Annotated in this window: 56 protein-coding genes (1 of these 56 running past the window's edge); 28 read left to right on the forward strand and 28 right to left on the reverse strand. The window is 65.0% G+C overall.

Annotated features, from left to right (window positions below; genetic code table 11):
• Both CCR94_RS25065 and CCR94_RS10945 read left to right on the forward strand, forming a co-directional pair.
• The coding region (locus CCR94_RS25065) for an alpha/beta fold hydrolase (RefSeq protein WP_170068944.1) at positions 1-421 on the forward strand (421 nt) is incomplete at its 5' end.
• Positions 411-1,127, forward strand: coding sequence for a methyltransferase domain-containing protein (locus CCR94_RS10945; protein ID WP_158254711.1), 717 nt, complete (start codon positions 411-413; stop codon positions 1,125-1,127). The genes CCR94_RS25065 and CCR94_RS10945, both read left to right, overlap by 11 nt.
• Here CCR94_RS10945 and lpxB read toward each other — a convergent pair.
• The 12 genes from lpxB to pyrH all read right to left on the reverse strand — a co-directional run bounded on the left by lpxB (position 1,102) and on the right by pyrH (position 14,239).
• A complete protein-coding gene (gene lpxB, locus CCR94_RS10950) occupies positions 1,102-2,235 on the reverse strand; it encodes a lipid-A-disaccharide synthase (protein WP_104507889.1) in 1,134 nt (377 codons plus the stop codon). The two genes, CCR94_RS10945 and lpxB, sit on opposite strands and share 26 nt — an antisense overlap.
• The gene (locus CCR94_RS10955) at positions 2,232-3,077 is read right to left on the reverse strand and encodes an LpxI family protein (protein WP_158254712.1); all 846 of its coding nucleotides are present in this window, start codon (positions 3,075-3,077) and stop codon (positions 2,232-2,234) included. The genes lpxB and CCR94_RS10955 overlap by 4 nt, the downstream gene beginning before the upstream one ends.
• Entirely contained in the window at positions 3,074-3,871 is a 798-nt protein-coding gene (lpxA, locus tag CCR94_RS10960) for an acyl-ACP--UDP-N-acetylglucosamine O-acyltransferase (RefSeq protein ID WP_104507891.1), read from the reverse strand. Before lpxA ends, CCR94_RS10955 begins: the two co-directional genes overlap by 4 nt.
• Before the next feature lies 1 nt (position 3,872).
• Positions 3,873-4,337, reverse strand: a complete 465-nt coding sequence (gene fabZ / locus CCR94_RS10965; protein ID WP_104507892.1) for a 3-hydroxyacyl-ACP dehydratase FabZ — start codon at positions 4,335-4,337, stop codon at positions 3,873-3,875.
• Between the two features lie 97 nt (positions 4,338-4,434).
• A complete protein-coding gene (gene lpxD / locus CCR94_RS10970; RefSeq protein ID WP_104507893.1) occupies positions 4,435-5,487 on the reverse strand; it encodes a UDP-3-O-(3-hydroxymyristoyl)glucosamine N-acyltransferase in 1,053 nt (350 codons plus the stop codon).
• A gap of 238 nt (positions 5,488-5,725) precedes the next feature.
• Positions 5,726-8,242 (reverse strand): outer membrane protein assembly factor BamA, encoded by a 2,517-nt coding sequence (bamA, locus tag CCR94_RS10975; protein ID WP_104507894.1) that lies wholly within the window; start codon positions 8,240-8,242, stop codon positions 5,726-5,728.
• A 428-nt stretch (positions 8,243-8,670) separates the two neighbouring features.
• Positions 8,671-9,819: a M50 family metallopeptidase gene (locus tag CCR94_RS10980; protein WP_104507895.1), complete on the reverse strand. Its 1,149-nt coding sequence runs from the start codon at positions 9,817-9,819 to the stop codon at positions 8,671-8,673.
• Positions 9,820-9,896: 77 nt separating this feature from the next.
• Positions 9,897-11,096: a 1-deoxy-D-xylulose-5-phosphate reductoisomerase gene (gene dxr / locus CCR94_RS10985; RefSeq protein WP_104507896.1), complete on the reverse strand. Its 1,200-nt coding sequence runs from the start codon at positions 11,094-11,096 to the stop codon at positions 9,897-9,899.
• Positions 11,097-11,110: 14 nt separating this feature from the next.
• Positions 11,111-11,992 carry a phosphatidate cytidylyltransferase gene (locus CCR94_RS10990; protein WP_104507897.1) on the reverse strand — a complete coding sequence of 294 codons (882 nt, stop codon included), beginning with the start codon at positions 11,990-11,992 and terminating at the stop codon, positions 11,111-11,113.
• Positions 11,989-12,774, reverse strand: a complete 786-nt coding sequence (locus CCR94_RS10995) for an isoprenyl transferase (protein WP_104507898.1) — start codon at positions 12,772-12,774, stop codon at positions 11,989-11,991. Before CCR94_RS10995 ends, CCR94_RS10990 begins: the two co-directional genes overlap by 4 nt.
• A gap of 80 nt (positions 12,775-12,854) precedes the next feature.
• The gene (gene frr, locus CCR94_RS11000; protein ID WP_104507899.1) at positions 12,855-13,415 is read right to left on the reverse strand and encodes a ribosome recycling factor; all 561 of its coding nucleotides are present in this window, start codon (positions 13,413-13,415) and stop codon (positions 12,855-12,857) included.
• Positions 13,416-13,513: 98 nt separating this feature from the next.
• Positions 13,514-14,239: a UMP kinase gene (gene pyrH, locus CCR94_RS11005; RefSeq protein ID WP_104507900.1), complete on the reverse strand. Its 726-nt coding sequence runs from the start codon at positions 14,237-14,239 to the stop codon at positions 13,514-13,516.
• 135 nt (positions 14,240-14,374) lie between these two features.
• Here pyrH and CCR94_RS11010 point away from each other — a divergent pair, with 135 nt between their 5' ends.
• Complete coding sequence (locus tag CCR94_RS11010; protein WP_104507901.1) at positions 14,375-15,811, forward strand: hypothetical protein; 1,437 nt, start codon at positions 14,375-14,377, stop codon at positions 15,809-15,811.
• A 248-nt stretch (positions 15,812-16,059) separates the two neighbouring features.
• Entirely contained in the window at positions 16,060-16,257 is a 198-nt protein-coding gene (locus CCR94_RS11015) for a hypothetical protein (protein ID WP_104507902.1), read from the forward strand.
• 248 nt (positions 16,258-16,505) lie between these two features.
• On the opposite strand, the gene tsf is transcribed toward CCR94_RS11015, so the two are convergent.
• Both tsf and CCR94_RS11025 read right to left on the reverse strand, forming a co-directional pair.
• Positions 16,506-17,432 (reverse strand): translation elongation factor Ts, encoded by a 927-nt coding sequence (gene tsf, locus CCR94_RS11020; protein ID WP_104507937.1) that lies wholly within the window; start codon positions 17,430-17,432, stop codon positions 16,506-16,508.
• A gap of 160 nt (positions 17,433-17,592) precedes the next feature.
• Complete coding sequence (locus CCR94_RS11025; protein WP_104507903.1) at positions 17,593-18,591, reverse strand: 30S ribosomal protein S2; 999 nt, start codon at positions 18,589-18,591, stop codon at positions 17,593-17,595.
• A 243-nt stretch (positions 18,592-18,834) separates the two neighbouring features.
• On the opposite strand from CCR94_RS11025, the gene CCR94_RS11030 reads away from it, so the two are divergent.
• Genes CCR94_RS11030 through CCR94_RS11040 form a run of 3 tightly spaced genes read left to right on the forward strand, consistent with a single transcriptional unit; the run spans position 18,835 to position 21,190 of the window.
• Complete coding sequence (locus CCR94_RS11030) at positions 18,835-20,103, forward strand: acyltransferase family protein (protein WP_104507904.1); 1,269 nt, start codon at positions 18,835-18,837, stop codon at positions 20,101-20,103.
• Entirely contained in the window at positions 20,100-20,975 is an 876-nt protein-coding gene (locus CCR94_RS11035; RefSeq protein ID WP_104507905.1) for an alpha/beta hydrolase, read from the forward strand. The genes CCR94_RS11030 and CCR94_RS11035 overlap by 4 nt, the downstream gene beginning before the upstream one ends.
• Positions 20,976-20,986: 11 nt before the next feature.
• On the forward strand, positions 20,987-21,190 hold the full coding sequence (locus CCR94_RS11040) for a ferritin family protein (protein WP_104507906.1): 204 nt from the start codon (positions 20,987-20,989) through the stop codon (positions 21,188-21,190).
• Positions 21,191-21,216: 26 nt separating this feature from the next.
• Here the strand turns inward: CCR94_RS11040 and CCR94_RS11045 are convergent, their stop codons facing one another.
• From CCR94_RS11045 to CCR94_RS11055, 3 genes are all read right to left on the reverse strand, one after another.
• Positions 21,217-22,065, reverse strand: coding sequence for a xanthine dehydrogenase (locus CCR94_RS11045; protein ID WP_104507907.1), 849 nt, complete (start codon positions 22,063-22,065; stop codon positions 21,217-21,219).
• Positions 22,066-22,074: 9 nt separating this feature from the next.
• Positions 22,075-22,611 (reverse strand): DUF2478 domain-containing protein, encoded by a 537-nt coding sequence (locus CCR94_RS11050; RefSeq protein ID WP_104507908.1) that lies wholly within the window; start codon positions 22,609-22,611, stop codon positions 22,075-22,077.
• A gap of 286 nt (positions 22,612-22,897) precedes the next feature.
• Positions 22,898-25,042 carry a TonB-dependent receptor plug domain-containing protein gene (locus tag CCR94_RS11055; RefSeq protein WP_104507909.1) on the reverse strand — a complete coding sequence of 715 codons (2,145 nt, stop codon included), beginning with the start codon at positions 25,040-25,042 and terminating at the stop codon, positions 22,898-22,900.
• A 527-nt stretch (positions 25,043-25,569) separates the two neighbouring features.
• Here CCR94_RS11055 and CCR94_RS11060 point away from each other — a divergent pair.
• Positions 25,570-26,379, forward strand: a complete 810-nt coding sequence (locus CCR94_RS11060) for an amino acid kinase family protein (RefSeq protein ID WP_104507910.1) — start codon at positions 25,570-25,572, stop codon at positions 26,377-26,379.
• A gap of 11 nt (positions 26,380-26,390) precedes the next feature.
• On the forward strand, positions 26,391-27,206 hold the full coding sequence (locus CCR94_RS11065; RefSeq protein ID WP_104507911.1) for an amino acid kinase family protein: 816 nt from the start codon (positions 26,391-26,393) through the stop codon (positions 27,204-27,206).
• Between the two features lie 183 nt (positions 27,207-27,389).
• Here the strand turns inward: CCR94_RS11065 and phnE are convergent, their stop codons facing one another.
• Genes phnE through CCR94_RS11080 form a run of 3 tightly spaced genes read right to left on the reverse strand, consistent with a single transcriptional unit; the run spans position 27,390 to position 29,945 of the window.
• A complete protein-coding gene (gene phnE / locus CCR94_RS11070; protein ID WP_104507938.1) occupies positions 27,390-28,202 on the reverse strand; it encodes a phosphonate ABC transporter, permease protein PhnE in 813 nt (270 codons plus the stop codon).
• Between the two features lie 5 nt (positions 28,203-28,207).
• Positions 28,208-29,116, reverse strand: a complete 909-nt coding sequence (phnD, locus tag CCR94_RS11075) for a phosphate/phosphite/phosphonate ABC transporter substrate-binding protein (protein WP_104507912.1) — start codon at positions 29,114-29,116, stop codon at positions 28,208-28,210.
• A 1-nt stretch (position 29,117) separates the two neighbouring features.
• Positions 29,118-29,945, reverse strand: coding sequence for an ATP-binding cassette domain-containing protein (locus tag CCR94_RS11080; protein ID WP_206605821.1), 828 nt, complete (start codon positions 29,943-29,945; stop codon positions 29,118-29,120).
• Positions 29,946-30,814: 869 nt separating this feature from the next.
• On the opposite strand from CCR94_RS11080, the gene CCR94_RS11085 reads away from it, so the two are divergent.
• The 7 genes from CCR94_RS11085 to CCR94_RS11115 all read left to right on the forward strand — a co-directional run bounded on the left by CCR94_RS11085 (position 30,815) and on the right by CCR94_RS11115 (position 36,840).
• Positions 30,815-32,047, forward strand: coding sequence for a Rossmann-like domain-containing protein (locus CCR94_RS11085; protein WP_158254714.1), 1,233 nt, complete (start codon positions 30,815-30,817; stop codon positions 32,045-32,047).
• 87 nt (positions 32,048-32,134) lie between these two features.
• Positions 32,135-32,383, forward strand: a complete 249-nt coding sequence (locus CCR94_RS11090) for a hypothetical protein (RefSeq protein WP_104507914.1) — start codon at positions 32,135-32,137, stop codon at positions 32,381-32,383.
• 113 nt (positions 32,384-32,496) lie between these two features.
• Complete coding sequence (locus CCR94_RS11095) at positions 32,497-33,525, forward strand: D-alanine--D-alanine ligase family protein (RefSeq protein ID WP_104507915.1); 1,029 nt, start codon at positions 32,497-32,499, stop codon at positions 33,523-33,525.
• Positions 33,513-34,595 carry an ABC transporter substrate-binding protein gene (locus CCR94_RS11100; protein WP_104507916.1) on the forward strand — a complete coding sequence of 361 codons (1,083 nt, stop codon included), beginning with the start codon at positions 33,513-33,515 and terminating at the stop codon, positions 34,593-34,595. The genes CCR94_RS11095 and CCR94_RS11100 overlap by 13 nt, the downstream gene beginning before the upstream one ends.
• Positions 34,586-35,284, forward strand: coding sequence for a GTP-binding protein (locus CCR94_RS11105; RefSeq protein ID WP_104507917.1), 699 nt, complete (start codon positions 34,586-34,588; stop codon positions 35,282-35,284). Before CCR94_RS11100 ends, CCR94_RS11105 begins: the two co-directional genes overlap by 10 nt.
• Positions 35,281-36,288 (forward strand): ATP-binding cassette domain-containing protein, encoded by a 1,008-nt coding sequence (locus tag CCR94_RS11110; protein ID WP_104507918.1) that lies wholly within the window; start codon positions 35,281-35,283, stop codon positions 36,286-36,288. Before CCR94_RS11105 ends, CCR94_RS11110 begins: the two co-directional genes overlap by 4 nt.
• A 3-nt stretch (positions 36,289-36,291) precedes the next feature.
• Positions 36,292-36,840, forward strand: coding sequence for an NAD(P)H nitroreductase (locus CCR94_RS11115; protein ID WP_104507919.1), 549 nt, complete (start codon positions 36,292-36,294; stop codon positions 36,838-36,840).
• Between the two features lie 274 nt (positions 36,841-37,114).
• Here the strand turns inward: CCR94_RS11115 and CCR94_RS11120 are convergent, their stop codons facing one another.
• The 5 genes from CCR94_RS11120 to vnfD form a co-directional block, all read right to left on the reverse strand.
• Complete coding sequence (locus tag CCR94_RS11120; RefSeq protein WP_104507920.1) at positions 37,115-37,600, reverse strand: NifB/NifX family molybdenum-iron cluster-binding protein; 486 nt, start codon at positions 37,598-37,600, stop codon at positions 37,115-37,117.
• Between the two features lie 107 nt (positions 37,601-37,707).
• Complete coding sequence (locus tag CCR94_RS11125; RefSeq protein ID WP_104507921.1) at positions 37,708-38,601, reverse strand: hypothetical protein; 894 nt, start codon at positions 38,599-38,601, stop codon at positions 37,708-37,710.
• A 205-nt stretch (positions 38,602-38,806) separates the two neighbouring features.
• Positions 38,807-40,195: a nitrogenase component 1 gene (locus CCR94_RS11130; RefSeq protein ID WP_104507922.1), complete on the reverse strand. Its 1,389-nt coding sequence runs from the start codon at positions 40,193-40,195 to the stop codon at positions 38,807-38,809.
• 107 nt (positions 40,196-40,302) lie between these two features.
• Positions 40,303-40,644, reverse strand: a complete 342-nt coding sequence (vnfG, locus tag CCR94_RS11135; protein WP_104507923.1) for a V-containing nitrogenase subunit delta — start codon at positions 40,642-40,644, stop codon at positions 40,303-40,305.
• A complete protein-coding gene (gene vnfD / locus CCR94_RS11140; RefSeq protein ID WP_104507924.1) occupies positions 40,641-42,059 on the reverse strand; it encodes a nitrogenase vanadium-iron protein, alpha chain in 1,419 nt (472 codons plus the stop codon). The genes vnfG and vnfD overlap by 4 nt, the downstream gene beginning before the upstream one ends.
• Before the next feature lie 378 nt (positions 42,060-42,437).
• Here vnfD and CCR94_RS11145 point away from each other — a divergent pair, with 378 nt between their 5' ends.
• From CCR94_RS11145 to CCR94_RS11155, 3 genes are all read left to right on the forward strand, one after another.
• The gene (locus tag CCR94_RS11145; RefSeq protein WP_244594031.1) at positions 42,438-43,322 is read left to right on the forward strand and encodes a VOC family protein; all 885 of its coding nucleotides are present in this window, start codon (positions 42,438-42,440) and stop codon (positions 43,320-43,322) included.
• Positions 43,323-43,460: 138 nt separating this feature from the next.
• Entirely contained in the window at positions 43,461-44,333 is an 873-nt protein-coding gene (gene nifH, locus CCR94_RS11150) for a nitrogenase iron protein (RefSeq protein WP_104507925.1), read from the forward strand.
• A 167-nt stretch (positions 44,334-44,500) separates the two neighbouring features.
• Positions 44,501-44,698, forward strand: a complete 198-nt coding sequence (locus CCR94_RS11155) for a Nif11-like leader peptide family natural product precursor (RefSeq protein ID WP_104507926.1) — start codon at positions 44,501-44,503, stop codon at positions 44,696-44,698.
• Between the two features lie 119 nt (positions 44,699-44,817).
• Here CCR94_RS11155 and CCR94_RS11160 read toward each other — a convergent pair whose 3' ends face one another.
• Positions 44,818-45,156: a hypothetical protein gene (locus CCR94_RS11160; RefSeq protein WP_104507927.1), complete on the reverse strand. Its 339-nt coding sequence runs from the start codon at positions 45,154-45,156 to the stop codon at positions 44,818-44,820.
• A gap of 75 nt (positions 45,157-45,231) precedes the next feature.
• Positions 45,232-46,848: a sigma 54-interacting transcriptional regulator gene (locus CCR94_RS11165; protein WP_104507928.1), complete on the reverse strand. Its 1,617-nt coding sequence runs from the start codon at positions 46,846-46,848 to the stop codon at positions 45,232-45,234.
• Positions 46,849-47,239: 391 nt separating this feature from the next.
• Between CCR94_RS11165 and nifE the strand changes: the two genes are divergently transcribed.
• The 9 genes from nifE to CCR94_RS11210 are packed head-to-tail and all read left to right on the forward strand — an operon-like array spanning position 47,240 to position 54,918.
• On the forward strand, positions 47,240-48,640 hold the full coding sequence (nifE, locus tag CCR94_RS11170; protein WP_104507929.1) for a nitrogenase iron-molybdenum cofactor biosynthesis protein NifE: 1,401 nt from the start codon (positions 47,240-47,242) through the stop codon (positions 48,638-48,640).
• Between the two features lie 10 nt (positions 48,641-48,650).
• The gene (gene nifN, locus CCR94_RS11175) at positions 48,651-50,000 is read left to right on the forward strand and encodes a nitrogenase iron-molybdenum cofactor biosynthesis protein NifN (protein WP_104507930.1); all 1,350 of its coding nucleotides are present in this window, start codon (positions 48,651-48,653) and stop codon (positions 49,998-50,000) included.
• 4 nt (positions 50,001-50,004) lie between these two features.
• Positions 50,005-50,478: a NifB/NifX family molybdenum-iron cluster-binding protein gene (locus CCR94_RS11180; protein WP_104507931.1), complete on the forward strand. Its 474-nt coding sequence runs from the start codon at positions 50,005-50,007 to the stop codon at positions 50,476-50,478.
• Positions 50,479-50,482: 4 nt separating this feature from the next.
• Positions 50,483-51,328, forward strand: coding sequence for a sugar phosphate isomerase/epimerase family protein (locus tag CCR94_RS11185; protein WP_158254715.1), 846 nt, complete (start codon positions 50,483-50,485; stop codon positions 51,326-51,328).
• A complete protein-coding gene (locus CCR94_RS25070) occupies positions 51,321-51,554 on the forward strand; it encodes a NifU family protein (RefSeq protein ID WP_158254716.1) in 234 nt (77 codons plus the stop codon). Before CCR94_RS11185 ends, CCR94_RS25070 begins: the two co-directional genes overlap by 8 nt.
• A 4-nt stretch (positions 51,555-51,558) precedes the next feature.
• Positions 51,559-52,845: a sigma 54-interacting transcriptional regulator gene (locus tag CCR94_RS11195; protein WP_206605822.1), complete on the forward strand. Its 1,287-nt coding sequence runs from the start codon at positions 51,559-51,561 to the stop codon at positions 52,843-52,845.
• Positions 52,846-52,856: 11 nt separating this feature from the next.
• Positions 52,857-54,299 (forward strand): nitrogenase cofactor biosynthesis protein NifB, encoded by a 1,443-nt coding sequence (nifB, locus tag CCR94_RS11200; protein WP_104507933.1) that lies wholly within the window; start codon positions 52,857-52,859, stop codon positions 54,297-54,299.
• Positions 54,280-54,513 (forward strand): 4Fe-4S binding protein, encoded by a 234-nt coding sequence (locus CCR94_RS11205; RefSeq protein WP_158254717.1) that lies wholly within the window; start codon positions 54,280-54,282, stop codon positions 54,511-54,513. The genes nifB and CCR94_RS11205 overlap by 20 nt, the downstream gene beginning before the upstream one ends.
• A gap of 51 nt (positions 54,514-54,564) precedes the next feature.
• The gene (locus CCR94_RS11210) at positions 54,565-54,918 is read left to right on the forward strand and encodes a HesB/IscA family protein (protein WP_104507935.1); all 354 of its coding nucleotides are present in this window, start codon (positions 54,565-54,567) and stop codon (positions 54,916-54,918) included.
• Between the two features lie 320 nt (positions 54,919-55,238).
• On the opposite strand, the gene CCR94_RS11215 is transcribed toward CCR94_RS11210, so the two are convergent.
• A protein-coding gene (locus CCR94_RS11215; protein ID WP_104507936.1) for an FkbM family methyltransferase crosses the window boundary here: on the reverse strand, positions 55,239-55,307 show its final stretch. Its footprint extends 666 nt past the window's final position; only the last 69 of its 735 coding nucleotides appear in the window; its start codon lies beyond the right edge, outside the window; the stop codon is at positions 55,239-55,241.

Here is a 55,307-nt window from a genome sequence, read left to right on the forward strand (position 1 = left end):
CTGGGCGGGGGTGGTCGCCATCAACGCCTTCTCGCGCTTTGTGCTTGATGAGGAGGGGCGCGGCTGCGTGCGCCCGGCCGAGTTGCGCGCCTTGCGGCGGGCCTTGGCGCGCGATCCGGCGGGCTGCGTCGCCGCGTTTCGGGCGCGGCATGACGGCGGGGCGTGCGGCGCGCCGAATGTCGCCGCCTTGGCGGAGGGACTGGATTTTCTGGAGACCGTTGACGTATGTCCGGCGGATGGACCGGCGCTCGTTCTCGCGGCGGAGGACGATCCGCTGGTTCCGCTGGACGCGTCGCGAAATTTGGCGCAAAGCGGCGGCGAACTTTGGCTCAGCGCGACCGGCGGGCATGGCCTGCCCTGGACCGCGCCGGCCTTCTGCGCCGAAACAATCAAGGATTTCCTGCGCCGTCATGGCTGGTGACGCCAAGATCATCGCCGCCTTCGATGCGGCGGCGGACAGCTATGACGCCTGGACCCAGGTTCAGCGCGACGTGGCGCGCGCTTTGGTGGACCGCGCCAGCGGCGCGCCGGCGGGCATCCTCGATATCGGCGCCGGAACCGGCCATGTCACCGGTTTCGCGAAGGAAAAATGGCCGGGCGCGCGAATCGCCGCGCTCGACGCCGCGCCGAACATGCTGGCGCGGCTCAAGGCGAAATTTCCCGAGGTCGAGACCATCAGCGCCGACGCCGCGCATTTTTCCAGCGCCGCGCGTTACGATCTGATCCTGTCGAGCATGGCGCTGCACTGGCTGCCCGAACCGGGGCAAGCGCTCACCCGCTGGCGCGGGCTGCTGGCGCCGGGCGGCGCGCTGCATGTCGCCCTGCCGGTTGAGGGCTCCCTTTGGCAATGGCGGGATTTTTTGCGCGGCGCCGGCTGTCAGGATTCGCTGTGGCCGTTTCCTCGGGCGGATTTCGCGGGCGCCTGCGAGATCGTCGATTTTCCGGCGCGTTTCGACAGCGCGCTCGCCTTCGCGCGCAGCCTGAAGCAGTCCGGCGCACACCGCGCCGCCCCCGGCAGCCAGCCCCTGCCAGCCCCGGCCTTGCGCAAGGCGCTCGCCGGCCAGTCCGGGCCGTTCACGGCGACATTCCGGGTGGGGTTCGTCAGGCTGGACGCGCCAGCGCGATGATCGCATCCGCCGCCGCGTCGCTCGGGGTCTGGCCGCTGGGCAGGAGCATTTTTTCCGCCAGTTTCGCCAGCGCCTCCAGTTGCCGGCGCCTTTCCGGGCCGTCGTCGAGCAAGGCGGCGACCGCTTGCGCCAGCGTCGCGCCATTGGCCTCGTCCTGCAAGAATTCCGGAAAGGCGTTCTCGCCGAGAATGAGATTCGGCAGCACGATGGTTGGCACCTGGATCAGCCGCCGGCCGATGAATTCCTCGATTTTAGGCACTTTGTAGGCGACGACCGTCGGGGTTCCCGACAGGGCCAGTTCGAGCGTCACCGTGCCGGACGCCGCCAGCGCCGCGCGCGCCGTGCGGAAGGCGGCGAATTTTTCCGCCTCGCCGGAGACGACGCGCGGCTTGACCGGCCAGTTCTCGATTTCGGCGCGCACGACCGACTCGACAGGCCCGGCGACCGGCAGGACGAACTCCAGATCCGGGCGTAACACCGCGAGCCGCGCCAGCGCGTCGGCAAAAGCCGACCCCATGCGCGCCACCACCGAGCGGCGCGAGCCCGGCAGCACCAGCACCGGGCCGTCCGCCCGCAAAACCTCGTCACCGCGCAGTTCGGACAAGCGCTCGATCAGGGGATGGCCGACATAGAGGCATTTCGGGCCGCCGAGCCGTTGATGCGCCGCCGGCTCAAACGGCAGCAAAGCCAAGACGAGGTCGATGATTCTCCTCATCTTTTTCGCCCGGCCGGGACGCCACGCCCAGACGGTCGGGCTGACGTAATCCACCACTTTCAAATCCGGCAGCGTTTTCCGCGCTTTTTTCGCGACGCGATGGGTGAAATCCGGGCTGTCGATCAGCACCAGAACGTCCGGCCGCGCCGCGACCACCGCGCGCGCCGTCTCGTCAATGCGGCGCAGCAGGGTGGGCAGGCGCCGCAGCACCGGCAAAATCCCCATCACGGAAATGTCGGACAGCGGAAACAGGCTGACAAACCCGCTTCGCGCCATGGCCTCGCCGCCGACGCCGGAAAACCGCGCCTCCGGGTCGCGGGCGCGCAGCGCCGCCAGCAGTTTCGCGCCGAGCGCGTCGCCCGAGGGTTCGCCGGTGACGATGAAACAGTTCATGGCTGCTCCGCAAAACCGTGGAGGAACAGGCCGGCCCGGCGCGCCTGCGCGGCAAGGCCAGCGCGGTCGAGCATCAGCACGCGACCGCTCGCCACCGCTATGCCGCGCAAAGCGGCTGCTTCCGCGCCGCGCAGGGTTTCCGGCCCGATGGCTGGCAAATCGACGCGCAAATCCTGGCCGCGCTTGGGCGCCTTCACCAGCAGGCCGCCCTTGGCTCTGAAACGGCCGATCTCGCGCAAATGCGCGACGCGCGCGAGCATGGAATCGGTGCCCTCCACCGCCTCCATGGCGATCACGCGGGAATTGGCGACCACCACGGCCTGCCCGCAATCGTAGGCCGAGAGATCGGCCAGGAATTTTTGGGCGAAGGCGAGGTCGGCGGTGAGATCGGCGGGGAATTTTCCCGCCATGTCGCCCGGAGCGGCGAGCAGATCGGGGGCAAGCGCATCCACCCCCACCACCTCGAACCCCTCGCGCTCGAACAGCTTGATCACGCCTTTGAGCGCATGGTCGTCGCCGCCGCGCAAGAACTTGACGATGTCGGGGATGCGCTTGATGCCGCCCCAGTCGAGCCGCAGGTCGCTGAATTCGGGCCGCTTCAGCCCGCCGATGAAGCAGACCTTTTTTATCTCGCGGGCGGAGAATTCCGCGATGGCGCGGCCCAACTGGCCGATGCCGACCCACGCGTGCGGAAAGGACTCGATCCCGGTGTCGGCGATCCCGCGCAGGCCCAGCAGAAAAACCTGCTCGCCGCGCGTTTGGGCGGCGCGGGCCGCGACGAGGGGGAACGCGCCGCCGCCGCAAATCAGCGCGACTTTACCGCCTGGGGCGCTTGCGCTCACGACTCCTTGCCTGCCTCGGGCATGCAGAGCGCCTTGTCGCCGCCCTCGCGGATGAAGGCGAGGATTTCCTCGACTTCCCGAATGCCGGCGAATTCCTCGGCCACGTCCTCGACGCGCTCCTTCAGCGTGCCTTCCGGCGCGAACAAGGCGCGATAGGCGCGGCGCAGCTCATGAATCTGCTCGCGGGTAAAATTGCGGCGCTTGAGGCCGATCAGGTTGAGACCGGTCAGAAAGGCGCGGCTGCCGAAGGCGTGTCCGAACGGAATCAGATCGGCGGCGATGCCGGTCATGCCGCCGACAAAGGCGTGCGCGCCGACGCGGGCGAATTGCACCACCGCCGAGCCGCCGCCGCAGATCACGAAATCCCCGATGGTGACATGGCCGGCGATCATGGTGTTGTTGGAGAAGATGCAGTCGTCGCCGATGATGCAATCGTGGCCGACATGCGCATTGGCGAGGAAGGCGCAACGGTCGCCGACGGTGGTCAGCATGCGCCCGCCCGCCGTGCCCGGATTCATGGTCACGCCCTCGCGGATCAGGCAATCCGCGCCCACGGTGAGCGTGGACTCCTCGCCGCGATATTTCAGATCCTGCGGTTCGTGGCCGATCGAGGCGAAGGGGAAAAGGCGGGTGCGCGGGCCGATTTTGGTCAGGCCGGCCACCACCACATGGGATTTCAGCTTGACTCCGTCGCCAAGCTCGACGTTCGCGCCGATGTGGCAGAACGGGCCGATTTCAACGTCCGCGCCGAGCTTGGCCCCATCCTCGACGATGGCGGTGGGATGAATCGGCATGTTACGCCTTGTCTTCCGGCACGATCATGGCGGAGATTTCGGCCTCGGCCACCAGCGCGCCATCCACCTTGGCCTCGCCCTTGTACCACCACATGTTGCGGCGCTGCTTGATCTTCGTCATGTGAAGCTCGACGCGATCGCCGGGTCCGACCGGCTTGCGGAACTTGGCCTTGTCGATGGTCATGAAATAGACCAGCGGCGGCTTGGCGCCGCCGAGCGTTCCATGCACGCACAACGCGCCCGCCGTCTGCGCCATGGCTTCGATCAGCAGCACGCCGGGAAACACCGGCTTGTCCGGGAAATGGCCGGTGAACTGCGGCTCGTTCGCCGTGACGTTCTTGATGCCGATGCCGAATTCGTCGCCGCGCGCGTCTATGATGCGATCGACCAGCAGAAACGGATAACGATGCGGCAACAATTGCATCAGCCGCTGAATATCGATTGTGGTGAGCGTGACCGTCGTCATACCGTAGCTGCCCGAAAGTTCAAACGAGGATGCCGCAGCTTTAGCGACAGTTTTTTGACGATGCCAGCGCAAATCCGCCTATGCGACGAAAGGCGCGTCAGGCCTTTGCATCGCCATGGCCCTTCTTCATCATCTTATCGACCCAGGCCACCGAGCGCAGCCATTCCCGCGCGCCGCGCGCCGGGGAGCCGCCCATTTTGGCGCCGGGCGGGACGTCGGCCATCACGCCGGCCTGCGCGCCGATCTGCGCGCCCATGCCGATCTTCAAATGGCCGGTGACGCCCGCCTGCCCCGCCAGCACCACGAAATCGCCGATGTCGGTCGAGCCGGATATGCCGACCTGGCTGACGATCACGCAATGGCGGCCGATCGACACATTGTGGGCGATTTGCACAAGATTGTCGATTTTCGTGCCCTCGCCGATCAGCGTGTCGCGGTTGGCGCCGCGGTCGATGGTGGTGTTGGCGCCGATCTCGACGCCATCCTGGATGATGACCCGGCCGGTCTGCGGCACTTTCAGATGGCCGCGCGGGCTCATGGCGAAGCCGAACCCGTCCTGGCCGATGCGGACGCCGGGATGGATGATGACGTCGTTGCCCACCAGCGCGTTGAGCACGGTGGCGTTGGGGCCGATCACGCAATTGCGGCCGATGCGCACGTCCGGGCCGATCACCGCATTGGGGTGGATCACCGTGCCCGCGCCGATTTCCGCGCGCGGGCCGATCACCGCGCCGGGATCCACCGTGACGCCGGCTTCGAGCCGCGCGGTCTGGTGCACCATGGCGCCCGGCTCGACGCCGGCGCCATCAAACAGCGAGCCGGGCCGCGCCGCATCGGGATAGATTTTGGCGCTGACCATGGCGCAGGCGCGATAGGGTTCGGCCACCACCAAGGGAATCACGCCCGCCGGGGTTTTGTCCGCGTGCTTTCCGCCGATCAGGACGGCGGTGGCGCGGGTGGTTTCGAGTTGGCCGACATATTTGGGATTGTCGAGGAAGGCGAGATCGCCCGCCCGCGCCTTGTCGAGCGGGGCGACATCGAGGATTTTCACGTCGAGATCCGCGCCCTCGGGCGCCTTGGCGCCAGTCCAGGCGACAATGTCGGCGAGGCTCGGCTCCACCGCGCGGCGGAAGAATTTTAGGGCATGCATTTGACGGTCCTGAACAAAAAGGCGCGGCTGTCGCCGCGCCTCAGACTGTTGACGATCCGTGGACCGCCCTCGTCATTCGAGACGCCCGCCACGCAGGCTCCTCGGGATGAGGGCTACCGAAATCCCCTTCGGGCGGGATGAGGGCTAAAATCCTCAATGGAGAGAACTCCCTCATGGTGAGAAGGCGCTGGACGCGCCGTCCCGAACCATGGCCATCAGAACGAGGCCATACGGCGGATCAGAAGCTGGTTCCGCCGGAGAAGCTGAACTGCTGCAGCACGTCGGTGCTGCTCTTCGACGTGGCGAAGGCGTAGTTGAAGCGGATCGGACCCATCGGCGAAGCCCAGATCAGGCCGACGCCAACCGACGAGCGGATCAGACCGTTGTCGCTGCCCTGCGTATTGATGCAGGAGCCTTGCGTGGTCTGCTGGTTCTTGTAGCCGTTAACGGTGCCGGTGCGCGCAGGTACGCATACCGCTCCAGATCCCAAGCCAAGATAGCTGCCGAAATTGGTCACGCCCTTGTAACCTTGCAGATTGCCCGCGTCGGCGAACACAGCCAGCTTCAAACCGATATCCTTGGGAATGCCCCATATCGGACTCTGCACCTCGAGCGATCCGCCATAATAATTGGTGCCACCGAGCGCATTGCCTGAATTGCCGCCGACCGTGTTGCTCATGTCGCGCGGGCCGATGCCACCGGGAGCGAAGCCGCGCACCAGTGAATTGCCCAAGTTGAAATTGTCCACGACGCGCAGCGGCTCTTTGCCCCAACCGGTGATGTTGCCGCCCTGGACGCGCGCGATGCCGACCACGTTGTCGAAATAGAGTTCGTGGTAGTAGCGAACGTCGCCCGTGGTGCGGATGAACTTGGAATCGCCGCCGACGCCGGCGAAATCCTGCTTGAGGTTGGCGCTGATGCCCTGGTGCGGGTCGCGGTAATTGTCGAGGTCGGTATAGGACAGGGTATAGCCGACCATCGAGGTGACCCAGTTGCCCGCCGCCTGTTTCAGCGCCAGCGAGGCTTCGCCATTGCTCAGACAGGACGATTGGTTGCTGTCGGACGAGCCGTTCGGGTCGGTGTAGACGCCGGGATTGTTTCTATCCTGATTGTATTTTGAGGAGGCCGACGAGCTACAATCGTTATACAGCATGTTCGACGAGTTCGGGATCGACAGGCGCGAGACATAGGCGGTGTAGCGCGGCGAAAATGTGATTTCGTCCGTGATCGGAACGCCCAGGCGCAGCGTGCCGCCGGTCACCCAGTTGTTGTAATATTGCCAACTCGAGGCCTCGGTGACTTTGCTGTAGGCGTCGAAGCCCGCCGCGAGGCGCTGGTCGAGGAAGAAGGGCTCGGTGTAGTTCAGCTCGATGCCCTTGGAGTACTGACCGACCGACACCGCCGTGCGGATATATTCGCCGCGGCCGAGGAAGTTGGACTGCGACACCGACACTTCCGCCAGAAAACCTTCGGTGGTCGAATAGCCGCCGGACACCGAGAACGAACCGGTGCTCTGCTCCTCGACATCGACATCGAGCACGACGCGATCGGCGGCCGTGCCCTGCTCGTTGGCGATCTTGACCTTCTTGAAGAAACCAAGCGCGTTCAGGCGCTTCTCGGCCTTGTCCACCAGCGTCTTGTTGTAGGCGTCGCCCTCGCCGAGGTCGAATTCGCGGCGGATGACATAGTCGCGGGTGGTGGTGTTGCCGTGGATGTTGATGCGCTCGACATAGACGCGCGGGCCATCCTCGACGACGAAGGCCAGCGCCACCGTGTGATTGACAGGATCCCTGTCGCCGCGCGGGCGGATGTTGGTGAAGGCGTAGCCGCGCCGGCCGACCTCGCGGGTCATGGCCTCGACGGTCTTGTCCACCTGATCGCCGTTATAGAGATCGCCGGTGTGGATGCGCAGATCCGGCTCCAGCGCCGACGCATCGACGCCACGCAGGTGCGATTCGACCGTAGCCGAACTGACCGTATAGGGCAGACCCTCTTCCACCGAAATGGTGACGATGTAGCCGCCCGCTGACGGATCGAAGGTGGCGTCAACCCCGATCACGTGGAAATCGGCGTAGCCGTTCTTGAGATAGTAGCGGCGGATGACTTCCGCGTCCTTGGCGATTCGGTCGGGGTCGTAAACGTCCGAGGACTTCAGCCAGGAGAGGTAATTCATCTCCGTGGTTTCCATCATCCCGATCAGCTTCGAGGACGAGTAGGCATGGTTGCCCTGGAAGCGGATTTCCTTGACGCCGGTCTTGTCGCCTTCCTGGATGTCATAGACGACATCCACAGTGCCGTTTGGCACGGAGACCGTGCGATAGCTGATCTTGGCGGCGCTGCGGCCGGCGCGGCGATAGACGTCGGCGATGCGCTGCACGTCGGTCTGGGCGGCGGCCTCGCTGAAGGCGCCGCCGGAATGCAGGCGGGTTTCCTTCTCGAGATCCTCGGCCTTGACCTTGCTGTTGCCGACAAAGACGACGTGGTTGATCTGCTGGCTGTTCTCGACGACGCGAACGACCAGGGTTCCGCCGGAGCGGTTGATCTTCACATCGGAGAAATAGCCGGTTTCGTAGAGCTTCTTCACGCCCTCATTGGCGTCGCCGCCGATGAAATAGGAGCGAATGGTTTCCGAATCGACCCGCGAGTTGCCCTGGACGATTATCGATTCAGCCATCGCCGCCGAAGAGGCCACGAGGCCGGCGACCAGAATGGCCGCCTGCGCGGACCGACCGAGGAGAGCTTGGCGAAACTTCATGAAAACCCGGTCCTTGAAACTTCACCGTCGCGTTCGGGAGAAACCCGTCCGCTCCGGCCGCCGGCGACCCCGGCGAGAAATTCTGTTCGATGGAACGATATAGCTCCAGCGAAGCAACGCGACTCTGCTTCTACAAGGTTTAAGGTTTCCTGCAAATCCGAAACGCGGCGCATCGTTTTTTTTTACGCCGCAGTGGCCGAAGCGCCACGTTTTTCCGGCTTTTCAGAGGCAAAGCCCCAAAAAAGCCCCACGGGCGCGAGCACGCAAGCCGTTAAACATGGTGAACATTGAGTAAAGCTTGCGGGAAGGCGTCGTCTCTTTCTTCCCACGAAGCCCGTCTCGCGACGGGCGTCCTTCCGGACGCCGCATGACGGAAGGAGACGGGCGTCCTTCCGGACGCCCTTTGGGGCGGGGAGAGCGGACGCTTGTCACCCCAGATTCAGCCATTGCATCGTCAGCCGCGCCACGTCGTTGTAGGTGGCGACGATCATCAGTCCGGCGACGAACGCCATGCCGAAGCGGAAGCCCCACTCCTGCACCTGCTCCGTCAACGCGCGTCCGCGTAAAGCCTCCGCAGCGAAATAGAGCAGATGACCGCCGTCAAGCAGGGGAACCGGCAGGAGATTGAGCAGGCCGATCGAGATCGACAGGATGGCGGCAAGGTTGATCAGCGGCCAGAAGCCGGACTTGGCGACCTCGCCCGAGACTTCGGCGATGCGGAGCGGGCCGGAGAGTTGCTGCGGAGATTCGCGGCCCACGGCAAGCCCGCCGAGATAGGAGCCGGTGCGCGAGATCACGTACCAAGTCTCGTGTCCGGCCTCGACGGCGGCGGCGGGCAGGCTGAAATATTTCTTGCTCCAGTTTTCCGACGCGCCGGACGAGGAGATCCCGAGAATGCCGATGCGCTCCGGTCCGAACGCCGTCTTGATTTCGCGGCGCTCCGGCGTCGCGGTCAACTCAACCGGGGCGCCGTCGCGCAAAACGCTGAATTTCAGGGTCACGTCTCCGCTGGCGGTGACGATGCGCTGCATTTCGCCGAAGGATTCGATCTTGCGGCCGTCGATGGCGGTGACCAGATCGCCCTTGTGGAAGCCGGCGAGCGCGGCGCGACCGCCTTCGATCAGCGTGTCCACGCGCGGGATCAGGACATCGCGGCCCTGGACGTAAAACATCCCGGTGAAGATCGCGAGCGCCAGTATGAAATTGGCGATCGGGCCGGCGGCCACGGTGGCGGCGCGCCTGGGAATGGATTGCGCGGCGAAGGTCCCGGCGCGCTCTTGCGCCGACATGGCGGCGACGGCCTCATGGTCCGTGGCGCTGGCGCCATTGGCGTCGCCGTGGAACTTGACATAGCCGCCGAGCGGCAACAGCGCCAAGCGCCAGCGTGTGCCCCAACGGTCGGTGAAATGGGCGATTTCCGGCCCAAACCCCAAGGAAAAGGCGTCAACCTTGATGCCGCAGGCGCGCCCGACCAGGAAATGGCCGAGTTCGTGGACGAACACCACGAGGCTGAGAACAAAAACGAAAGGCGCGAGATAGGTCACGATCAGCGTCCAGATCGATTCGAGCAGCGGCATAAGGGAACTCCTCCGCGCCTCCGCGCCATTGAGCGCGGGGCATGGTTACCAACTGCTTAACAATGCCGGATCGGGCGTTAACCGCCAAGCCCCCTGAGCCGGCCCAGGGATGTTTCTCGTACAATATGGTCAACGGCGAGCGCTTCCTCAACATCCGCCGGCGCCTTTGTCGAATTTTTGCGCGCATAATCCTCGCACACCGCTTCAACTTGCCGCGCTATATCGTTGAATCCGATTTGCTTTTTCAGGAAAGCCGCCACCATGATTTCATTGGCGGCGTTGAGGACGGTGGGCATGACGCCGCCGGCGCGCAGAGCGGCCATGGCCACACGCAGCGCCGGGAACCGGTCGAGATCGGGCTTTTCGAACGTCAGTGTGCCGATGGTGGCGAGATCGAGACGGCGCACGCTGGTGGCCACCCGTTCGGGCCAGGCGAGGCAATGGGCGATCGGCGCCTTCATGTCGGGGTTGGCCATGCCCGCCGTCACCGCGCCGTCGGCGAAGGAGACCATGCCGTGGACGATGCTCTGGGGATGGACGACCACGTCGAGCTTTTCGGCGGGGATGGCGAAAATATGCAGCGCCTCGATCAATTCGAGGCCCTTGTTCATCAGGCTGGCGGAATCGATGGTGACTTTTGGCCCCATCGCCCAGTTGGGATGGGCCAGCGCCTGTTCCGGCGTCGCGGCGGCGATTTGTTCGGCGCTCCAGGCGCGGAACGGACCGCCCGAGGCCGTGAGCCACATGGTCTCGACATTTTCGATGGGCTCGCCGCCGAGCGCCTGGAAAATGGCGTTGTGCTCGGAATCCATCGGAAGAATTTTCACGCCCTTGCGTCGCGCGTTGCGCATGAAGGCTTCGCCGGCGCAGACCAGGCATTCCTTGTTGGCGAGCGCGACATCGAGGCCGGCTTCCACGGCGGCGTAAGTCGGTATGACGCCGGCGGCGCCCGCGATCGCGCCCACGACGAGGTCGGCGGGCGTCACCGCCGCTTGCGCCAGCGCCTTCGGGCCGGCGGCGCATTCGATCCCCGAACCCGACAGTTCCGCCTTGAGTTCGGCATAGGCGGCTTCGTCGGCGATGGCCGCGAAGCGGGCGCCCAGGACTTTCGCCACGCGGGCGAGGTTTTTCGCGTCGCGTCCGCTCGCCACCGCCCCGACCTCGAACCGGCCGGGCGCGCCCGCGATCACCGCCTCGGTGGAGCGCCCGATCGAGCCGGTGGCTCCCAGAATGTTGAGTTTCTTAGGTTTTGGCGTGGGAGCGAGCGCGAGCGACATGGGACAAACTCTTGTCAGGACCAGAAGAACAGCCCGGCGGCGGCGCTGGGCCAGCCTTGGAGCGCCACGCGCAGCAAGCCGAACAGAGCGGCGAAGATGGCGGCGAAGATGAAACCGTCGAGTCGGTCCATCACCCCGCCGTGGCCGGGAATGAGGCGGCTGGAATCTTTCACATTGGCGCGCCGCTTGAGCCAGGATTCGAACAGGTCGCCCCCCTGCGCGACGGCGCCGGCGGCGAGGCCGAGCAGAAGGACAGGGAAGAACGGCGCGCGGACATTAGGCCAGAACGCCGCCGTCGTCGCGCCCAGAACCGCGCCGCAGCCGACGCCGACCAGAAAGCCCGACCAGGTCTTTCCCGGCGAAATGCTCGGCGCCAGCTTCTTGCCGCCGATGAGACGGCCGCCGAAATAGGCGCAGACATCCGTGCCCCAGACCACGGCGAACAGCCAGCCAATGGCGCAAATGCCGAAAAAGGCCGGCTGGCGCAGCGCCGCCACCGACAGCAGCAGGCCGCCGCAATAGAACATGCCGGCGCCCGCCAGCAAGCGGTAGCCGGCGCCGGCGGCCCAGGCGTTGAAGACGGCGGCCAGCGTCAGGGCGAGCAGGGCGAGTTCGTACTGGCGCAGGCTTTGCAGGCCGAGCGCGAGAATGAGCGCGGCCGCGCCGACGATGCGCCGGCTCCACGGCAACTGACCGCCGATCAGATCGCCCCATTCCCAATGCGCGGCCAAAGCGGCGACCAGCCAGAACAGGCCGAAGGCGACGCCGCCGAACCACAGCGCGGCCACGGCGGCGGCGACCAGCACCAGGGCCGAGGCGGCGCGCAGGCCGAGGTCGCCGAAGCCGCCGCCCGCCGGCTTCAGGCCGGCGAAACGCGAGGACAGGGGCGCGCTCATGACGCCGACGCCACTTGCGAGGGCGCAGCTTCCGGATGTTCCTTGTTGACGCCGCCGAACCGCCGCTCGCGGGCGCGAAAAATATCGAGCGCCGACTGGAACGCCTGCCGGTCGAAATCGGGCCAATAGATCGGCAGGAACACCAGTTCGCTATAGGCCGATTGCCACATCAGGAAATTGGACAGGCGCATTTCTCCGGACGTGCGGATGATCAGGTCGGGGTCCGGCGCGAACGGCGTGCCGAGCCGGCTGGCGAACAGGGTTTCGTCGATGTCGTCGGGCGCGATCCGGCCCGCCGCGACGTCGCGGGCGAGGCTGCGCGCGGCGGCGACGATCTCCTGGCGCGCGCCGTAATTGAAGGCGACCAGCAGGTCGAGCTTGGAATTATGGCGGGTGCGCGCCTCCGCCTCGTCCAGCAACGCGACAATGTCGGGTTTCAGGTTTTCGCGCTCGCCGATCACTCTTACCCGCACGCCCTCCTGCTCCAGCGTGCGCAGGTCGGAGCGGATGAAGAATTTCAGCAGGCCCATCAGTTCGGAGACCTCCGCCGGCGGGCGCGACCAGTTCTCCGAGGAAAAGCTGTAGACCGTGAGATAGCGCACCCCGAGGTCGGCGGCGGCGCGCACGGTGCGGCGCAAGGCCTCGACGCCGCGCCGGTGCCCCTCGAAGCGCGGCAGGCCGCGCTGCGCCGCCCAGCGGCCGTTGCCGTCCATGATGACGCCAACGTGCAAGGATGCGGAAAGGTCGGCGCCCTGCGCGATCAATGCCTGCTTGTCCTTCATCCAGTCCCGTCCGCAGCCCAGCTCTCCGCCCGTCGCCAGACCGTCAGCATAACGGCCGAGGCCCCGCCGCCGCAAGATCGTTAAACCTGCATGATTTCCTTTTCCTTGGCCGCGAGCGCCTGATCGACCTCGACGATGGCGGCGTCGGTGGCCTTCTGCACCTCGGCCTCGTGACGCTTCTCGTCGTCTTCGCTGATGGTCTTGTCCTTGACCAGCTTCCTCAGGATTTCCATGCCGTCGCGGCGCACATGGCGCACGGCGACGCGGGCTTCCTCGGTATATTTATGGGCGATCTTGGCCAGCTCCTTGCGGCGCTGCTCGTTGAGCTCGGGGATGCGAATGCGCAGGATCTGGCCTTCGGTGGTGGGCGACAGGCCGAGATTGGCGTCGCGGATGGCGCGATCGACCGCGCCGACCATGTTCTTGTCCCACACCTGCACCGCCAGCGCGCGGGCTTCCGAGACCGAAATCGTGGCGACCTGGTTGATCGGCATCGCCTGGCCGTAGCACTCGACCATCACCGGCTCCAGCAGCGCCGCCGAGGCGCGCCCCGTGCGCAGGCCCGTGAGTTCGTGCTTCAGCGAGGCTATGGCGCCCTGCATGCGGCGCTTGATGTCGGAGATGTCAAATTCGGCAGCCATTCACTTCCCCTTTTGCCGAGCGGCGGCGGGGTCGCCTTTTGGCGCCCTTCGCGTCAACCCGGCCTTATCAGCGGAACGCCTCGGTCCCGCCTAAAAAATCACGCCGGCAGGACGTGCGTCGCCCTGCCCTTTCCTTCCAGAGCGGCGCGTATGGCGCCGGCTTCCGCGATGGAGAACACGATTATCGGAATCCGGTTCTCTCTCGCAAGGGCAAATGCCGCCGTATCCATCACCGCGAGGTTTTTGGCGATCGCCTCGTCGTGGGTCAGCCGGTCGTACCGCGTCGCGGTCGGGTCTTTTTTCGGGTCCGCCGTATAGATGCCATCGACCTGCGTCGCCTTCATGATGGCGTCGCAGGACAGTTCCGCGCCGCGCAGGGCCGCGCCGGTGTCGGTGGTGAAGAACGGATTGCCGGTGCCGCCGGCCAGCATCACGATGCGGCCCTTGGCGAGGTGGTGCAGCGCCGCCTGCCGCGAATAGGGCTGGCACAGCGACGGCATGGCGACCGCCGACAGCGCGCGGGCCGACTGGCCCAGCTTCTCGATGGCGTGCTCCATGGCCAGCGCGTTCATCACCGTGGCCAACATGCCGATGGAATCGGCGCGCGCGCGCTCGATGCCCTTGTCGGCGCCCTGGATGCCGCGAAAGAAATTGCCGCCGCCGACGACGACCGCGATCTCCGCGCCGAGTTCGGCGGCCGAAACCAGATCGGCGGCGATGCGGTCCACGGTGGCGCCGTCGAGTCCGTGGGTCTGACCGCCCTGCAAAGCTTCGCCGGACAGCTTGACCACCACCCGTTTCCACAGCGGCGACTGCGAAGCCATGCAAGTGTCCCCAAAATCTCAGCGGCCCGGACGATTCGCGCAGGCGCCGCTTTCATAGGCTTCCCCGCTTTCCCGCGCAAGAACACCCGTCACGGCCGAAATCGGCTGTTAATTCCTTTAGGGCATCCTTGCGTCATGACCATGCCCGTCTCCCTTTCCGCCGCCCCGTCCGCCACGCGCCTGCCCGACGCGGTTTACGCGCTGATCGCGCCGCTGCTGGCCCTGGCGCTGACGCTGGCCTCGCCCGCCGTGCTCAATGACGGCGACACCTGGTGGCATATCGCCGCTGGCCAGTGGATTCTCGCCCATCGCGCGGTGCCGACCACGGACATCTTTTCGTTCTCGGCCCCCGGAATTTACTGGAACGCCCACGAATGGCTGGCGGAAATCCTGTTCGCCGGCGCGTTCAAGGTCGCCGGCTGGAGCGGCGCGGTGGCGCTGACGGGCGCTTTGGTCGCCGGGACGCTGCTGATCCTGACCCGCCGCGCCCTGCGCGACGGCTTGAGCGGCATCCCGCTGCTGGCGCTGATGCTGGTGGGGTTCAGCCTGATCGCGCCGAGCCTGCTGGTGCGCCCGCATCTGTTCGGCCTTTTCCTGCTGGCGTTCTGGGTCGATCGGCTGATGGCGGCGCGCGCGGCGGACAAGGCCCCGCCGTTTTGGCTCGCCGGCGTCATGCTGCTCTGGGTCAACATGCACGCGAGTTTCCTGCTCGGGCTGGCGCTGATCGGTCCCTTCGCGCTGGAGGCGCTGGTCGAGGCGCGCGCGGACAAACGGCTGAAGGTTTTGCGCGGCTGGGCCTTGTTCGGCGTGTGCGCGGCGCTGGTCTGCCTGATCAATCCGCAGGGTTTTCACACCTTCGTCTTTCCGCTCACCGTGATGAACCTGAAAACGCTCGGGAGCATCGTCGAATGGCGGGCGATGAGTTTCGATCATTTCGAGCCGATGGAGCTGGCCCTGCTGGCGCTGGTCGGCCTCGCCCTGTTCCGCCCCGTGCGGGTGAAACCCTTGCGCCTCGTGGTACTGCTCGGGCTGATCCACATGGCGCTGCACCAGGGCCGCCACCAGATGATCTTTGGCATTGTCGCGCCGCTGCTGCTGGCCGGGCCGATGGCGGCGGCTTTTCGTGGCGAACAGCCGGTGTCGCGCCGCGATGGCGCCCTGTGGCGCGGCGGCTTCGCGCTGATGGCGCTGCTGGCGGCCGTGCGGCTGCTGGTTCCGCTGGAGCGCGTGGACACGCCGACCGCGCCGCTGTCGGCGCTCGCCGCCGTTCCGCAGGTTCTACGCGACAAACCGGTGCTGAACGAATTGAGTTTTGGCGGGCCGCTGATCTATTCGGGCGTCAAACCGTTCATCGACGGCCGTTTCGACATGTATGGCGACGCCTTCTTCTTCCGCTACGATCATATGGTGGCGGGCGACGCGGCGGCGTTCGACGCCGGCGTGGCGCAATACGGGTTTAGATGGACCCTGCTGCCGCCGGCCGCGCCGCTCAACAAGGTTTTGGCGGGGCGTCCCGAGTGGAAGAGGATTTATGGCGATGACTTCGCCGTGGCGTTCGCGCGAGTAGACTAGCGCAATTTTCGAGCGAAGCAGATGCCGGTTCGCTTGAAAATGCTCTAGCGGGGCGATCCACCACGAACGCGGCCGCGGCGCAAAACCTTCCCCGCCGCCAGCGCTCCCGTCCTGCCGACAGGCGCGGATCGGCAACACAACCAAAAATTGTTAATAGAGACTTAAACACAACTTTAACGTGTCGCCACATTGGCGCCATACTGGCGTCGCGGTCGATGAGTCGCGGCCGCGCTGGAGAGGTACGGACAATGACAGCCCAGGCCTTGGAATTAGCGGAACGCGCATGGATCAATATCGTCTATGCGCGCGCCGAACTCATGCGAAGTCATCTGAACAGCGAGACATACCTTCGCGTGGTCGGGCATCTCGACGATGCGCTGGATGATCTGAAAGCTCTGGCCCCGGAGAATTTCGAACCGATGAACGGCGAAGAACGCGCCGCTTGATCCGGCTGACAGACTCGGCGACTCTGTCGCCTAGAGCGCGATGCGTTTCCACGGAAACGCATCGCGCTCTAGAGTCTTTGTTTTCGCATGATCTTTTCCAAAAACCGGCGTCCACTTTTTGGGATCATGCTCTGGCGCGGCGGCGTTTGCAACCCGTCCCGGCGCGCGACGCGCTGGGGCGGGTTTTCAGCGTGTCGACGCAGGCCACGCCCGGCGCAGGCCGGGCATGACGCGCCGGGATTTAAGCCTCAGCCGCCCGAAACCGCCGCCGCGACTTCCGCCGCGAAATCGGCTTCCGCCTTCTCGATGCCCTCGCCCAGGCCATAGCGCACGAAACCCTTGAGCGCGACCGGCGCGCCCACGGTCTTGGCGGCTTCAACCACGGCCTGCGCCACGGTCTTGCCGTTGTCGTGGATATAGGCCTGCTCGACCAGCGTGACTTCCTTGAAATAGGTCTTCAGGCCGGATTCGACGATCTTTTCCAGCACATGGGCCGGCTTGCCCGCGTTCTTTTCGCGCAAAACGTTCTTCTCGCGCTCCACCACCGCCGGATCGACGCCGGTCGCATCCAGCGCCACCGGATTGGTCGCGGCGACGTGCATGGCGATTTTCCGCCCGAGTTCGGCCAGCGCCGACGTGTCGCCGGTCGATTCCAACGCCACGAGAACGCCGATCTTGCCCAGGCCCTCGCCGACGGAATTGTGCAGGTAATGGCCGACCACGCCTTCGGAAACCTTCAACAAGGCGGCGCGGCGCAGCGTCATGTTCTCGCCGATGGTGGCGATGGCGTTGGAGATGGCGTCGGCCACATTGCCTTCGCCGCCGGGATAATGCTGGGCCTTCAGCGTCTCGACGTCGGCTTCGCCCTTTTCGGCCGCGACCAGCGCGATCGTCTTGACCAGCGCCTGGAATTCCTCGTTGCGGGCGACGAAATCGGTCTCGGAATTCACCTCGACCACGACGCCGGTCGTGCCGGACGTGGCGATGCCGATCAGGCCTTCCGCCGCGACGCGGTCCGACTTCTTGGCCGCCTTGGACAGACCCTTCTTGCGCAACCAGTCGACCGCCGCCTCGATGTCGCCGTTGCTCTCGGTGAGCGCCTGCTTGCAGTCCATCATGCCGGAGCCGGTCTTTTCGCGCAGATCCTTCACCAGTGCGGCGGTGATATTGGCCATGAACGTCATCCTCTTGTGCTCGGCCGGCGAATTTTTCGCGGCGCCGGCGTATGAAAACCCGAATCGATGAAGGCGCCGCGACAGCAGGCGCCGGTCAAACAGACGGCGCGCCATTGTTGGCGCGCCGCATAAAACTTCGTCGGAGACGAAAGATCCCGCCTCAGGCGGCGATCATTTCGCGGGCCTGGCTCACCCAACCGGCGACGCGGCCGTTGAGCTTCAAATCGGCGTCGATCTTGGCGGCGTCGGCTTCCGTCATGGCGGCGAACTGCCAATAATGGAACAGGCCGGCGTCGGCGAGCTTCTTCTCGACCTGCGGGCCGACGCCCGCGAGCTTGGACAGATCGTCCGGCGCGCCGCGCGGCGCGGTCAGCAGTTCGAACACCTCGGTGGAGGCGAGTTCGACCTCGGCGGGCAGTTCGATGGCGACCGGCGCCTCGGCGGCGCCGAGATCCATGCCCAGCGAGCCCTGGCTGCGGGAAATGCCGTCCAGCGCGGCGCGGGCGACCAGATCGCAATAGAGCGCGATGGCGCGGCCGGCGTCGTCATTGCCGGGAATCGGGAAGGTGATGCCGTCCGGATCGCAATTGGTGTCGAGGATGGCCGCGACGGGAATGTTGAGGCGCGCCGCCTCCTTGATCGCCAACTGCTCCTTGTTGGTGTCGATCACGAAGATCAGGTCGGGCACGCCGCCCATGTCCTTGATGCCGCCCAGCGCCTTTTCCAGCTTGTCGCGCTCACGCGACATCATCAGGCGCTCTTTCTTGGTGAGGCCGGAGGCGCCGGAGTTGAGCTGGTCGTCAATCTTGCGCAGGCGCGAGATCGAGGCCGAAATGGTCTTCCAGTTGGTCAGCATGCCGCCGAGCCAGCGGGAATTGATGTAATACTGGGCGCAACGCTTGGCGGCGTCGGCGATCTGCTCCTGCGCCTGACGCTTGGTGCCGACGAACAGCACGCGGCCGCCGCGGGCCACGGTGTCGGACACCGCCTTCAGCGCCTGATGCAGCAGCGGCACGGTCTGGGCGAGGTCGATGACGTGGATGTTGTTGCGGGTGCCGAAAATGAACGGGGCCATTTTCGGGTTCCAGCGGTGCGACTGGTGGCCGAAATGCGCGCCAGATTCGAGCAGGCTGCGCATGGAAAAGTCGGGAAGCGCCATAGTTTCTCTCCGGTTGGACCTCCGCGGACGATGGGCTGGACGTCCAGCCACCGGAGCGCCGCCTTGAGACAGGAGCGCGCATGTCCGCGTGTGGGATGGAGGGGCGTCTAGCTCAGAATTTTGAATTTGGCAAGGAGTCGCGACGAGATTCCGCAATGCCGCCGAAAGCCGCGCCCCGGATCATGCAATCGTTAAGGGTTGCATGATTACCTTGCGTCATCCAAAACCTGGAGCCACGGTTTCATGGCGCGACCCCTTGCAGTTCCGGAGCCGGGCCGGCTGGCGCATCTCGAATCGATCCGGGGCCTCGCGGCGTTGCAGGTGCTGTTGCTGCATGTTTTCAGCGCCTTTTTTCCGGCGCTGGTGTTCCTTGGCTCCGAACCGGTCTGGGCGCGCATCCTGCACGGCTCGCCGCTGTTCCTGCTCTGCGACGGCTACAGCGCCGTCTATATCTTCTTTGTGCTGAGCGGGGTCGTCCTGACCTTCGCGTTCCAGCGCCAGTTGGCGCATCCTGCGGCCGCGCTGCTGTCGCGGGTGGTCAGGCTGTTCATTCCGGCCTTTTGCGCTTGCCTGCTAGCGGCGCCGTTCAGACTCGTTTTCGGCGACCTTCACGCGCGAGCCGGTCTCATCACCGGGTCGAACTGGCTGGTTCACGCCTTCAGCCCGCCGCCGGGACTGGCGCAATGGCTCAAGGACGCCACGCTCAATCCGCTGTTCCTCGGCTACGACAACAGCTTTCCGTTCGAGGCGCCCGGTTTCGCCGAATCGATAAATCACGCCTATGTCGCGCCGCTGTGGTCGCTCAGCATCGAGTTGCAGGGCTCGATTCTGGTGTTCCTGCTGGTGCTGGGGGCGCGGGCGACAAGATTCTGGCCTGTCGTCCTCGCGGCGCTGGCGCTCCTTATCTTCAGGTCGCATTTCATCTGCTTTCTCGCCGGACACGCCATCGCGCTGGCGATTCAAGCGCGGCAAAGGGCGCGGGGATCCCTGCATTTGCCGCAGGCGCTGGCGGTCGGCCTGCTGGTTTTGGGCGGCTTTCTCTGCCTTCAGGAGGAATTCGGCCGCCACGCCGAATTCGGCCGGCTCGCGCTCACCCGCGCGGCTTGCGACCTGTCGCTGTTCAGCCTGCCCTGCCAGGCCTTCCCGCAAAAAATTTACGGCGCGATTTTCCTCTTCATCGGGCTGGCGTTTTCGGCGCCGCTCGGCCGGGTGCTGACGCGGCCGGCCTTTGTCGCGCTCGGCCGGCTGTCCTTTCCGATCTATCTGGCGCATTGGCCGATCCTGATGGGGGGCGGCTCCTTCGTCGTGGTCGCGCTGGCGCCGGGGATCGGGGTTGCGCTTGCGGGAGTCGCGGCGGGCTTTTTGGTGATCGCGGCCACATTCGCGCTGGCGCGGCCGTTCAGCCGCGTCGATGCGTTCGCCATCGCCACGGCGCGGCGCTGCCGCGCGCTGCTGACGGGGCCAGTTGAAAATCGCGCCGCGCCCGAGGCCGCGACGCCGGCGCGGTCATGAGACGCGCGCGCATGATCTGGCTTGGCCTCGCCCTCTTCGCCGCCGCCGTTCCGGCGCTGGTCTGGCTGGCGGGTTCGGCCATGGTGTGGGGCCGGGTTCCCGTCGCCGCCGTTCCCGCCGTGGCGCCGGCGCGCGACCTGACCCTGACCGCCGCCGACGGCATCACGCTTGCCGCCACCTTCTGGCCGGGCCGCAGGCCGGGCTCGCCGGGCATCGTGCTGCTGCACGGCGTTTTCGCCGACAGGACCGGCTATGCCGCCCAGGCCGGCTGGCTGGCGCGACAGGGGTTTGCGGTTCTTACCGTCGACCTGCGCGGCCATGGCGGGTCCGGCGCGGCGGCGCACAGCTTCGGCCTGAGCGAATCGCGCGACGCCCGCGCCGCCTTCGACTGGCTGAAAGCGCGGCAGGCCAACGCGCCGGTCGGGGTGATCGGCATCTCGCTTGGCGGCGCCGCCGCGCTGCTCGGCGACGATGGCCCCCTGCCCGCGCAGGCTCTCGCCCTGGTCTGCGTCTTTCCCGACATTGACGCCGCCATTCGCAACCGCGTGGCCGCCCATGCGCCGGAGCCCTTGCCCAGTTTGCTGACGCCCCTGCTGAAATACCAGTCCTATCCGCGTTTCGGCGTCGGGCCGGAGCGGTTGCGGCCGATCGAGGTTTTGCGCAAGGTGACGGCGCCTGTGCTCATTGTCGGCGGCGGCGCCGACGCCTACACGCCGCCGGAGGAAAGCCGCGCCATGCTGGCCGCCGCCGCCGGTCCAAAGGAGTTGCTGCTGCTCGACGGCATGGACCACGCCGCCGCCACCTGGGCCGACACGCCGGCCTATCGCGAGCGGTTGAAGGCGTTTTTTGTCGGGGCGCTTGGCGCGCCCTGATCCGCGCGCTGGTGGAGAGCGACGCCGATAATCTGCGCCAGGCGGTGCGGGACGAGTTGAACGACGATGTCGGTCTTTACACGCGGCTGGCCTCCGAAGCCGAGGCGCGCGGCGAAAACACGCTCGCCGAACATTTCCGCGCCATCAAGGCGCAAGAGGAAAGGCATCACGCCACGTTCGAACAGGCCGTCGAAAAGGCGTTCAAGGCGAACTGACGGCGCCAGGGCGCGCGGCCCCCGGCTCAGCCGAACGCGGCGAGCGGCGCCGTCGCCGGCCGCGCGGCGATCGCGCGCAGACAGGCGTTGGCCAGTTTCAGCCCGCGCTCGTCCATGCCGGTCCAGCAGGCTTCGCGCCCGCGCGGATCGATTTCGAGCAGTTTGACGCCGGCCGGGACGAAGGCGCCGTCCCTGACAATGCCGCGTACAAAACCTTCGATCGGGGCGACCACGGGCATGCCGTCATGGCGCCCGATGACGAAATTTTTGGGAACCCACATGCCGATATCGACGGGGGTGCGCCACATGCCCTTGCGGTCGGAATAGGCGAAGCGGTCGCGCCCGACGCCGCCGAGTTGGCGCGCGACGCCGTCGGCCGCCTCGGTCTCGCCCTCGGTCAGCACCGCGCCGACGCGCGTGGGGCGGGTCTCGATGGCGATGTCGCAATTCTCGCCCACGGCGAATTTCGGCCCCATGCCGATGGTCAGCCGCGCCAGCCCGCGAAAATCCGGGGTGATCAGGGCTTTTTGCATGCGCGCGTCCACCAGCACGTCGGCGGTGCGATAAGCGAGCAACTCCATCAGCGACAGCGGCGTCACCGCCACCCGCGCCCGCCGCGACAGCACGGCGGCGATTTCGAGCAGGCCTTCGGCGCGTTCGCCCAGGACGCCGCCGACCTCGACGGGATCGTCGTAGAGCGCGTCATGAAACGCCATGCCGCGCCGGATCACCGGCGGAAAGGGATCGTGGGCCATGGCCACGCCATAGCCGGCGCCGGTGAGGGCGACGGCCACGGCGGAAGCGATTTCGCTGGTTCCCATCACCACGGCGAGGCGCAGGTTTTGGAAGGCGTAGAGGTCGTGAGTCTGTCTCATGGTCCTTCCTTATGCGGCGTGGGCGGCGGGGGCGGCGGCGGCAAGATCCCGCCACCAGTTTTCCAGCGCCGAAAACTCGGGCGCGATTTCCTCGGCGAGGTCGCCGGCGAAACGCGCCCAGTCCTCGCGCAAGACCGGATGCAGCGTGGTGACCACGGGAACGCCGGCGTCGAGCGCGGCGCAAAAGGCGTCGCGCAGGCCCCCGCCCCCGGCTTCGAGCTTGCCGAACTTGCTGAGCACGACCATGTCGGCGCCGGATTTCAGCGCGCGCTGCACGGCGGCGCAGGCCAGCGCGACTCCGCCGGGGTCGAGGTTGCAGGCGGTCGAGCCCGGCCCGAGATTTTGCGAGATTTTTATGCGGGCGCCGGTGGCGAGATCGGTGACCGCGAGTTCGCCGCAGGCGCCGGCGCCGGGGTCGCGCGCCTCGACCACGCCGACGACGCGAAAACCCTCGGCGCGGCGCCGTTCGATGAAATCGCCGATCACGCCGCGTTTCCCGGCGCTGTCCGCGCCGCCGACCGCCACGATGGAAGCTCTGGCGTTCATGAAAAGCTCCTTTCGCGCATCGCGAGCGGATGCGCCCCGCGCTTCATAAGGGCAAACTCCATGCCACCGGCGAAACGAAGCGAAAGCGTTATTTACTCAGCTTTCATGTTCGCGGGAATACGACAGGAAACACCGTAGTTCGCGTCGATGCACGAACAAAATGTCTGTATCGGCGGAAACGCGACAATAGGTCTCGATAAAGGCTTTGCCGATTGTCCGGCCCGCGCCGACAAAAATGGCGCGCGAGGGAGTCGCGCGCCACTGTTCCGGTCAGGGTCGGCTCGGGTCAGAAGGTGGCCTTGGCGCCGAAGTAGAAGGTGCGGCCCGGTTCGGGATAGCCGTCGGTCAGCACATAGAGGCGGTCGGTCAGGTTCTTGCCGCCGGCGAAGAAGCTGAGATTGACGAGCGCCTTGTATTCGGCCTGGAAGTTGAGCATCGCGTAAGCCCCCGTCTGGAAATAGGCGGTGGCGGCCACGTTCTGCGTCAGGCGCGCGCCGGCGATCTGCACGCTGGGGGTCAGCGTCAGATTGGTCAGCGGACGCCAGGAGACATAGCCGAAGCCGGTGATGGCCGGCACGCCGGTGAGCTGCACGGTCGAACTGGCCGGGATCGCCAGCGTGCGATGGATCAGCGCCGTATGGCCGCCGACATCGAGATCCTCGTTCACGGCGTAATCGGCCTTGAAATCGGCGCCGACGAAATCGGCCTTGCCGACATTCTGGCTCTGCGACAGCGTGGCGCTCAGGTTGACCGTCTGGATCATGTCATCGACATGAGAATAGTAGACGTCGCTCGCCAGCTTCAGACGCGGCGCGACATAGCCTTCCCAGCCGAGCTGGACATTGACCGCCCGCTCGGGCTTGAGCGTCGGGTTGGGCAGGGTGCTGTTGAAGCGGGTGCTGTAGCGGTCGAACAGGGTCGGAAAGCGGATGCGGTCGGACACCGACAGATAGAGCTTGTCAGTGTCGTTGTAATGCCAGATCGCCGCGCCCTGCGCGTTCGGCGCCCCGTCGGTCTGGGCCGGATAGGCGCGCACGGCATAGGGTTTCACGCCGGAATCCAGGATATGCGCCGCGAGCAGATCGCGCCAGTCGTAGCTGAAGCCCTGCACCAGATCCACGGTCGGGGTGGCGTGAATGGTGTTTTCCAGCGCCAGCGAATAAGTGTCCTCGGTCGAAGTCAGCCGGGGCGCGATATAGCACACCACATTGGCGGTACAGCCCCCGGTCGAGCCGGTGTTGGTGGTGAAATATTGCGACTGTTCGTTGTGCTGGTCGCGGCGGTAATGAAACGCCGCCTTGACCGTGTCCCAATCGGTCAAGACCTTGCCGACTTCGACCGAACCGCCGAGGCTCCAGTCGTGATAGGGCGAATAGCCGGCCTTCGGGCTGTTTTGTAGCGTCTGCGCGGCGTTGGAATACATGTCGAGCGCGTTGTCGAAGCGATTCCAGAACAATTTGGTGTTCACGTAGAGCGTGGGATCGATCACCGTGTGGGTGAGCAGCGCCAGGCTCTGGGTGTTCCAATAGGGCCAGCTCCAGTAGCGCTGGCTGTTGATGGGATAATTGACCGCGTAGGGCGCGCCCTTTTCGCCGTCGGTGCGCAGGAAGTTGATCGAATATTCGTCGGTGGCGTTGGGGGTGTAGCCGGCCTTGAGGTTCAGACTGGTGTCGCGCTGGCCGGAATGGCCGCGCAGGCCTGTTCCCTGGATGGAATTGCCCTGATAGGCGTCGGGCATGGCCCAGCCGCGCGAATAATCCCAGGCGCCCGCCGCTTGCAGATAGTAATTCTCCTGCTTGGTGCCGAGCCGCGCCCAGGCGCGCTGCCCGGTGAGCCAGCCGGGGCCGCCGAAATCGAGCGCGGAGCCGACCTCGCCTTCCACTTCCTTGGTGGGCTTGCGGGTGACGAGGTTGATCTGGCCGCCGACGCCGCCGGGGCCGTCGAGCACCGAGACATAGCCCTTGGCGATCTGAACTTCCGCAATGTTGCCGGTGAGAAAGCGGCCGAAGTCGAGGCGGTTGTCGGCGGGCAGATAGATGCGCACGCCATCGAGCATCAGCGGAACCTGCGTGCGGTCGAAGCCGTGGACGAACACGAGTTGCTCGTTGCGCGAGCCGGCGCCGTCATTGGCGATGACGCCGGGGGTCAGCTCCACCGCCTTGTCGAGACTGGTCTTGCCGAAGGCGTCGATCTTCTCCGCCGTCACGGTGTCGCCGCCGAGCGGCGCCGGCGTGGCGGACTGGAACGGCGCGGTTTGCGCCCGCGCCGAGGTATTGGCGGGCGCGCCCGGAACCACGTTGACATCAGACGAACCCGACGCGGTGACGTGGATTTCGCCGAGATTGTAAACGCCGCCGGCGTCCTGGGCCAGCGCCGCCTGCGGCCCGGCCAGGGCGCCCGCGAGCGCCAGCGTTGCGATTGTTCTATCCATGGGGAGGCTCCGGTTGACGAAAGGGAGAGGGAAAGGCGCGGGGTTTTTCGCGCGCGCGGCGCGCCCCGCGCGAACGCGGGCGAAAGCAACGCAAAGGTGAATACGGATAGGCGTCACGACGTCATCCATGATTACATGAGGCGTCGCGCGCTGCGCACAGGTTCGCTTCGGCCTGAGCGGAACACTTCCGCCGCAAGCCGTCACAAACCCTGGGCGCGAACCCTTAGAGACCTCTGATTTCCTGGCTAAAAATTTCTAGGGCTTGGCCGCAAGGATTCAATAAGAATTATGACAACATTTCAAAGGCGAATAGATTCAATTGCACTACGCTGTATTTTTGCAACAGGTGTTCTGACTACATATTCATCACATTGCGAAGAATGGGTCCACAACGCCCATTCGACATGCGCGCCGGAAGGCTTTCTTCAGCACCTTGGCTGAGCAATTCTGCTTCATATTGTCGCAACGACTCGTGTCGGCTATGTCCAAGCCCGAAGCCAATTCTGGCGAACGGATGGAACGTTGACATGGCCCAGACGCATACGGATCTCGAAGCGTTGCTGATGCAGCGTTCGCTGACCGACCCCGAACTGCTGGCGGCGGCGGAGAAATCCGCCGATTATCGCATCCTGCCCGACGCCTCCGTCATAAAGATCGGCGGCCAGAGCGTGATCGACCGGGGCCGCGCCGGCCTCTACCCGCTGGTGGACGAGATCGTCGCCGCCCGCAAGAACCACAAGCTTCTGATTGGCACCGGCGCCGGCACCCGCGCCCGCCATCTCTATTCCATCGCGGCCGGTCTTGGCCTGCCGGCGGGCGTGCTGTCGCAGCTCGGCGCTTCCGTCGCCGACCAGAACGCCGCCATGCTCGGTCATCTCCTGGCCAAGCACGGCATTTCGCTGGTGGACGGGGCCGGTCTCTCGGCCGTCCCGCTCTTTCTCGAAGAAGTCCACGCCGTGATCTTCAGCGGCATGCCGCCTTATCAATTGTGGATGCGCCCGGCGCCCGAGGGGGTGATTCCGCCCTATCGCACCGACGCCGGCTGCTTCCTGCTCGCCGAAACCTTCGGCTGCAAGCAGATGATCTATGTGAAGGACGAGAACGGCCTCTATACCGGCAATCCCAAGACCGACAAGGCCGCGACCTTCATCCCGAAAATCTCGGTGGACGAGATGAAGGCCAAGGGCCTGCATGATTCGATCCTGGAATTCCCCGTGCTCGACCTGATCAAGACCGCCCGCCACGTGCGCGAGGTTCAGGTCATCAACGGCCTCGTCCCCGGCAATCTCACCCGCGCGCTCGCGGGCGAGCATGTCGGCACCATCATCACCGCTTGAGGGGAAACGCCATGACCAACACGATAAAGCATGTGGCTTCGCCTCTCGCGCGGCAAACCCTGCTCGACAGCAGCCTGACCAACCCCGTCGCCGGCCGCAAGCCGATCCGCCTGCTGCCCTGGCTGCAAGTGATCAAGATCGGCGGTCGCTCGATCATGGATCGCGGCGCCGAGGCCATCCTGCCGGTGGTCGAGGAGCTGCGCAAGCTGCTGCCCGAGCATCGGCTGCTGATCCTCACCGGCGCCGGCATTCGCGCGCGCCATCTCTACGGCGTCGGCCTCGATCTCGGCCTGCCCGTCGGCGCGCTGGCGCCGCTCGCGGCGAGCGAAGCCGGCCAGAACGGCCATATCCTGGCCTCGCTGCTGGCGTCGGAAGGGGTGTCCTATGTCGAGCACCCCACCGTCGCCAACCAGTTGGCGATCCATCTCGCCTCCGCCCGCGCGGTGGTGGGCAGCGCCTTCCCGCCCTACCATCACCATGAGTTTCCGGGCTCGCGCATTCCCACCCATCGCGCCGACACCGGCGCCTTCCTGGTGGCCGACGCGCTCGGCGCCGCCGGCCTGACCATTGTCGAGGACGTGGACGGGGTTTACGACGCCGATCCCGCCCGCGCCAAGGACGCCAAGCTGCTGAAGGAGGTTTTCGCCGCCGATCTGGCCAAGACCGAGGGGCCGCTGCCGTTCGACCGCGCCTTGCTCGACGTGATGGCGAATGCGCGCAATATCGAGCGCGTGCAGGTGGTCAACGGTCTCGTGCCCGGCCGCATTACCGCCGCCTTGCGCGGCGAGCATGTCGGCACGATCGTGCATACCGGCGCCGGGCGCTGACAAGACGCGCCCCGGTTTTTTGCCGGGGCGCGGCCCTGCAATCCCGTTGCTAGGACCATGGTTCGAGACGCGCCTTTCAGGCGCTCCTCACCATGAGGGCGTTCTCTATATCCAAGTAGCCCTCACCCTGAGGAGCCTGCGCAGCAGGCGTCTCGAAGGGCGGGGGCGGTCCCGCATGTGGGTTCAAAACCCGCGCAACATCGCGCGCCGCAGCGTCGCGCCGAAAAAATTCACCAGCGTGATCAGCGCCAGCAGCACCAGGATCAGCGCCGACGCCTCGCGATATTCGAACAGGTGGAAGGCGGTGACGATTTCCAGCCCGAAACCGCCGGCGCCGACAATGCCCAGCGTGGTCGCGGCGCGCAGATTGTGTTCGAGACGGTAGATCAGCGCGTCGGTGAGGCGCGGCAGCGCCTGTGGCAGCAGCGCGAAGCGGAACACGCCGAGACGCGACGCGCCTTGCGCGCGCAGCGCCGCGCCGGGGCCGGGTTCGACATGCTCCAGCGCCTCGAAAAACAGTTTGCCCAACATGCCCGTGGAATGGACCCCCAGCGCCAGCACGCCGGGCAGCGGGCCGAACCCCACCGCCGCGACAAAGATCACGCCCCAGATCAGGCCGGGCAATGAGCGCACCGCGCCGAGCCAAAAACGCACGGTTTCGTTGAGCCAGACCGGCGCGCCCGCGTTGCGCGCGGCCAGCGCGGAAAGCGGCAAAGCGAGGGTCGCGCCGAGCGCGGTGCCGGCGATCCCGGTGGCCAGGGTTTCCAGCAGCGGACGGCCCCATTCGCGCCAGCGGGCGAAATCGGGCGGGAAAGAATCCTGCGCCAATTGCGCGATGGTTGGGAGGGCGTCGGCGTAACGCGAAAAATCGAGCGCGCCGGCATAGGCGAAGGCGGCGATAACCGCCGCCGTCGCAAGAAAAATCGCGGCCAGCCGTCGCGTCTGGCGGCGGCGCCATTCTCCGGCGAGCGCGTCATAAGCGGCGGGCTGGGCCATTTCCGTCATCGCGCGGCCGGGCCTTCGACCGGCTTCCACGCCGTCTGGGCGCTCACGGCCTGGATGGCGGCGATCCATTGGCGCACGCGGTCCACGTCGGCGTCCACGGCGGGGATGAAGGCCTCCGCGCGGAACACGGCCAAGGCGGCGGGGTCCTTGACCTCGATGAAGGCCTTGCGGATCTCCTCCTGGAAGGCCGGGTCGAGGCCGTCTCGAAACGTCCACATATATTCGGGGATCGGGGGGGAATCCTGCAACACCCGCACTTTGGCGGCGTCGATCTTGCCCTCCTTGATCAGCCGGTTGAACACCGGCTTGGACAAGCCGCCGGCGGCGACCTTGCCATTGGCGACGGCCAGGGCGACAGCGTCATGGGCGCCGAGCACGCGCAGCTTGTAGTCGCGCTCCGACACCAGCCCCTCATGCAGCAATTGCCAGCGCGGAACCCAGGTGCCCGAGGTCGAGGCCGGGTCGCCGAACGCGATCTCGCCGCCTTTCAAATCGGCGAGGGTTTTTGCCTTGCTGTCGGCGGGCACGATGATGGTGGCGAGGAAAGTGGGGCCGACCTCGGGGTGGCTCGGCCGCGCGAAAGGCTTCAGCCCGACATGCTTTGACTGAAGAATATAGGTGACCGGGCCGAGATAGGCGATGTCGATGCGCCCGAACCGCAGCGCCTCGGAGGTCGCGGCGTAATTGGCGCCGACCACCACTTCCACCGGCAGGTTCAGCCGCTGTTCGAGATAGGCGCGCAAGGGTTCGTTGAGCCGCATCACCGTGGGGGCGGATTCCGTCGGCAGCAGGCCGATCACCAGTTTTTTCGGGCGGGCCGCTTCTCTGGCCGCCTCTTGCGCGAGCGCCGGGCTGGCGAGCAGCACGAGCGCGCCGAGCGCGAGGCGGCGGGAAAATTTCAGCATGTCAGCTTCCTTTTGTGTTGGGGGTTGACGTGAAGACGCTTGCTTCGGCTTCCGCGTCAAAAATTTCGGCGGGGCCGTCGAACACGACGCGGCCGTCGTTGAGGCCGACAATGCGGTCGGCGAGCGCGCGGGCCAGCGCGATCTGGTGCAGGACGAGGACGAGCGTGACGCCGTCGCGCACCGCCAGCGCGCGCAGATCCTGGCCGAGGCGGCGCGCCAGCGGCTGGTCGAGCGAGGAAAACGGCTCGTCGCCGAGCAGCAGGCGCGGCCCGCGCGCAAGCGCCCGGGCGATGCCGATGCGCTGGCGCTCGCCGCCGGAAAAATTTTCGACACGGTCGAAGGCGCGGTCGAGCAGGCCGACATCGGCGAGGGCCTTGGCCGCCGCCTCGCGCGCGAAACGGGGCCAGGGGAAAGGTGACAGCGGGTGGCGCGATTCGGCGAAGGCGAGCAGGACATTGTCGAGCGCGCTGAGGCGGCCGATCAGGGCGTGATCCTGAAAGATGGTCGCGGTGTGCTGGCGCAGCGCGGCCCAAGAGTCTGAACTGCGCAAGGAGTCCACGCCGTGCGGCGCGCCAAAATCGTGCGCGAAAACCTCGCCGCCGGTCGGCTCGACCAGGCCGTTAAGGACATTGAGCAGCGTGGTCTTGCCAGCGCCGGAGGGGCCGACCACCACCGTGACAACGCCGGCGGCGAAAGCGGTGGAGACCTGCCGCAGGATTTGGCGCCCGCCGCGCGTCACGCACAGGCCGTCCACCGACAGCGCGGGCGTGGCGGGACCGGGCAGCGGCCAGCAGGCGACGGGATTGGGGACGAAATGAAGCATGGACATGAGGTCTCCAGCACGAAACCGCGCCGAAAAATTCGGACGGAGGTTCGTCAATGCGAGGACGGCTCATGCCGTGGTCGGTCGCGGGGTTTTTTCCCGCGACGGCGCTTCGCCTGGTGCGGCGAAGCTCTTCAACATAGCAGGATCGGCGCCAGTTGCGCCAGCCAGCGCCAAGGGGACGCCAAGGCAATCGGGTGAATAAAGAAAAGGCGCGCGGGGTCGTGTTCCCTTCTCCCCAAAGCCCGTCGCAAGACGGGCGTCATGCGACGCCCTTTGGCGGGAGAAGGTGGCCCCGAAGGGCGTCGCATGACGCCCGTCCTATCGGACGGGCTATGGGGGTCGGATGAGGGGTTCAAACGCAAGAACAAAGGCGTTTTTCCGTGACTGCCGGCCCCCTCATCCGTCTCGCCGCCTGACGGCGGCGATCCACCTTCTCCCGCAAGGGGAGAAGGAGTCCCCGCCTAACCGCTATTTGCGTTCACCCGATTGCCCTGCCAAGGGGACGCGCAAGGGGGACGCCAAGGGGCGTGGACCGCCCTCGTGGTTCGAGACGCCCGCTTGCGCGGGCTCCTCACCATGAGGGCTGCGGAAAAGCTATTGCGTTGTATATGGAGGCCCCCCAAGGTGAGGCGGCTCCGCAAGGACACGTCTCGAACCAGGACCATCGAAACGGACTTTTTCATAAGTCCGAATTGACGAAAACCCGTTCCGGGGCTTCCGAAATGTACATTTCCGTCAAAAGGACGTTCGCGCACGAACGCTTCCGCGCGGCGGGCCGGGGCGGCGAAGCTGTGGATTTTCAGGCGTTTCGCCGGGGCTCTCGACTCTGGCCCGGTGCTTGCTGTAGTCAGATTACACATTCTGGACTGCCCATGCCCGAAACGTCACACCGCCCCCAAATGCAAAGCGCCGCGCCCGCGCCGACCCCTGCGCCAATCCCTGCTCCGGCCTGGCTGAGGCCGGGTGTCGTGGTTCACGACCCCTCCGTGATCGTCGATCGGCTGATCGTCGATTTCGCCGCGGAATTGCGGGCGCGCGGCTTTGTCACGCAGGGGTTTGCGCGTCAGGGCGCGGTGGTGATTGGCGAGTCGCCGCTCTCCATCGATCTCTCCAATGGCAAGACCTTCGTCGAGACTCCGCAAGCCGCCGAAATCCATCTGGCGCGGGCGATCCGCGACGGCGCCGATCTGTTCGCCGTCGGCCGCTTCCCCGGCTGCACCGATGCGGCGCGCGCCTCGAAACTGCCGGTCGGCGCCGGCGCCGGGCGCGGCCTGCCGCTGCTCACCACCATAGCCGGCGGCGCCATTCACCATTGGCACCAGTTCGTGCGCCATGAAGGCTCGATGATCGCCCCCAATCGCCGCGCTTTGTGGGAATGGTGGGGCGCCGAGCGGCTCTATGACGATCTCGCGCTTGGGGTCGCCGAGGTGGAGACGCGCCGCATCGTCTGCGGGCCGCGCTGGCTGATGGTGGAAGGCCCCCACGGCGCCGGCCTCGCCTATCTGCCGCGCCATCCGCGCGAATTGCTGCCGCGCCTGCCCGAATTGTCGAAACTTTCGCTGCGCGCGCTCGCCGCCCTTTGCCAGTCGTGGAATCCGCTGGAGGCGGCGGTCGGCGTCGCCGCCCTCAACGCCTTTTACAATCGCGTCGATCTCGACGGCGCCTCCGGCAATGGCGTGCGCGGCTTTCGCGGCGCGCCGGGGCCGGTGGTGGTGGTCGGGGCCTTTCCCGGCGTCGATTCCATCCTGCCGGATTGCGCCATTATCGAGACCGATCCCCGCCCCGGCGAATATCCGGTGGCGGCGATGGAATCGCTGCTGCCCGGCTGCGGCGGCGCCATCGTCAATTCCTCGGCGCTGATCAACCGCAATCTCATCCGCATCCTGCGCCTCGCGCGCCATCGCCCGGTCGCGCTGATCGGCCCCTCGACGCCGCTGACGCCGCGCCTGCACGATTACGGCCTCGCCGTGCTCGGCGGCTTTGTGGCGCGCGACGTCGAGGGGCTGGCGCAGGCCGTGCGCGCCGGCGCCGCGCCAAAGGATTTTTCCAGATTCGGTCGCTACATCCATCTCAGCGACGAAACTTCGGCGCCGAACAAGCGCTGAAGCCCAACACCGACGCGCGCGCGTCCGATGCGGCATGAGCCGTTTTCCGCAAAAATCGCCAGACCCCTCTGGCGAGAGGAGATCGCCATGCGCCCAGAAATCCTTGTCAACACCTGTGTCGCCGCTTTGCGCCTCGACGGCTGCGGCGCCGAGGCCATCGCCTTCCTGCTCGCGGAAAGCGCGGTGGACGCCCTGACCGCCGCCGGCCTGCGCACTGAGAATTTCGAGGGCGGCGTGGAGCATCTCGTCAGCGCCATGCGCGAGCGCGCCGCCGACCTGCGCGCCATGCACAGCCGCCCCAACCTGATGCTGGTGGCGAACCGCGAAAGCGCGTGACGGCGCCTTTTTCCGGCGTTTCGCACATGCGCGTGCGAAATCCGCGCTAAACTCCCGCCCGCGCCTTTGGCCCGACGCTTGCTCCGCCAAGGCGCGCGGAAGGACATTCGACCATGAACGATCTGACGCAAAAAATCCTGCGGCCCGCCAACCCCTCGGCGACGCGCATCTTCTTCCTCGCGCGCTCCGCGCCGCTGGCGCCCGAGTACGCTGTCGCAGCCTATCCCGGCGACGGCGGCTATCCCGCCTATTATCACCGCATTTTCGAGGCCCTGCGCGATCTCGGCTATCGCGTCGCCACCTCGAACCAGTGCCGCGCGCTTTATACCGAGGCCCACGAGATCGATCTGGTGTTCTCGCTCTACAACCGCATGGCGATCGACAATCCCGAAATCTTCGTCGCCTCGTCCTGCGAATATCTGCATCTGCCGATGGTCGGCGCCAAGCCGAACATTCGCGCGCTGGCCGAAGACAAGTGGATCACCAAGCATTTCGTCCGCTCGCTCGGCCTGCCGGTCGCCGAGGGCGCGATTTACTCCCGGCCCGAGGATTTGGCCGCGCCGCCCGCCTTCGCCGGCCCCTATTTCGTGAAAAACCGCTTTGGCGCAGCCTCCGAAGGCGTCTCGGAGGATTCGATCCAGGACGATTGGGAGGGCGCGAAAAAGGCCGCCGAAAAGCTGTTTTCGCGCGGCATGGCGGTGCTGGTCGAGCGCTTCGCGCCGGGTGTGGATGTGACCCTGCCGGTGATCGGCGCCGACGAGCCGATGATCCTCGATCTGGTGCGGCCCTGCTCCGACCGAACCGGGGAGATCATCACCGAGGATTTGAAGCGCGACGATCCGCTCGGCTATGCTTTGTACGACGCCGGGGCGCGCTATGCCGATTTCGCCGGGGATGCGCGAAAACTCTGGGCGGCGGCGGGGCCGATCGATTATTTGCGGCTCGATTACCGTTTTGACGAGAAGACGGGCCAGCGGGTGTTTCTCGAATTCAACATCTGCTGCCACATCGGCCGCAGCGGCGCCATTTGTCTCGCCGCCGCGCAAAAGGGCTTGAGCCAGGCCGATTTGCTCGGCCATGTCGTCGAATTTTCCTTGCGCCGGCATTGGCGGGCGGTGGAGACGCGCAAATGGGTTCGGTAACTTCAATTCCGCTCGCAACCACCCCGCCGCCGCGCGCCTTCGGCGCGGCGCATGCGCCGCGCGCCACGGCGCGGGGCTGGGACTTTTTGGGCTGCTGCCCCGCGCCGCTGCGCATGAGGATGCGCGACGAACTCGCCGACCTCTTGCGCGAGCGCCAGTTCAGGCACGCCGAAAAGCTGAAATGCTGCATGCCCATGGGCCATGGCGGGCGCACGCCGTTCGAGCGGCTACGCCATATTCGCGAGCTGGAGGATTTTCCCAAACTGCTCGTCTCCAGCGATCATGGCAACGCCTTCAATCGCGCCTTTCACGCCCGCCATGTCGAGACCGGGGCCTTCGTCGCGCCGCAGCCGGCGGGTTTTGCCGACGCCTTCGCCGAGGCCGGGTTGATCGATCCGCGCGGCTGGATCGGGGTCTATGCCGTCGCCCCCTTCGTGCTGCTGGTCGATCGCGCGCGGCTCGGAAACCGGCCGGTTCCGCGAAGCTGGGCCGATCTCGCCGACCCCGTCTATCGCGGCGAGATCGCTTTGTCCGGTTGGCGGCCCGAGGGCGCGCGGCATTGGCGGGCGTTCAATCAGTTTTTTCTCGTGGCGGTGGCGCGGCTGCTCGGCGACACGCTGTTGCGTGAGGTGCTGGCCAATCTCGCCGGCCTGACCCATTCCGCGCAAATGCCGCGCCTCGCCGGCACAGCCAATTCGCTCGCGTCCGTTTACGTGCTGCCGTGGTCGCTGGCCGACCTGTGCCCGCGCCGCGACCGCACCGAAGTGGTGTGGCCCGCCGAGGGGGCGCTGGCCTTTCCCTTGTGGATGACCGCGCAAGCCGCGCATCGCGAGCGGTTGGCGCCGTTGGCCGATTATTTCTTTTCGCCGGAGACGGCGCGCTGGCTCGATCACAACCGCTATCCCTCGCTGGCGGCGGGGGGAGCCGGCCTGCCCCAAGGCGCGCGTCTGGCCTGGCCGGGCTGGGATTTCTTGCGCGCGCGTTCGACGGCGGCGGAGATCAAGCGGCTGTGCGCCTTGTTCCATGCCGCCACCGAACAGCTCGACCGGAGGCAAAACCTATGCGCGTGATCACCGTCGCCGGCCCGCCCTCGGTCGGCAAGACCGCGCTGATTTTGAAGACCGCCAAAACCCTGGGCGATGACGGCCAGAAACTCGCGGTGGTGAAATTCGATTGCCTCTCCACCGACGACGATTTGCTTTACCGCCGCGCCGGCATTGCCGTGGCGGCGGGGCTGGCGGGTTCGGTCTGCCCCGACCATTATTTCGTCTCCAATATCGACGATTGCCTGCAATGGGCTGAAAGCCTCGGCGCCGATCTGCTGATCGCGGAAAGCGCCGGTCTGTGCAACCGCTGTTCGCCGCATGTGCAGGGGGCGCTGGCGGTTTGCGTGGTCGATAATCTTTCGGGCGTGCATACGCCAAAGAAGATCGGCCCGATGCTGAAGATGGCCGATGTGGTGGCCATCACCAAGGGCGATATCGTCTCGCAGGCCGAGCGCGAAGTGTTCGCGCACAATGTCTGGCGCGCCAATCCGCAGGCGCGGATCGTCGCCTTCAATGGCTTGACCGGACAGGGCGCCGGCGAACTCGCCTTCGCCATGCGCGGCGCGCCCGATCTGGAAACGCTGGAGGGGCGGCGGCTGCGCTTTCCCATGCCGTCCGCGATCTGCTCCTATTGCATCGGCGAGACCTGCATCGGCGAAAATCACCAGCGCGGCAATGTGCGCAAGATGCGCTTTCCCGAGGTTCTGGCATGAGCGCGCATTTGCTGGCGTTAAAACTTGACGAGGCGCAACGGCTCAATCCCGCTTTCGCCGCGCTGATCGGTCCCACGCCAAAACCCGATCTGTCGCTGGCCGACTGGCTGGCATCGCTCGATGGCGGCGATCTCGACCGCCTGAAATTTTCGCGCATCGAACTGGAGGCGCATCTGCTGGCCCTGATCGCGGAAGCCGAAGGTTTTCGCACCCCCGTCACGCGTCTGCGCGAGCTGCGCATTCTCGGCGGGCGCGACAAGACCGGGGGCGCCGAAAATCTCGATCTCGTGCTGCGGCCGGGGGCCATTGTCAGCGTGGTCGGGCCGACCGGATCGGGCAAGAGCCGGTTTTTGGGCGACATCGAATGTCTGGCCCAGGGCGACACGCCGTCCGGGCGGCGCATTCTCATCGATGGCGAAATCCCGGACCCGGCGCGGCGCTGGGCGGCCAGCGGCAAGCTGGTGGCGCAACTGTCGCAGAACATGAATTTTGTCGTCGATCTCACCGTCGGCGATTTCATCGAAATGCACGCGGAATGCCGCGCCGTGGATGCGCCGGAACAAGTGGCGGCCGAAGTGATCGCCTGCGCCAACCGACTGGCCGGCGAGAAGTTTTCCGCGAACATTTCGCTGACGCAACTTTCCGGCGGCCAGAGCCGCGCCCTGATGATCGCCGATGTCGCGTTGCTGTCGTCCTCGCCGATCGTGTTGATCGACGAGATCGAGAATGCCGGCATCAACCGGCGTCAGGCGCTCGATCTTCTCGTCGCCAGCGACAAGATCGTGCTGATGTCCACGCACGATCCCATCCTCGCGCTGCATGCGCAAAAACGCATCGTCATCGCCGCCGGGGCCGTCGCGCAAGTGATCGAGACCAGCGCGACCGAGCGCGCCCATCTCGCCGCGCTGGAACATTACGACCGGCTCATGAGCGACTTGCGCGAAACCCTGCGCCATGGCGCGCGGCTGGAAACGCTGCCGCCGCAATTTTCTCCCTTCGGATAGACCATGAACGCCCTTGACCTTCTGCTCACCCGCCAGTCGATGCACGCGCTTCAGGCGCCTGGACCCGACGCCGCGCAACTCGATGTTATCCTGCGCGCGGCGCTGCGGGTTCCTGATTTTCAGAATTTGAAACCGTTTGAATTTGTGGTGGCCGAGGGCGAGGGCCGCGAAAAACTGGGCGCGCTGATGCAGCAGGCTGCGCGGGCGTCCGGGCGCGCGGAGGAAGACATCGCGCGCGCGCCGAAAATGCCGCTGCGCGCGCCGCTGGTGATCGTGGTGATCGCGCGCGCCAAGGCGAGCAAGCTTGTGCCGCTGTTCGACCAGCGGCTCGCCGCCGGCTGCGCCGTGATGGCGATGCAGATGGCCGCCTTCGCGCAGGGTTTTGCGGGCGTGTGGCGCTCGGGCTGGCCGATGCATGACGACAATCTTCCGGCCCTGCTGGGGCTGGGGGCTGACGACCGCATCGTCGGTTTTCTTTATCTCGGCAGCGCGACCAAACCCTATCCGCCGCTGCCGACGGTCGATCCCGCCGCATTCACCCGTCGTTTGTGAACGAAGATGAAAATTGAAATTTCGCGCGGCGCGGTGTGGCGGCGCGTGCGAAAAACGGGGGTGTTCGCGGGTGTAATGGATCACCCACGAAACCAATCGCGACGCGCAAAAGATGTACGTTCAGGTGGCCGAGCGCAGCGGGTTCATTCAGTATGTGAAGAAGCTCGACTGAGCCGCTTGCGCCGCTGAAACAGACGTGGACCGCCCTCGTCCTTCGAGACGCCTGCTACGCAGGCTCCTCAGGATGAGGGCTACCGGCTGCTGGAGCGGCGCTTCAAAAGGCGCTTTGCTCCGCCAGTTCCTCGCCGGTGCGGCGCGCGATGGCGCGGCGCAGCCACAGCGGCTGGAAGCCGGCCATCATCGACTGCACCTGCGCGATGACATCGTCGATGGCGCGATGCTGCGCCGATTTCACCGGAAACACTTTCAGCTCGTGGACCCGGCAGGCGGCGAGGTCCGACAGGCCCAGCGTGAACAGGATGGAGACGCCATCGAGCGCATTGACGCGTTCTGTGAGCGGGTCGTGACCCGTTCCGTCGTCGTCCTCCATGTCGTCCATCACGCAGCGACCGCCATTGGCCGCCTTGCCGCCGCCATTGGCCTTGCCCTTGGCGCGACGGGAAAATTGCAGCGCGTCGATGAATTCGGAGTCCTCCGCCGAGACGTCATAGACAACGAAATTCTTCGCCGCGACGAACTGGGCGTCGAGATTGGTCAGGCTGTCGGAGGTGATGGCGATGCGCAGGTGTGGGCCTTCCATTTTCGCTCTCCTCGTTAAAGCGTTTTCAAGCGAAGTGGATTCCGGTTCGCGTGAAGAAAACGCGTCAAAACAGAAACCTGGAGCATGTTCGGTGAACCGAACATGCTTCACGTCATGGGCTGGTTGATGTTGGGCTTCAGCCGGCCGAACTTTGTCTTGAACGCCGCCGGCAGCGACAGGGGATCGGGCGTGCGCGCCTCCCATTTCGGCAGGTCGGCGCGGGCGATCTTGCCGTCCTTCAGCGCCTCGACCGGAATGATGTGCAGCACGTCATGCAGCACGGCGTAGAAATCGATGGCGTAGCGCGCGCTGTCGCGATAGGGCGCGGGAATTTCGATCTCGACGTGGTCGGCCTCGAAGGTCGCCTTGGGATTGTCGCAGTCGAAGCGGAAATGGCGGTTGAAAGGGCCTTTGCGCTGGAACTGGTAGAGCGTTCGGCCCTCGTCGGCATAGCGCCGGATCTCGGCGTCGATGTCGAAGAACATTTCCGAAAACACGCGCTCCACGTAAGCCTCGGGATAGACGCTGTCGCGGGTGGAAAACCAATAGGCCACCATGGTTTCGATCAGGTCGAGTCCGGCGGCGGTAATGTCGAAATAATAGACTTCCTTGCCGATCACGCCGCCCATGCAGATCACGCCATTGCGCATCTCGACCTGGCCATGCGGATGGAAGGCGATCAGGCGGATCAGCCGGGTCAGGCGGTGCAACTGGATGGTGATCTTTTCGACCAGGGTTGATTTGGGCAATTCCTTGGCGCGCGCCCAGGAGGTCAGCGGCAGGTCTGTCGGATAGAGGCCGGCGAGCGTGGCCTCGAACACGACGGCCGCGCGCGCGAGCGCCGCGATGCGCTCCAGCGGCGCCTCGTCCGGCAAGGGCGGCTCGTCGAAGGTCAGGACACGCGGCTTGCTGTACAGCTCGATCTGGCGGTAGTCGGGCAGGCGCACCTTGTTCGACCAGCCAAAGTCCGGATTGGCGAAGAGTTTTGAAGTGAATCCCATGGTCGAACCTCTCCGTGGCACGCTCGGTCAATTCCCTCTCCCCGCAACGAAGTCGGCTGTTGCCGACTTCGTCACTTTGGGCGCGCAAATCGGGAACACCCGATTTGCGCCGGGGAGAGGGGGTTAGGCGGCGCGCTGTGGCTAACGCGCCGCCTGTTGGCGCGCAGGACCGGAGGGCAATCGCGGACCTGCGCGAAAAAAGACCTCACCAGGTGTTGAGCAGCCATTCGCGGTCGCGCGTATATTCCATGTGCGTGAACATGGCGTTGGCGATCTGCTCGCCGAGCAGCATGGCGCCGCGATAACCCATGGTCGGGTGGCGATAGAGGCCGGCGCGGTCGAAGGTCGGGAAGCCCACGCGCGCCATCGGAATGTTGGCGTCGATGGCGACGTAACGGCCCTTGGAATGGCCGAGGATCAGGTCGAATTTCTTCGCCGGATCCTTGACGCGCTTTTCCAGTTCCCAGAGGTCGGCGTTGCAGACGATCTCCATGTCGTGGTTGACGGTGTTCTTCAAAGCGACGACGCGCGGGTCCTTCTTGTAGCGCGTGTTGTCGTCGCCGAGCAGCAGCAGGGTCGGCTCCAGCTCGACCTCGGCGCAGAATTCGGCGAGGCCGATCACCAGATCGGGATGACCGAAGATCGCCACCTTCTTGTTGGCGAAGAACATGTGGGCGAGATCCTGCAAGGCGTCGAGGGCCACGCCGCGCTCGTGGACCAGCGAGGCCGGGATCGGTTTTCCCGTAATCTCGGAAATCTTTTGCAGCATGGCGTCGGTGTTGGCGATGCCATAGGGCGCGGCGACCTGATGGCCGGGCACGTCAAAAGTCTTCTTGAGGAAATCGACCGTGGAGGCGGCTTCGTAGCGGGCCAGCGACAGCGAGGCCAGCGCGCCGGTCGAACCCTGGATGTCCTCGACCGTGGTGCGCCCGTGAGTGTTGATGCTCTTGTCGGGCAGCATCGGCGAGTCGAAATCCTCGGTGTCCATGAAGATGGTGGCCTCGACGCCCATCTCCTTGGCGTAGTGCTTCAGCAACTGCACGTCGCCGGGATTGACCCAGCCGGGGAAGATGTTGAGCTTGCCCGTGGGGGCCGCCTTTTCCTTGGCGATGGTCTTCCAGGTCGAGAGCACGCATTCGGAATAGCCGCCGACCTGGCTCGACTTGAAGCTCGGCGTGTGGCACGGAACGATGTAGAGTTCGCGGCCGGGGAATTCCTTGGCGATCGCGTCCTGCGCGTATTTGATGTTGCCCTCGATGTCGTCGCCGATGACTTCGGTGGAGCAGGTGGTGATGACCTGGATGATGCGCACGTCGGGATAGCGGCGCGCGAGATTCACCAGGCCTTCCTGGATGCGCTTGTGGCCGCCGAACACCGCCGAATCCTCATGCAGCGAGGTCGAGGCGACGTCGAAATTTTCCTTGAAGTGCTGGGCGAACAGCAGGCGCACGAACATCGAGCAGCCCTGGCCGCCGTGAACCAGCGGAATGCAGTCCTTCATGCCGATGCCGGCATATTGCGCGCCAGCGGGCTGGCAATCGTACATGGGATTGATGACGCCAGCGCGTTCGCGCGTCGTGATTTCGCAACCCATCGGGGCGCTCCTTTGCAAACGGGGTTTTGGGGGCCGCCGCGTGACGCGGCGGCCGGTTGGATCAGGCTCACATCGGTCGCCGTCCTGCGGCGACCGTCCTCACGCGCTCAATAAAGCGTGTGGTTCAGCTCGTGGTTGAGCGATTTGGTGATGGTGTGCTCCTTGAGCATCGCCTTCAGGCCTTCGAGCAACTCGCTGACCTTGGTCGGCTCGAGCGTCTCGATCCAGGGGAAGTTTTCCTTGAAATCCTTCACCATTTCCTTGGCGTCGGCATAGAACAGACGCTCCATCGGCGTGTGCTTGCTGATCGGCCGATTGTGGAACATGTCGTTGGCCGCATTGACGATGCCGTCGATGTTTTCCTCGCGGTCCCAGGTGCGGGAGAAAAACTGCCAGAGGTAACGCACCTGCACGTAATCGAACAGGTCCTTGACTTGTTGCTCGCTCATTCCGCGGCCTCCTTGATCTGGGCGACACTGCCGCCGCGAATGTCTTTGGCGGCGAGTTTCAAAAGGGGATTGTTGACGGCGTTGTAGGTGTCGCGGGCGAGATTGACGAAGCCCTCAAAGCCCATGTACGGGCCGTTGTGGTAGCCGTGGCCGTTGACATAGGGGATGTGCAGTTTCTTCACGAGTTCGCCGACGCGCGGGCCGGTGAAGATCACGTCCGGGTGGACGAGCGTGAGGATTTCGAAGAATTCGAGCTCGTTGCCGTCATCGATGTAATAGGTGCCAGCCGCGCCGCGCGCGATGACCTTTTCAAAATCTTCCTGGTGGCCGAATTTCGACGACATGGCCACGACCTCGATGCCGAGATCGTCCTCGACCGACTTGGTCCAGTGCCACAGGCGCGGACCGCCGGTCCAGATCGCCATTTTCTTGCCCTGCAAGCGCTCCTTGTACCAGTCGAGCTTGGGCTTCCACTTGGCGTATTCTTCCGCGATGAGTTTCTCGCCGCGGTCCTCGATGCCGAAGAAGGCGCAGATTTTGCGAATGCCTTCGGCCATATAGCTGAAGCCCCAGGAGTCGATGTCGAGGCGGGGGATGCCGTACTGCTTCTTCAACTCGTTGGCGATATAGCCCGACGAACGCGCGCAGTTGACGACGTTGAGTTGGGCGCGGTGCATACAGCGCAGATCGTCATAGGTGCCGTTGCCGGTGAAGTGGGCGATGACCTGGATGCCGAGCTTTTCCCAGTAGGTGTTGAGCAACTGGGTGTCGCCCTGGATGTTGAAGTCGCCGATGAAGTTCATCGTGAATTCGCTGGTGATCTCCGGCTCCAGCGTGCCGACCTTTTCGTTGATCCAGCCGATGTTGAGGACGTGGTGGCCCTTCGACTGCGACACGCCGGAGAAGCCCGGGCATTCGCAGGTGAAGATATCGACGTCGGGCCGCTCGCTCATGATCTGCTTGGCCACCGCCTTGATGTCGTCGCCGATCAGCGCCGTCGGGCAGGTGGTGTAGACGAACATGCGCTTGATTTCAGGCATTTCGTCGAAGGCTTCGTTGATCGACTGCGCGAGACGCTTCTCGCCGCCGAACACGATGTGGCTTTCCTTCATGTCCGTCGACCAGACATACTTCATGTTGAAGTGGCCGTTGTCGGTCGGATAGCGCTTGGTGTGCCAGGTGTCATAGGCGCAGCCGATGGGGCCGTGGATCATCTGGATCGTGTCCTTCAACACGCCGCCGATCACGAGCTTGGCGCCGCAGAACGCGCAACCGCGTTCAGAGAGGGTGCCGGGGATGGTGGCGGCGTTGGAGATCGGCAGGAAGTCCCGCTGATCCTCGCCTTCCACCTTGAGGTAGATGTGCTTTTCGCGTTCCGGAATGTCCTTGTCGCATTCCAGCAGAACCATAGGCATGCGCTGTCCTCCTCACGGGGGGTGTGAGCTGAAAATTCAACTGTTCTGGGTGCGGCGTCCGAAGGGGTCAGGACTGGGTCCGGCGCCGTCGGAACAGTGATCGCAGGAAGCGTGCCAACTGCTTTCCGATTTAATCGGATTACATAATGAAAAGCGCCTTTTTTGCGGTTTTCCTTGGTTTCTCAGGCGTTACAGCCGCAGCATCCGGCGGGGCCGCTTGGGCGCCCGCCCCGGCGTTCGTTCGCGAACGTAAGAATCCGATTTGCGAAGACATTTCCGTCGCCCACCCCTCCGCACGGATCGGTACGATTTATTTCCTTTCCGTACGCATTGACGGAACGCAGGGCTGTGAAGACGCGGAATCGTGGGAAATTCATCTTGGCACGGCTGTTGCAACTGCTGTCCTCGATCCCCAAGCGAGGTTTTCCCATGCTGGATGACGTGCTCGAAAAGACTTCTTCTTCCGCCAAGGGCGACGCCGGCAACGGCTTCTCCCTGCGCGTGGCGGTCGCCACGACGGGCGAGCGCGTCGATCTGCATTTCGGCCACGCCGAAGCCTTCACCGTTTATGACGTGGACGCCGGCGGCGCCCATCATGTGCAAACGCGCGGGATCGCCGAACACGCCCTCAATGAAGACGAGGATCCGCGCGAGACCATCTATCGCATGATCGCCGACTGCAAGGTTCTGCTGGTCGCCAAGGTCGGCGCCGCGCCGCAGGAGGCCCTCAGCAAGATCGGCGTCGATGCCACCAATATGTATGCCGGCAAGGGCGTCGAGGAGGCCCTGCGCGAGCTTTACGCCGCGAAAAAATCCGCCGTCGAGGATAGCGCGATCGACGCCAGCGAATTCTGCCTGATGCACGCCATGCTGCGCGTCGCCGACCTCGACCGCTCCATCGCCTTCTATACCGAAAAGCTCGGCATGACCGTGCTGGAGCGCCGCGAGCACAAGAAGAACCAGTTCTCGCAGGCCTATCTCGGCTACGGCGCCGGCATGACCATCGAACTGGTGCAGAACTGGCAGCGCGAGGGGGCTTATGTCCAGGGCGACGCCTTCGGCCATATCGCCATTGGCGTCAACAACATCATGCGTCTTTGCGACCGTCTTGCGGCGGAAGGCGTGCCCATGCCGCGCCCGCCGCGCGCGCAAAGACATGGCGAGAATATCGTCGCCTTCATCGCCGATCCCGATGGCTACAGGATCGAACTGGTTCAAGCGCCAACGCCCGAACAAACGGAAGCGCTCGAAGACGCGAAGTAATTCGGTTTCCGCAAGATTGCTTCGCAATCCGCGAAAACGGATCGCGCGCAAATCCGATCAAGCGGGCGGATTTGCACGCGAAAGAAATATGGCCGCCCTGCCGGACGGCCATATCCAGCCCCGCAAACAGGAGCAAGCATGTCTCTTCGTCAAATCGCCTTTTACGGCAAGGGTGGTATCGGCAAGTCCACCACCTCGCAGAATACCCTGGCCGCCCTCTCGGAACTCGGCCACAAGATCCTGATCGTCGGCTGCGATCCCAAGGCCGACTCCACCCGCCTGATCCTGCACGCCAAGGCCCAGGACACCATTCTCTCGCTCGCCGCCGACGCCGGATCGGTCGAGGATCTCGAACTCGAGGACGTGCTGAAGATCGGCTTCGGCGGCATCAAGTGCGTCGAAGCCGGCGGCCCCGAGCCCGGAGTCGGCTGCGCCGGTCGCGGCGTCATCACCGCCATCAACTTCCTCGAAGAAAACGGCGCCTATGACGACGTGGACTATGTGTCCTACGACGTGCTCGGCGACGTGGTCTGCGGCGGCTTCGCCATGCCGATCCGCGAGAACAAGGCGCAGGAAATCTACATCGTCATGTCCGGCGAGATGATGGCCATGTATGCGGCCAACAACATTTCCAAGGGCATTCTGAAATATGCCAATTCCGGCGGCGTGCGCCTGGGCGGTCTGATCTGCAACGAGCGCCAGACCGACAAGGAGCTGGATCTGGCGGAATCGCTGGCCGGCAAGCTGGGCTGCAAGCTCATCCATTTCGTGCCGCGCAACAATATCGTGCAGCACGCCGAACTGCGCCGCATGACCTGCGTCGAATATGCGCCGGACTCCTCGCAGGCCGCCGAATACCGCAGCCTCGCCAACAAGGTGCACGCCAACGTGGGCAACGGCATCATCCCGACCCCGATCACCATGGACGAACTCGAAGAACTGCTGATGGAACACGGCATCATGCCGACCATCGACGAGAGCATCGTCGGCAAGAAGGCCGCCGAAGCCTAAGTCCGGATCACGGGACGGCCCGGACTCCGCGCGGGTCCGGGCTGGGCCGCGTTCGGTGAACTCCCGTTCACGGAACGCGCTCTGGTTGTCTGTCTTGACGCGTTTTCTTCACGCGAACCGGCAATCCACTTCGCTTGAAAACGCTCTGCCGTTCGAGGAGAGATTTCATGTCAGTCGAATCCGCTGTCGCCTATATCAGGCAAATGCGCTCGGACCAGGATTTTCGTAAGAAAATGAACGACCTCTCCGATGATGAGGCCGCAAGCTGGGCCGCCATCAAGGAAGCCGGTTTCGAGTTTTCGATGACCGAATTCAAGAAGGCCCAGGAGGTGATCTACGAGGAAAACGGCATTACGCCGATGTGAACTCGGAGGTCGCGAAATTTTGCAAGAGGGCGCGCTGGTCGCGCCCTTTTTGTTCGCGCGGCGCTTCACAAAAAAAGGCGGCGCTTGCGCACCGCCAGTCGTTCGCCCCGGGAGGGATTTCAGCTGCGATAACGCAACACGGCCTCGCGCTTGCCGGTGAAGAATTGCGCGATTTTTTCGCCCAGCGCGGCGTCGATCGGCACGCCGTATTTTTCCGCCGCCTTGGTCAATTGCTCGCCATCGACGCCGTGCAGCGAGCCAAGGCCGGCGTTGGCCAGAGCGAACACGCGGCGTTGCAGCGCCTCGTCGCCGTGCGCCGCGATCCATGCGGTGCGGATCTTTCCGGGTTCGTAATTTTCCGGCGCGACGAATTCGCCCTCCACCGTCCGGATCGCCGCCGCCATGGCGATATCCGCCAGCAGGAGATTGAAAAACTGTTGGTTGGTCAGGTCCGCCATATCACGCTCCCATAGCCCCGCGAAAAACCGGGCGTTCTTCAAAAACGACACGGCGAAAAACCGGGCGTCGCGCCTTCAAGACTCTCCCGCCGCGGCGCCGCGACGGTACGTCTTGTAATTGATGTTGTACTTTTCCATGCGCAGACCGAGGATGCGCCGGGTCAGGCCCAGCTCCCTGGCGGCTTCCGTCGTGTTGCCGTTGTGGTCCTTCAGCGCTTCGACGATCATCTCGTATTCGACCGCCTGGATTTTCGCCTCCAGCCCGCAGCCGAAACTCGTTCCGGTCTCGGCGGAGGTTTGCAGCGAGGGCGGCAGGTTGTAGCCGTGGATGACGCCGTCGTCGGCGAGGATCACCGCGCGCTCGATCACGTTTTCAAGTTCGCGCACATTGCCCGGCCAATGATAGGCCATCAGCATGTTCAGCGCCGGCGTCGAGATGCGCTTGACGTCCTTGCCCATCGCCTGCGCGCTCTGCGTGACGAAATGATCGGCGAGCAGGATGACGTCGCTGGCGCGCTCGCGCAGCGGCGGGATGGTGATGGGGAAGACGTTGAAGCGGTAGTACAAATCCTCGCGGAACAGCCCCTTGGCGATCATGTCCGGCAGGTCGCGGTTGGTGGCGGCGATGACGCGCAGATCGACGCGCACCGGTTTTGAGCCGCCGACGCGTTCAAAGGTTCTCTGCTGCAATACGCGCAAAAGCTTGGCTTGCAGCGGCAGGCTGAGTTCGCCGACTTCGTCGAGAAAAATCGTGCCGCCGTCGGCCATTTCGAACCGGCCCTTGCGCTGGGCGAGCGCGCCGGTGAACGAGCCTTTTTCGTGGCCGAACAATTCGCTTTCGACGATGCTCTCCGGCAGGGCCGCGCAATTGAACACGACGAAGGGGCCTTCGGAGGTCGGGCTGTTGTAATGGATGGCGCTGGCGACCAACTCCTTGCCGACGCCGCTTTCGCCGAGCACCAGCACGGTCGCCTTGGTGGACGAGACCTTTTCGATCAGCTGGTAGATGTCCTGCATCGGCTTGGAATTGCCGATGATGTTTTCCGGCTTGTATTTCTGCTTCAGCTCGTTGTGCAGGCGGCGGTTCTCGTTTTCGAGCCGCACCTTTTCCACGTTTTCGAGCATGTAGAGTTCGACGGCGGGCGCGATCATCGAGCCGAGCGTCGCCACCAGCTCCATGTCCTGTTTCAGCAGGTTGCGGTTGTGATAGACGCGCTCCGCCGAGATCGCGCCCCACACTTTTTTGGCATGGGTGATCGGCACGCAGAAGAACGAGGCGTTGAGGCCATTGCCGTCATGCGCCCGCGTGCGGTCAAGGAAGCGTTGGTCGTCGGCGATATGGGGCACCATGATCGCCTCGCCGGATTCCACCACTTCGCCGGTAATGCCCTCGCCGGGCGAATAGATCCCGCGCGATTTCTCGATATCGGTGAGGCCGAAGCTGCGGTGGATCGAGATGGTTTCGGAGGCGCGATCATAGAGGGTGACGGCGCCGCGCGTGATCTTCAGCCGTTTGTGCATGACGCGGAGAATGATGTCGAGCGAATGCTCGAGATCCTCGCTCTCGGCGATGACCTGGCTGATCTTGAACAGGGTCGGCAGAACGTTGATGCGACATTCGCCGGTGAAACAATGGCTGAAATCCTCAAGTTCCTCATCCACATGGTCGGATGCCGACTTTCTTTGACCCATGCTGTGTCCAATCCCGAAAAGGCGCCCGGACGTGCGTGCGCGACGGCGGCCGCGCGTCGCTTTCGCGACGCCTCCGCTGGCGCAATGACATCCAAGCAAATTCCACGCCATTTCCGTCTATCCAACACAGCGGGATAGCGAGCGCAATGGCGATTTGTTCTCTGATTAACATTGTCGCATCTGCAACAAAAGGCATCAATGTAATCTTTTTACATAACGGTACGAAGCTCGCCGCTTCGTGCGAATTTGGCGCCGCTGCGTGCGCCTCCCCCTGCTATCACGCGGAGGATAAAGAGATTTTTCTCACATTTTGCAAGGCGTTCCGCGCTGCGGGCCGGATTGGCCCGCGCTTTGCTCTACCCTGCTGGACTTGGCTTTTCCGGAGGATCGCATGAAGCCCCAGGATATCGCGGCGTTGCTGAACGAACCGGCCTGCGCCCACAACAAGAAAGCCAAGTCCGGTTGCGCAAAACCGGCGCCGGGCGCGACTCAGGGCGGGTGTTGCTTTGACGGCGCGCGCAACGCCCTGCTCCCCATCGCCGATGTCGCGCATATCGTTCACGGCCCGATCGGCTGCGCCGGCTCCTCCTGGGACAATCGCGGCACGCGCTCCTCCGGCCCCGACACTTATCGCATCGGCATGACCACCGATCTCACCGACATGGACGTGATCATGGGGCGCGGTGAGAAGCGGCTGTACCAGTCGATCAAACAGACCATCGAGACCCACAAGCCAGCGGCCGTGTTCGTCTACAACACCTGCGTGCCGGCCTTGCAGGGCGACGACATCGAGGCCGTCGCCAAACATGCCCAGGAGAAATTCGGCGTGCCGGTGATCCCCGTGGATTGCGCCGGTTTTTATGGCAACAAGAATCTCGGCAATCGCGTCGCCGGCGACGCCGCGTACAAATATATCATCGGGACGCGCGAACCCGACCCGGTCGCGCCGGCGCTCGAAATTCCCGGCGTTGTCAGGCATGACGTCAATCTCGTCGGCGAGTGGAATGTCGGCGGCGAATTCTGGAATGTGGCGCCCTTGTTCGATGAGTTGGGCTTGCGCGTGTTGTGCAGCTTTTCCGGCGACAGCCGCTTTGCCGAAGTGCAGACCATGCATCGCGCGCAGGCCAATATGGTGGTGTGCTCCAAGGCCATGCTCGCCGTCGCGCGCAAGCTTGAGGACGACTACAAGATTCCGTGGTTTGAAGGCTCGTTTTATGGCGCCCGCGACACGTCCGAGGCGTTTCGCGGCTTTGCTCGCCTGCTGAACGATCCCGACCTCAGCGCGCGCGTGGAAAAACTGGTGGCGCGCGAGGAGGCGCGGGTCGAGGCGGCTTTGGCGCCGTTGCGCGAAAAATTGCGTGGCAAGCGCGTGCTGATTTTCACCGGCGGCTACAAGAGCTGGTCGGTGGTCTCCGCCATGCAGGATCTCGGCATGATCGTGGTCGCCACCGGCACGGAAAAATCCACCGAGGAAGACAAGGCCCGCATCGTCGAACTGATGGGGCCGGAGGCGCGGATGATTTCCGACAACGACCAGTTGGCGCTGATCGACGTGTTTCACGAGACCAATGCCGACATTCTCATCGCCGGCGACCGCTACATCTATCCGACGCTGAAATCGCGCATTCCCTTCCTCGATATCGACCATGTCCGGCGCATCGGCTACGCCGGTTATGACGGGCTGATCGAACTCGCCAAAAATCTCGACCAGGCCGTGCATTCGCCGGTCTGGGCCCAGGTGCGCTCGAAACCCGCGTGGGCCAAGCGCGCGCGTCCGCGCGCTGTGGCTTGAGGCGACGGGCATGGCTGAAATCCTCACTCCCACCAAGGCGCTCAGCGTCAATCCGTTGAAGGCGAGCCAGCCCATCGGCGCCTCGCTGGCCTTTCTCGGCGTGGCCGAGTGCATGCCGCTGGAACATGGCGCGCGCGGCTGCGCGTCGTTCAACAAACTGTTCTTCATGCGCCATTTCAACGAGCCGATCGCGTTGCAGACCACGGCGATGGACCAGACCACCACCGTGCTCGGCGCCGACGACAATGTGGTGGAGGCGCTGGCGACCATTTGCGCGAAAAACGCGCCAAAGGTGATCGGCCTCGTCACCACCGGCCTGTCGGAAATGCAGGGCGCCGATGTGCCGCGCACGGTGAAGGAATTTCGCAACAAGCATCCGGAATTCGCGTCCGTCGCCGTCGTGCCGGTCAGCGCCAGCGACACGCTCGGCTGTTTGGAGACCGGCTTCGCCACGGCGGTGGAGAGCATGATCCAGGCGCTGGTGCCGCGCCGGCCGACCAGTTGGAAGAACCGCAACCAGATCAATGTTCTGGCTTCGTCGAGCCTGAGTCCGGGCGATCTGGAGGCGTTGCGGGCGTGGATCGAGGCGTTCGGCCTCACCCCGATCCTGCTGCCCGATCTCGGCGCCTCGCTCGACGGCCATCTGATCGAACAGGGGTTTTCCACCCTCACCTATGGCGGCGTCACCCGAGAGGAAATCGAGAGCATGGCGGACTCCTACGCCACGCTGGTGATCGGCCGCTCGATGAACCGCGCCGGCGACGCGCTTCAGGCGCTGACGGGCGCCTCGGATTTTCGTTTCGACCAGTTGATCGGGCTGCAATCTTCCGACGCCTTCACGGAGATTCTCTCGGAGATTTCCGGCCGGCCGGTCCCGCCGAAATTCGCGCGCAAGCGCGACCAGTTGACCGACGCCATGGTCGATTGCCAGTTCCAGTTCGGCGGCGCCAAAGTGGGCGTCGCCGGCGACAGCGATCTGCTTGCGGCGCTGGTCGAATTCTTTCACGGCATGGGCGCGGATGTGGTGGCGGCGGTGGCTTCGACGCGGTCGGCGCGGCTGGCCGATCTGCCGATTGAAGAGGTTGTCGTCGGCGATCTCGAGGATCTTGAGACCCTCGCGCGCGAACGCGGGGCCGATCTGATCGTGACCAATTCCCACGGCGTCGAAGTCGCGCGACGCACCGGCGCGGCGCTTTTACGCGCGGGCTTCCCCGTTTACGATTGCTATGGCGCGCATTCGGATGCGTGGATCGGCTATGGCGGAACCCGCCGCCTGATTTTCGCCGCCGCCAACCTGCTCGCCGCGCATTATCAGGAGTTGCGGCCGTTCGTTTCCAAATACAAGCAGGCTGCGGAGTGAGGCCATGCTGAAAATCGCCTTCGCCTCCACCGACCAGCAAAAGGTCAACCTGCATTTCGGCGGCGCCGAAAGCCTCGTCATCTACGACGTGTCGCCCGGCCGCGCCGATCTCGTCGGCGTCATGAAATTCATGCCGGCCGAACAGGTCGGCGAGGCCGGCCGCTCCGGCATGACCGATACGGTCGCCGACAAGGTCATTCCCAAGCTCGAATTCGTGGACGGCTGCGCCGCCGTCTATGCCGCCTCGATCGGCTCCAATTCGGTGCGGCGGCTGATGAAGGCCGGCATCCAGCCCGTGGTGGTGGACGAGGGTCACGACATCGTCGATCTGCTCAATGAGGTCAGCCTCGCCTTGGTCTATGGCGGCCTGCCCTGGGTGGACAAGGCCAAGAAGAAGGCCGAGGCGCAGGCCAATGCGCCCGCGGCGGCCGGTGGCGAGAGCCGGAAGCTGATCGCCTCCGTCGATGAGTTGGAGTGACGCCATGCGCCTCGCCTTTTCCAACCTCACCCTGCCCGCCTTCGACCATCTGACCTATTTGCCGGATATGCGCGCCTCCGGGGTCGAGGGCATTGAAATCGCGCCCGACCACACCTTCACCCGCCCCCATTTCGGCAAGGAGTTTTGCCCGCGCGAAGTCGCCACCTATGGACAGGCGGCGCGGCTCGCCGGGCTGGAGATCGTCGGCCTGCACGCCCTGCTCGGCGGGCGGCCGGAATTCGACATGTTCGATGACGCCGACATCCGGCATCACACCATAAAACATCTGGTGCATCTGTCGCGCATCTGCCGCGATCTCGGCGGACGCACGCTGATCCTGGATTCGCGCTGGGCGCGCGGGATGGAGCGCAAGGAAGCCTTTTTGCAATGCCGCGCCTTCCTGGAAAAGCTGCTACCGCAGATCGAGGACCACGGCACGGTCTTGTGCTTCGCGCCGCTGGCGCCGGACGAGGGCGATTTCTGCCGGCTGGCGCCTGAGCTGTTCATGCTCGTCACCGCGCTCGACCATCCCGCCTTTGGCCTGCACGTCGCCACCGCCGCCTTCGCCGCCAATGGCGAAACCGGCCACAAAAATTTCGCCGCGCGGCGCGGGCGGCTCGACCATGTCCATATCGACGAGCCCGGCCGCGTGGCGCTGGGCGTGTCCGGCAAGGTCGATCATGCCGACGTGCGCCGCCATCTCAACGCCATTTCCTATTCGGGCTGGTGCTCGGTGGTGCAGAGCCTGCCGGCCGGCGTGTCGCCGACCGAGCATGTGTTCCGCTCGGTGCGCGGTTTTCGGGCGATCTACCGCCAGGATTTTCGCAACAGGAGGACGTTCAATGTCTGACGATGAAATCGCCATCATCGCGCAATGCATCGACGAGGCGCGTCCGGGGATTCAGAGCGACGGCGGCGATATTGAATTCTTGGGAGTCCGGGGCCAGCGCGTCGAAGTGAAACTCACCGGCAAATGCCTGACCTGCGCGCTCGCCGGCCAGACGCTCGGGGCGCTGCGCAAGAAGATCATGCAGCGCATCGACCGGCCGCTGATGGTCGTGCCGATCATGGCGTGACCCTATGAACGCGCACGCTCTTTTCCCCGAAACCGGCGGCGCCGTTCCTGTGTTCGACGCGCTGGGCGAGATCGCCGCGAGCTTGAGCGCGCCCGCGCCGGTCGGCGCGCGGTTGCGAAAAGTGCTGGCGCTGCTCGCGACTCTCGGCCTCACCGAGGGCGGAATCGCCGCTCTCGAAGGCGCGGCGCTGCGCGGTCTCGCCGGGAGGCAGGCGGGGGCGCCGCCGCAGGCGCTGACGCCGCGCCTGCAAAAGTTTTTCGCCGCTGGCGAGGCCGGCGTGCTGCGGCGGGAAAAGCCGCCGACCCTGGGCGCTCCGATCCGCCTGCGCGGCGAAATCGTCGGCCTGCTGGCGGCGCGGTTTTCCGCGCGCGCCGTCGCGCCCGCCGATGTCAGACTGCTCGCGTTTGTCGCCAATATGCTGGGACCGCTGGTGCTGCTGGCGCGGTCCGGCATGTCCGGCGTGGCGCCCGGCGACGCGCCGGACGCCAAGGCCATTGTCGGCGACAGCCCCGCATTGCGCGCGGCGCTCGATGACGCGCGGCGCGTGGCGCCGACCGAACTGCCGGTATTGCTGCGCGGCGAAAGCGGCGTCGGCAAGGAGCTGTTCGCGCAGTTCATTCATGACCGTTCGCCGCGCGCGGAAAAACCGTTCGTGAAAATCAATTGCGCCGCCCTGACCGAAAACCTGCTGGAGGCCGAACTGTTCGGCCATGAGCGCGGCGCGTTTACCGGCGCGGACATTCGGCGCGAGGGCCGGTTCGCGCTGGCCGATGGCGGCACCATCCTGCTCGACGAGATCGGCGAGATTTCGCCCGCTTTTCAAGCCAAGCTCTTGCGCGTAATTCAGGAGGGCGCGTTCGAGCGCGTCGGGGGCGAAAAAACCTTGCGGGTCGATGCGCGGTTGATCGCCGCCACCGCCTGCGATCTCGAAGCGGCGGTGCGGGCGAAAAAATTCCGCGCCGATCTCTATTACCGGCTGTGCGGCGCGCCGGTGCGGCTGCCGGCCCTGCGCGAGCGGCGCGAGGACATTCCGGCTTTGGCCGATCATTTTCTGGCCCGGTTCAACGCGGAGAACGGGCGGGCCTTGGCGCTCAATCCCCGTGCGAAAACCATGATTCTGCGCTGCGCCTATCCCGGCAACATCCGCGAGCTGGAAAATTGCCTGCGCGGCGCCGCCGCGCTGACGACGGGCGACGAGATTTGCGAGCGCGACTTCGCCTGCCGGCAGGGTCGCTGTTTTTCCGCCCAATTGCGGCGCGCGCGCATGGCGCGGCGCCAGAAGGCGTCGTGAGGAGAAAGACGATGAGTGCAATCAAGACCGCGCCCGCGAAAAACGCGGTCCCCTCCGGCGGCTGTTCCGCCTCCGCCTGCGGCTCCGCCGCCGCGCCCGAGGATATGTCCCCGGAAGTCTGGGCCAAGGTCAAGGACCATCCCTGCTATTCCGAGGAGGCGCATCATTATTTCGCCCGCATGCATGTGGCGGTGGCGCCGGCCTGCAACATCCAGTGCAATTACTGCAACCGCAAATATGATTGCGCCAATGAGAGCCGCCCCGGCGTGGTCTCCGAGCGCCTGACCCCGGAACAGGGGGCGCGCAAGGTTTTGGCCGTGGCGGCGAGCGTGCCGCAGCTTTCGGTGCTGGGAATCGCCGGGCCGGGCGACGCGCTCTACGACTGGAAGAAGACCAAGGCGACGTTCGACGCCGTGGTGAAGGATCTGCCTGATATCAAGCTGTGCATCTCCACCAACGGGCTGGCCTTGCCCGATCATGTCGATGAGATCGTGGCCATGAACATCGATCATGTCACCATCACCATCAACATGATCGACCCCGAAATCGGCGCGAAGATCTATCCTTGGATTTTTTTTCAGCACAAGCGTTACGAGGGCGTCGAGGCCGCGCGGATCTTGCATGAGCGGCAGATGCTTGGCCTCGACATGCTGGTCGCGCGCGGCGTGCTCGTAAAAGTCAATTCGGTGCTGATCCCCGGCATCAACGACGAACACCTGATCGAGGTCAACCGCGAGGTGAAAAAGCGCGGCGCGTTTCTGCACAATGTGATGCCGCTGATTTCCGACGCCGCGCACGGCACGCATTTCGGCCTGACCGGACAGCGCGGCCCGACGCCGGAAGAGTTGAAGAAGGTGCAGGACGCCTGCGAGGGCGGCGCGAAGCTGATGCGCCATTGCCGCCAGTGCCGCGCCGATGCGGTGGGCATGTTGGGCGAGGATCGCGGCCAGGAATTCACCCTCGACAAGTTGCCGGAGACCATCGCGATCGACCAGTCCAAGCGCGACGCCTGGCGCGCGCAAATCGAGGCCAAGCGCGAACTGGCCGCCTTCGCCCGCATGGCGGTCAAACCCGCGCCGGCGGCCAAGCCCGGCCACGTGCTCACCGTCGCCGTGGCGAGCAAGGGCGATGGCGTCATCAACCAGCATTTCGGTCACGCCAAAGAGTTTTTGATCTATCGCGCCGATGGCGCCGGCGTGAAATTTTTGGGCGCGCGCAAGATTGGCGACCAATACTGCCAGGGCGGGTTGGGCGAAGACTCCTCGCTTGCCGGCATCATCGCGCTGCTCGGCGACGTGGACGTGCTGCTTTGCGCCAAGATCGGCGGCTGCCCCAAGGGCGAACTGAAGGCTGCCGGCATCGAGCCGAGCGACGCCTACGCCCATGAATTCATCGAGCCGTCCATCGCCGCGCTTTACGCCAAGCGCGCCGCCGATGCGCCGGCCGACGCATAGACCTTCATCACCAGAGGAGAAGACCATGGCCTACAAAATCGTTGCTTCCCAGTGCTCCGCTTGCGGCGCCTGTGAATTCGAATGCCCCAACGCCGCGATCCGCATGAAGGGCGACAGCTTTATTGTCGAAGCCGCCAAATGCACAGAATGCGACGGCGACTCCCCGCGCTGCATCGGCGTCTGCCCGGTCGAAAACACCATCGTCAAGGCCTGAGGCGGGCGTCATCGTCCATGACGCCGTCGGACAATTGAAGAAAGGAACGCCATGCTGATCCTGACCCGACCGGCCATCGCGGCCATTGAAAGCTCGCTGATCGCCAACGACAAACAAGGCCAGGGCGTGCGCATCACGGCGGAAGCCGGCTGCTCCGGCCCCAAATATTCGATGCGCATCGAGCCGGACCCCGCGCCGCATGACACGGTGGTGGAAATCCGCGACGTCCGTGTGTTCATGGACGACGGTTCGGCCACCATTCTCGCCGGCGCCACGGTGGATTATTCGGAAGACCCGGACAATTTCGGCTTCAGTTTCGCGCTGGCGCTGCCGACCGAGGAACAGGCCTCCACCTGCACGAGCCCCAAGCCTGCGGGCGGCTGCGGCTGCGGCAAGCCGTCCTGATTTTTCCTTTTTTTGACGCGGGCGCGGTTTCCCGGTTTTTCGGGGAATCGCGCCCGGTTTGTGTGAAGACCGCCATGAGCATGCACGACAATTCCGCCCCGGAGCCGGCGCGGCCATTGCGCTGCCGTCCCGGCGAGACTTTTGAAGACGGCGGTCGCGTTTGCGACCTCGCTGGCGCGGCCCGACGCGCGCCGCTCGGTCCACGCAACTCGGCTATGGGGAAAGCGACGCCTGGATTTTGAGCGCGGCGCAATGGCTCGAATTTTCGCGGCGAGAGGCGGCGGTTCGTGAACCGCTATCGCGCCCGCCTGTTCAGGCGTTTACCATTCGACCGGGGTCAAGCCTCGCTCGAAACCGCGGGCGATATAGAGCGTGTTGACGGCCGGGCC

This window comes from Rhodoblastus sphagnicola (genome assembly GCF_002937075.1).
GTDB lineage: Bacteria > Pseudomonadota > Alphaproteobacteria > Rhizobiales > Beijerinckiaceae > Rhodoblastus > Rhodoblastus sphagnicola.

Bases quoted from the DNA above. Each gene is read 5' to 3' on its own strand.
- CCR94_RS10945 (WP_158254711.1), top strand. From the start codon at position 411: ATGGCTGGTGACGCCAAGATCATCGCCGCCTTCGATGCGGCGGCGGAC.
- lpxB (WP_104507889.1), bottom strand. From the start codon at position 2,235: ATGAACTGTTTCATCGTCACCGGCGAACCCTCGGGCGACGCGCTCGGC.
- lpxA (WP_104507891.1), bottom strand. From the start codon at position 3,871: ATGCCGATTCATCCCACCGCCATCGTCGAGGATGGGGCCAAGCTCGGC.
- fabZ (WP_104507892.1), bottom strand. From the start codon at position 4,337: ATGACGACGGTCACGCTCACCACAATCGATATTCAGCGGCTGATGCAA.
- lpxD (WP_104507893.1), bottom strand. From the start codon at position 5,487: ATGCATGCCCTAAAATTCTTCCGCCGCGCGGTGGAGCCGAGCCTCGCC.
- bamA (WP_104507894.1), bottom strand. From the start codon at position 8,242: ATGAAGTTTCGCCAAGCTCTCCTCGGTCGGTCCGCGCAGGCGGCCATT.
- CCR94_RS10980 (WP_104507895.1), bottom strand. From the start codon at position 9,819: ATGCCGCTGCTCGAATCGATCTGGACGCTGATCGTGACCTATCTCGCG.
- dxr (WP_104507896.1), bottom strand. From the start codon at position 11,096: ATGTCGCTCGCGCTCGCTCCCACGCCAAAACCTAAGAAACTCAACATT.
- CCR94_RS10990 (WP_104507897.1), bottom strand. From the start codon at position 11,992: ATGAGCGCGCCCCTGTCCTCGCGTTTCGCCGGCCTGAAGCCGGCGGGC.
- CCR94_RS10995 (WP_104507898.1), bottom strand. From the start codon at position 12,774: ATGAAGGACAAGCAGGCATTGATCGCGCAGGGCGCCGACCTTTCCGCA.
- frr (WP_104507899.1), bottom strand. From the start codon at position 13,415: ATGGCTGCCGAATTTGACATCTCCGACATCAAGCGCCGCATGCAGGGC.
- pyrH (WP_104507900.1), bottom strand. From the start codon at position 14,239: ATGGCTTCGCAGTCGCCGCTGTGGAAACGGGTGGTGGTCAAGCTGTCC.
- CCR94_RS11010 (WP_104507901.1), top strand. From the start codon at position 14,375: ATGACCATGCCCGTCTCCCTTTCCGCCGCCCCGTCCGCCACGCGCCTG.
- CCR94_RS11015 (WP_104507902.1), top strand. From the start codon at position 16,060: ATGACAGCCCAGGCCTTGGAATTAGCGGAACGCGCATGGATCAATATC.
- tsf (WP_104507937.1), bottom strand. From the start codon at position 17,432: ATGGCCAATATCACCGCCGCACTGGTGAAGGATCTGCGCGAAAAGACC.
- CCR94_RS11025 (WP_104507903.1), bottom strand. From the start codon at position 18,591: ATGGCGCTTCCCGACTTTTCCATGCGCAGCCTGCTCGAATCTGGCGCG.
- CCR94_RS11030 (WP_104507904.1), top strand. From the start codon at position 18,835: ATGGCGCGACCCCTTGCAGTTCCGGAGCCGGGCCGGCTGGCGCATCTC.
- CCR94_RS11035 (WP_104507905.1), top strand. From the start codon at position 20,100: ATGAGACGCGCGCGCATGATCTGGCTTGGCCTCGCCCTCTTCGCCGCC.
- CCR94_RS11045 (WP_104507907.1), bottom strand. From the start codon at position 22,065: ATGAGACAGACTCACGACCTCTACGCCTTCCAAAACCTGCGCCTCGCC.
- CCR94_RS11050 (WP_104507908.1), bottom strand. From the start codon at position 22,611: ATGAACGCCAGAGCTTCCATCGTGGCGGTCGGCGGCGCGGACAGCGCC.
- CCR94_RS11055 (WP_104507909.1), bottom strand. From the start codon at position 25,042: ATGGATAGAACAATCGCAACGCTGGCGCTCGCGGGCGCCCTGGCCGGG.
- CCR94_RS11060 (WP_104507910.1), top strand. From the start codon at position 25,570: ATGGCCCAGACGCATACGGATCTCGAAGCGTTGCTGATGCAGCGTTCG.
- CCR94_RS11065 (WP_104507911.1), top strand. From the start codon at position 26,391: ATGACCAACACGATAAAGCATGTGGCTTCGCCTCTCGCGCGGCAAACC.
- phnE (WP_104507938.1), bottom strand. From the start codon at position 28,202: ATGGCCCAGCCCGCCGCTTATGACGCGCTCGCCGGAGAATGGCGCCGC.
- phnD (WP_104507912.1), bottom strand. From the start codon at position 29,116: ATGCTGAAATTTTCCCGCCGCCTCGCGCTCGGCGCGCTCGTGCTGCTC.
- CCR94_RS11080 (WP_206605821.1), bottom strand. From the start codon at position 29,945: ATGTCCATGCTTCATTTCGTCCCCAATCCCGTCGCCTGCTGGCCGCTG.
- CCR94_RS11085 (WP_158254714.1), top strand. From the start codon at position 30,815: ATGCCCGAAACGTCACACCGCCCCCAAATGCAAAGCGCCGCGCCCGCG.
- CCR94_RS11090 (WP_104507914.1), top strand. From the start codon at position 32,135: ATGCGCCCAGAAATCCTTGTCAACACCTGTGTCGCCGCTTTGCGCCTC.
- CCR94_RS11095 (WP_104507915.1), top strand. From the start codon at position 32,497: ATGAACGATCTGACGCAAAAAATCCTGCGGCCCGCCAACCCCTCGGCG.
- CCR94_RS11100 (WP_104507916.1), top strand. From the start codon at position 33,513: ATGGGTTCGGTAACTTCAATTCCGCTCGCAACCACCCCGCCGCCGCGC.
- CCR94_RS11105 (WP_104507917.1), top strand. From the start codon at position 34,586: ATGCGCGTGATCACCGTCGCCGGCCCGCCCTCGGTCGGCAAGACCGCG.
- CCR94_RS11110 (WP_104507918.1), top strand. From the start codon at position 35,281: ATGAGCGCGCATTTGCTGGCGTTAAAACTTGACGAGGCGCAACGGCTC.
- CCR94_RS11115 (WP_104507919.1), top strand. From the start codon at position 36,292: ATGAACGCCCTTGACCTTCTGCTCACCCGCCAGTCGATGCACGCGCTT.
- CCR94_RS11120 (WP_104507920.1), bottom strand. From the start codon at position 37,600: ATGGAAGGCCCACACCTGCGCATCGCCATCACCTCCGACAGCCTGACC.
- CCR94_RS11125 (WP_104507921.1), bottom strand. From the start codon at position 38,601: ATGGGATTCACTTCAAAACTCTTCGCCAATCCGGACTTTGGCTGGTCG.
- CCR94_RS11130 (WP_104507922.1), bottom strand. From the start codon at position 40,195: ATGGGTTGCGAAATCACGACGCGCGAACGCGCTGGCGTCATCAATCCC.
- vnfG (WP_104507923.1), bottom strand. From the start codon at position 40,644: ATGAGCGAGCAACAAGTCAAGGACCTGTTCGATTACGTGCAGGTGCGT.
- vnfD (WP_104507924.1), bottom strand. From the start codon at position 42,059: ATGCCTATGGTTCTGCTGGAATGCGACAAGGACATTCCGGAACGCGAA.
- nifH (WP_104507925.1), top strand. From the start codon at position 43,461: ATGTCTCTTCGTCAAATCGCCTTTTACGGCAAGGGTGGTATCGGCAAG.
- CCR94_RS11155 (WP_104507926.1), top strand. From the start codon at position 44,501: ATGTCAGTCGAATCCGCTGTCGCCTATATCAGGCAAATGCGCTCGGAC.
- CCR94_RS11160 (WP_104507927.1), bottom strand. From the start codon at position 45,156: ATGGCGGACCTGACCAACCAACAGTTTTTCAATCTCCTGCTGGCGGAT.
- CCR94_RS11165 (WP_104507928.1), bottom strand. From the start codon at position 46,848: ATGGGTCAAAGAAAGTCGGCATCCGACCATGTGGATGAGGAACTTGAG.
- nifE (WP_104507929.1), top strand. From the start codon at position 47,240: ATGAAGCCCCAGGATATCGCGGCGTTGCTGAACGAACCGGCCTGCGCC.
- nifN (WP_104507930.1), top strand. From the start codon at position 48,651: ATGGCTGAAATCCTCACTCCCACCAAGGCGCTCAGCGTCAATCCGTTG.
- CCR94_RS11180 (WP_104507931.1), top strand. From the start codon at position 50,005: ATGCTGAAAATCGCCTTCGCCTCCACCGACCAGCAAAAGGTCAACCTG.
- CCR94_RS11185 (WP_158254715.1), top strand. From the start codon at position 50,483: ATGCGCCTCGCCTTTTCCAACCTCACCCTGCCCGCCTTCGACCATCTG.
- CCR94_RS25070 (WP_158254716.1), top strand. From the start codon at position 51,321: ATGTCTGACGATGAAATCGCCATCATCGCGCAATGCATCGACGAGGCG.
- CCR94_RS11195 (WP_206605822.1), top strand. From the start codon at position 51,559: ATGAACGCGCACGCTCTTTTCCCCGAAACCGGCGGCGCCGTTCCTGTG.
- nifB (WP_104507933.1), top strand. From the start codon at position 52,857: ATGAGTGCAATCAAGACCGCGCCCGCGAAAAACGCGGTCCCCTCCGGC.
- CCR94_RS11205 (WP_158254717.1), top strand. From the start codon at position 54,280: ATGCGCCGGCCGACGCATAGACCTTCATCACCAGAGGAGAAGACCATG.
- CCR94_RS11210 (WP_104507935.1), top strand. From the start codon at position 54,565: ATGCTGATCCTGACCCGACCGGCCATCGCGGCCATTGAAAGCTCGCTG.